This window comes from Kitasatospora sp. NPDC097605 (genome assembly GCF_040302725.1).
In the GTDB taxonomy this organism is placed as follows: Bacteria; Actinomycetota; Actinomycetes; order Streptomycetales; family Streptomycetaceae; genus Kitasatospora.
Window position 1 is genome coordinate 113,418 of sequence record NZ_JBEOSF010000002.1, and the last position, 54,378, is coordinate 167,795.

Here is a 54,378-nt window from a genome sequence, read left to right on the forward strand (position 1 = left end):
GTCCGATCTCACCGCCGCGTCCGCGGCACCGGCGGCGGCGCCCGCGGCGCCCTCGCCCCGCCGCTGGACGGCGCTCGGCCTCATCGCCCTCGCCCAGTTCATGGTGATCATGGACACCTCGATCATCGGGGTCGCCCTGCCCGAGATGCAGTCCGCGCTCGGCTTCACCCAGGAGGGCCTGTCCTGGGTCTTCAACGCCTATGTCGTCGCCTTCGGCGGCTTGCTGCTGCTCGGCGGCCGGCTCTCCGACCTGTTCGGCGCCAAGCGCCTGTTCGCCACCGGCTGGGCCGTCCTCGCGGCCGGCTCGCTGCTGGCCGGCCTCGCCGGGAACCCCGGGCTGGAGCTCACCGGCCGCGCCGTCCAGGGCGCCGGCTCCGCGCTGATCGCCCCGGCCGCGCTCACCCTTCTGATCAGCCTGTTCGGCGCCCGCCCGCAGGAACTCGGCAAGGCCCTCGCCCTCTACGGCGCGGCGGCCCCGGCCGGCGGCACCGCCGGTGTCTTCCTCGGCGGCGTGATCACCCAGTACCTCAGCTGGGAGTGGGTCTTCTACGTCAACGTCCCGGTCGCCCTCGGCGTCCTGCTCGCCGTCCCCGGCGTGATGCCCGCCGCCCCCGCCCGCCGCGGCTCGGTGGACTGGCTCGGCGCGCTCACCGTCACCGCCGGCCTGGCCGTCTCCGTCTACGCCGTCGTCCGCGCCCCGGAGACCGGCTGGGGCTCCGCGAGCACCTGGCTGGTGCTGGCCGGCGGCGTGCTGCTGATCCTTGCCTTCGTCGCCCTCCAGGCCAAACGGCGCGAGCCGCTGATGCGCCTCGGCATCTGGCGCAGCCCCGACCTGGCCGGCGCCAACCTCGCCCAACTGCTGATGGCCGCCGCCTGGATCCCGATGTGGTTCTTCCTGAACCTCTACCTCCAGCAGGTGCTCGGCCTCAAGGCCTTCGCCTCCGGTGCCGCGCTGCTGCCGATGACCGCCGCCATCATGCTGATGATGATCGTGCTGGCGCCCCGGCTGATCGCCCGGTTCGGCCCCAAGCCGCTCATCGTCACCGGCCTGCTGGCCCTGGCCGGCGGCATGGTCTGGCTCTCCTTCGCCCGCCCCGACGGCAACTTCGCCGTCGATGTGCTGCCCGCCTCGCTGCTCGCCGCCGTCGGCATGTCGCTCGCCTTCATCCCCTCGCTCGGCACCGCGCTCGCCGTGCCGAACCCGGCCGAGGGCGGGCTGGCCTCCGGCATCGTCAACACCAGCTACCAGATCGGCTCCGCGCTCGGCCTGGCCGCGATGACCGCCCTGGCCGCCGCCCACGGCTCGCGTGAGCTCGGCGACCCGGCCGCGCTGACCGACGGCTTCTCCGCCGCCTTCCTGGGCGCCGCCGCCCTCGCCCTGCTCGGTGCGCTCGCCTCGGCGCTCACCATCCGTACGGCCAAGAGCAGTTGAGCGGGCCGGTCGTACTCCACCGCCTTCGCCCCGCCTTCGCCCCCGCCTTCGCCCCCGCCTCCGTCGAGGTGGGGGCCGAGGCCTGCCCGGCACACTCCGGGGAATCTCCGGGACCGGTCGGCCCGCAGGATGACCCCTTCTCCCGACTCCGGGCGGAGGCTGGTGCGGCGGGGGGCGAGCGTCAGGCCGAGCTCGGAGGAACGAATGACGCACAACGGCAGGGCGGTTCGACGAACTGCGGCGGCGGTGGCAGTGGCCGGCGCACTGACGGCAGCGGTAGCGGCCCCGGCGACGGCCGCCCCCGGCGGCCGCTCGCACACGGCCACCAGGGCCGCGATGGAGCAGGCCGTCCGGTCCGGCGACCTGCCCGGAATGATCGCCACCACCCTGGACCGGAACGGACGGTGGTCGGCTTCGGTCGGGGTGGCGGACACCACGACGGGCCAACCCCGGTCGACCCGGGAGCGGTTCCGGATCGGGAGCGTGACCAAGCCCTTCGTCGCGACGGTGGTGCTCCAGCTCCAGGCCGAGGGCCGGCTCGACCTGGACGACACCGTGGAGCGGTGGCTGCCCGGCCTGGTGAGCGGGAACGGGAACGACGGCTCGGCCATCACCCTCCGCCGGCTGCTCGACCACACCAGCGGCCTCTTCGACTACGGCGACGACCCCGGGATGGGCGCCAAGCTCTTCACCCCGGCTTTCCTGACGAGGCGTTACGACACCTACAGCCTTGAGCAGTTGGTGCGGATCGCGCTCTCCTATCCCCCGGTCTTCGCACCGGGCACGGCGTACCAGTACTCCAACACCAACTACCTGCTGGCCGGGATGGTCGTCGAGCGGGTGACCGGCCACCCGTACGGCGAGGAGGTCGAGCGGCGGATCATCCGGCCACTGGGGCTGAGCGGGACGAGCGTGCCCGGCACCGCGACCGGCCTTCCCCGGCCGCACGCGCGCGGCTACTCGAAGCTGTTCGGCGGCTCGGCGACGCCCCTGGACGTCACCGAGCTCAACCCCTCGATGGCCGGCTCGGCGGGCGAGATCGTCTCCACCACCGCCGATCTCACCCGGTTCCTCTCCGCCCTGCTGCGCGGACGGCTGCTCCCCCCGGCCGAGTTGGAGGAGATGACCGCTCCCGGGCCGCACGACAGCGGCGGGCTCGGCCTCGGCTCCGGGACGCTCTCCTGCGGTGTCACCGTCTGGGGGCACGACGGCGGCATCCACGGGTCGTCGACGCTGGCGCTGGCCACCCGGGACGGGCGGCACGTGCTGGCGCTCAACGCCAACGCCGACTGGTTCCGCGACAAACTCCCCCTGGCCGAGGCCGAGTTCTGCGGCTGAGCGGCCGGACCCGGGCCGCCCGCCGGGGGCGGCTGAGCAACCGGACCCGGGCCGCCCGCCGGGGGCGTCAGGCCTCCCGGCGGGCCCCCTCCGACGGAATCGCCCGGTACACGTGCGGCTCGGCGTACCCGGCCACCGCGAAGGCCTCGACCACCGCCGCGGCCACCGCCTGCGCCTTCTCCGCCGACACCAGGGCGATCACCGAACCGCCGAAGCCGCCGCCGGTCATCCGCGCACCGAGGGCCCCGGCGGCGACGGCGGTGTCGGCCGCGAGATCGGTCTCCGGGCAGGACGTCCGGTAGTCGTCGCGCAGTGAGGCGTGGCCGGCGGTGAGGATCGGGCCGAGCGCGGCCGGACCGTTCCGCTCCAGCTCCTCGACGGCCCGCTCGACCCGGTCGTTCTCGGTCACCACGTGCCGCACCAACGGCACCAGGTCGGCGGGCAGTTGGACGTAGGCCGCGGGCAGGTCGGCGGGGGCGAGGCCGCGCAGCGCGGGCAGCCCGAGCAGCGCGGCGGCCCGTTCGCAGCCGGCCCGCAGCGCGGCGTAGGCGCCGTCGGCGAGGTCGTGCTGCACCCGGGTGTCGAGGACCAGCAGAGTCAGGCCGGCGCCCGCGAGGTCGAGCGGCACGTGCCGGGCGGAGAGGTCGCGCGCGTCCAGGTGCAGGGCGGCCCCGGCGCGGCAGACCATCGAGGCCATCTGGTCCATGATCCCACAGGGCACGCCGACGAACTCGTTCTCGGCACGCTGTGCGAGCAGGGCCAACTCCACGGCGCTCAAGCCGAGTTCGTACAGGTCGTTGTAGGCGGCCGCGACGGCGCACTCCAGCGCGGCCGAGGAGGAGAGGCCGGCGCCGCCGGGCACGTCGCTGTCGAGCAGCACATCGGCACCGCCCACCTCGTGCCCGGCCGCTCGCAGCGTCCAGACCACGGCCGCGGGGTACCCGGCCCAGCCGGCCACCCCGCCCGGGGCGAGCGCGGCGACGTCCAGCTCCACGGTCTCGCCGGGCACCCGGGTCGAGACGAGCCGCAGCACCCCGTCGGAGCGGCGCCGGGCGTACGCGCGCACGGCCTGCGGGATCGCGATCGGCAGCACGAACCCGTCGTTGTAGTCGGTGTGTTCGCCGATCAGGTTGACCCGGCCGGGGGCCGCCCAGACGCCCTCGGGGGCGTGGCCGTAGAGCTCCTCGAAGGCGTCGGCGGGAGCGGTGCTGGTGGTGGTCATCCCTGCGGTCCTCCGTCGGTCGGGGCGGTGGGGGCGGCGGTGGGGGCTGCCTCGCGGAGGCGCCGGGCGGCGTCCTCCGGGGCGACGTCGTTCATGAACGCCTCCATGCCGGACTCGGTGCCGGCCAGGTACTTGAGCTTGTCGGCCGTCCGCCGGACGGTGAACAGCTCCAGGTGGAGGGCGAATTCGGCCTCCTGGCCGACCGGCGCCTGGTGCCAGGCGGCGATGTAGGGCGCGCGGACCCGGCGGACGCCGGCGGCGGGGTCGGAGGCGGAGGCGGGGTCGGAGGCGGGGGCCGGGTCGGTGAAGAGGTTGTCGAACCGGCGCAGCAGGTCGAGGTAGATCCCGGCGAACTCGGCGCGCTCGGCCCCGGTGAGACGGGTGAGGTCGGGCACCCGGCGGTGCGGGTGGAGGTGGACCTCGTAGGGCCAGCGGGCGGCGAAGGGCACGAAGGCTGTCCAGTGCTCCCCGGCGAGGACGACGCGCGAGGAGGTCCGCTCGGCGGCGAGCAGGTCCTCGAAGAGGTTGCGGCCGGTGGCGGCGCGGTGGCGGGCGGCCTGCTCCAGCATCCGGGCGGTGCGCGGGGTGGTGAAGGGCAGCGCGTAGATCTGGCCGTGCGGGTGGGCGAGGGTGACGCCGATCTCGGCGCCGCGGTTCTCGAAGCAATACACCTGCTGAACGCCGGGCCGCGCGGAGAGCGCGGCGGTGCGGTCGGTCCAGGCGTCGAGCACCAGGCGGGCGCGGTCCTCGTCCAGGTCGGCGAAGGAGGCGTCGTGGTCGGCGGTGAAGCAGACCACCTCGCACCGGCCGACGCCGGGACGGCGGCCGAGCAGCGGATCGCCGTCGGCGGCGGACGCCAGGGGGTGGGTACCGGGCTCGCCCGCGAGGGAGGGGAAGCGGTTCTCGAAGACGGCGACCTGGTAGTCGGCCGCCGGGATCTCGCTGAGCCGGCCGTCGCGGCTGGGGCAGAGCGGGCACTCGTCGGCGGGCGGGTGGTAGGTGCGGGCCTGCCGGTGGGCGGCGATGGTCACCCAGGCGCCGGTCAGCGGGTCGAGCCGGACCTCGGAGGAGGGCACGGCGGCGTCCAGCGGCCGCCGGTCGGCGACCGTCCGGCCGGCCGGCGGCGCGCCCCGGTCGTAGTAGATCAGTTCGCGGCCGTCGGCGAGTTCGGTGACGGTCCTGGTCGTCGTTCCGGCCGGCCCGGCCGGGTCGGTCACCGTCGCGGGCATGACGTGCTCCCTCTCATGGGGCTTCCCTTCAACCACATGACCAAACAATATCGAACAGGAACCAACATGCACGCCACCGGGCCCGAGGTCGGCCGGGTCGGGTCAGCTCGGCCGGTTCGGCGCGGCGGACGGCGTGGCCTCAGTCCGCCACCGGATGCCAGGGCGCGTCGGGCCGGGTCGGCGTCGGGTCCGCCGCGAGCCGCAGCGCGTAGACGTCCCGCCCCTCGGGGTCGGGCACGGGCCCGAGGTAGTCGTGCCCGGTGAGGTGGCACCAGGCCGGCAGGTCGAGCGGCGCCGCCGGATCGGTGCTGACGATGTGCACCGTCGTCCCGGCCGGGTGGCCCGCGATGCGCTTGCGCAGGTGCAGCAGCAGGGTGACGCAGAGCATGCCGGTGCCGTCCACGACGACCGCCGCGGACTCATCGGCCCCGGCGGCGGGGGCGGTCACGCGGCACCCGCCTCGACCGGAAGGGCCGCCAGCCGCCATTCGAGCATCCCGTCGGCGAGCCGCTTCGCACTGCGCCCGCGCGCGGCCAGCAGCCGGACGGCGTCATGGGCGAGGACGCAGTTGGCGCCCCGGCAGTACGCGACGACCTCCGCCCCGGCGGGCAGCTCGGCGAGCCGGGCCTCCAGCTGGTCGAGCGGGACGGAGAGCGCGCCGGGGATGTGCCCGGCGGCGTACTCCTCGGACGGCCGCACGTCGATGACGGTCGCGGTGCCGGCCCTCACCCGCGCCAGCAGTTCCTCCCGGGTGAGATGGTCGGTGTCCTGCGGCCCGAGGTAGGCGGCGCGGGCCTGCCCGGTGGCCGCCAGATGGGCGAGTGCGACCTGCTGGAGCTGCGTGTACAGAGCGGCGACGTCGTCCCCGGCGAGGCGGTAGTGGATGCGCACGCCGTCGCGACGGGTGACCACCAGCCCGGCCTGCTTGAGGGTCTGCAGGTGCGCGGAGGCCGTGGTCAGCCCGAGCCCGGCGGCCCTGGCGAGGGCGTCGACGCTGCGCTCGCCCTGGGCGAGCAGGTCCAGCAGCTCCAGGCGCTTGCCATTGGACAGCGCCTTGCCGGTGGTGGCCAGCGCATCGAACAGCGCGGCCTTGTGTGTGGGATCTCCCATGGAATCCTCCATAAATCCATGGAATATTGTAATAGTAGCGGGGCGAGCCTGTCACCCGCTCGCTCGCCCGAGCGAACCGACCCGGATCCCGCCCATTCTGGAGGACGGCAAGTGACCGCCGCCGCACCCCGCACCAAGCCCGCCCCCGGCTCCGGCGTCCACTCCGGAATCCGGCTCGGGCTGCGCGCCAACCTCGCCCAGTTCACCCTGCTGGTCACGGTCAACGCCCTGGTCGGCGGCATGCTCGGCCAGGAGCGCACCGTCCTGCCACTGCTCGCCGACCGCACCTTCCACCTCTCCGCCTACACCGCCGCGCTGACCTACATCGTGGCGTTCGGCGCGACGAAGGCCGTCACCAACTTCTTCGCCGGCGCCCTCTCCGACCGCTACGGCCGCAAGCCGGTCCTGGTCGCCGGCTGGCTGCTCGCCCTCCCGGTGCCGCTGCTGCTGATCTGGGCGCCGACCTGGGGCTGGGTGGTGTTCGCGAACGTCCTGCTCGGCGTCAACCAGGGCCTGACCTGGTCGACCACCGTCATCATGAAGATCGACCTGGTCGGCCCCGCCCGCCGGGGCCTGGCCATGGGCTTCAACGAGGCCGCCGGCTACCTCGCCGTCGCCGCCACCGCGATGGGCACCGGCGCCATCGCCGCGCACTGGGGACTGCGCCCGCAGCCGTTCCTGCTCGGCATCGCGTACGCCGCCCTCGGCCTCGGCCTGTCCGTGTTCGCCGTCCGCGAGACCCGCGACCACGCCCGCGCCGAGGCCGCCCTCCACCCCTCCCCCGCCAACCCCGACCACCACGGCGCACTCACCACCGCCCAGGTCGCCCGCACCACCAGCCTCACCGACCGGGCCCTGTCCTCGGCCAGCTGGGCGGGCATGGTCAACAACCTCAACGACGCCCTGGCCTGGGGGATCTTCCCGCTGCTGTTCGCGGCGCACGGTCTGTCGGTCGCCCGGATCGGCCTGCTCGCCGCCCTCTACCCGGCGGTCTGGGGGCTGGGCCAGATCCTGAGCGGCTGGTGGTCCGACCGGATCGGCCGCAAACACCTGATCACCGCCGGCATGCTCCTGCAGGCCGTCGCGATCGGCCTGGTCGCCGCCGGCACCACCTTCCCGGTGTGGGCCCTGGCCCAGGTCCTGCTCGGCGCCGGCACCGCACTCGTCTACCCGACCCTGCTCGCCGTCATCGGCGACATCGCCCACCCGGCCTGGCGCGCCCGCGCCGTGGGCGTCTACCGGCTCTGGCGCGACGGCGGCTTCGCCGTCGGCGCCCTCCTGGCAGGGGCCCTCGCCGACGCCTACGGCGTGACCACCGCCGTCTGGGCCGTCGCCGGCCTGACGGCCGCAGCGGGCGCGGTCGTCGCCGTGCGGATGTACGAGACCCACCCTCGCCGCCCCGGCAGCCCGTGAGCCCCGGGAGGACCACGGCCCCGCGCCACCGTGGCTCCGTCGACGCGGCGCCGCCCCGGTGATTCGAGGACGGCCGGAGGGGGTGGCGTCACACAAGACTCAACACGCCCACCCGAAACCCGGCTCCGCCACCTGGCCGGCCGGTCAGACGGGCGGTTCGAGATCGCCGCGGCCATCGCGGTGCGGCCCACGGTCCCAGGGCTCCCCCTGGAAAGGTTCGATGTCGGTGACGTCGTGGCCCCATGCTTCAAGGGCCCCTCGGGCAACGCGCCGGCCAGGGTCGTCGCTGCTGGTCTCCAGGATGCGGCGCGCGTGCACGGCGAGGTGATCGCGATGCCGGGCAAGCGCGGGGTGTTCGGCGAGGACGGGCGCGGCGAGGCCGGCGGCTTCGCGCACGTCCTCGTGGCTGTCCCGCAGGAAAGGCGCGACGGCTCGATCGAGCATCGGGCGCAGGTCCCGGAAGGCTGCCGGCGTGGTGTCAGGGGTGAGGAAGCCAGGGAAGTACCGCTCGGTGCGGTCGACCATCTCATCGGAGGCGTCGTAGGCCGTGAAGCCAACCAGTTCAACAAGGTCGGGCAGACGGGGAGGTTGCGATACGGCCGGAGGGTCATGGCCGCCGGGTGGGCGAGGATACCGGCCATATATGGCGACGGGGGCGGTGGCTTCGTCGACGCTGTTCTGTGGCCGACCAGCTCCCCCAGTTCCGACAAAGCGGTGACCTGCACCTTGGGATCGAGCGCCAGCAACCGCGCCAGGACCTCGGGACGGCTTCCGCCGTTCCCGAAACCCGTCCGGAGCGAACCCCGATCAGTCTCCGCCAGGACCACCTGGTAGGACGGCAAGTCAGGCTCGCGGGACGCCCTGGCTCTGGAGCTGCCGTGGTTCACGGGCCGAACCTGGACCGGACCTCTGACACGCCCGTCCGGGCAGTTGGAAGCCGTTGTCCTTCCGAGAGTGACGGCCGCGTTTGCGCTGGTCAGGCATAGGGTCGGTGTTCGGCGGCAGAGACGAGGCGTTGTGTCGTCTCTGCGGTGGAGGCGCCGGGATGCCGTCGGTAGGACCTCCTGGTGCGCTCAAGGTCTCGACGACCCCGAGCTGCGCCAAAGGCCCCGCCCTCATGCAGGCACGGACCGAAGACCGCCCGACCGAGCCGCCGCATTCGAACCCATGCTCACCAAGACCGGTCCGACAACGGCTTCTGAGGCCGGAAGGCCGGAGCGCAGCGACGGCCACACCCGCGCAGGCCGGAAGGCGTCAGCGGGCGGCCGGGTGGTGGTGGCGGGGCTGGGGGTGGGGGTGGGCGACGGCCGGGGCAGGTGTGTGCCAGGTGCGGGTGGCCAGGGCCGCCGCCGCGAGGGCGAGGGCGGCGAGGGCGGCACTGGCGGCGGGGAGGCCGGCCGTGGCGCCGAGCCAGCCGGCCAGCGGGTAGGCGAGCAGCCAGCAACCGTGCGACAGCGAGAACTGGGCGGCGAAGACGGCGGGCAGGTCGGCCGGCGGCACGGCGTCCCGCAGCAGGCGCCCGCCCGGAGTGAGGATCAGCGAGCCGGCCGCGCCGAACCCGGCCCACAGGGCGAGCAGCACGGGCCAGCGCCATCCGCCGCCGTCCGCCGTCCGCCCCGCCGCGGTGACCGCGGTCAGGACGGCGAGCAGGCCCGCCACGGCGAAGGCGGCGGGCAGCATCACCGACCGGTCGGCGACCCGGTCCAGCACCCTGGGCAGCAGCAGGGCGACCACCATCGACCCGCCGCCGCACGCGCCGAGCGCGAGCGGCACGTCACCGGCGGGGCGGCCGAGCTGGTCGCGGACGTAGACGACGGTGTTGACGATCACCGTCGCCCCGCCGGCGGCGACGGCGAGGTCCAGGGCGAGCAGGGCCCGCAGCCGCGGCACGGAGAGGAAGAGCCGGATCCCGGCCAGCGAGCGCGCCGACAGCGGCTGCGCCCCGATCGGCCCGGCCGTCGTACCACCGAGCCCACCCGGCAGGACCACCGAGACGACCAGGACCGCCGAGGCGAGGAAGCCGATCACCGTCCCCCAGAACAGCCAGCGGTAGCCGACCAGCGCCAGCAGTCCGGCGGCCAGGGCCGGGCTGACCAGGCTCTCGGTGTCATAGGCGAGGCGGGAGAGGGACAGCGCCCGGGTGTAGTCGCGCTCCTCGGGCAGGACCTCGGGGATGACCGACTGGAACGCCGGAGTGAAGATCGCCGAAGCCGCCTGCAGGACGAAGATCAGCAGATAGACCTGCCAGATCGACCCGACGAACGGCAGCCCGAGCGCCACCCCGGCGCGCGCCAGGTCGGCGGCGACCAGCAGGCGCCGGCGCGGGATCCGGTGCGCCAGCGCGGCCACCACCGGGGCGAGCCCCACGTAGGCGACCATCTTGATCGCCAGTGCGGTGCCCAGCACCGAGCCGGCGTCGGGCCCGGCGAGGTCGTAGGCGAGCAGGCCCAGCGCCACCGTGGCCAGGCCGGTGCCGACGAGGGCGACCACCTGGGCGGTGAACAGGTGCCGGTAGGTGCGGTTGCGGAGGACGGAGAGCATCGGGGGACTCCGTTCGGACTCGGCGCGGGCCGCGGCAACCCGTCCGGGGCGCCACCCCTTCAGAATAGGGCAACATGTGCATACCTGTGCACGTGTTTGGGACAAAAAACCGCCCCTTCCGGCACCGGACGGGGCGGCGGCCCGCAGGCGCGGCGAAGAGCGCTCAGTCGTGCGGAGGCAGCCCGCTGATCTGGTGGTCGGCCACGTTCAGCGCCTCGTGGACCAGTCGCCGCAGGTGCCCGTGCCGCAGCGTGTAGACCACCCGCCGGCCGTCCTTGCGGGTCGACACCAGCCCGGCCAGCCGCAGCTTGCCGAGGTGCTGGCTGACCGAGGGGCGCGCCGCACCGGCGGCCTCGGTCAGCGTCGTCACGTCCGCCTCGCCCTCGCTCAGCCGCTGGAGCAGCGCGAGCCGGGTGCGGTCGGCGAGCAGGGAGAGGATGCCGGCGGCCACGTCCAGCCGCTCGTCCGCGCCGGAATGCTGCGAGGCGTGTGCACCTGATATCTGGAGGCTCCCGCTCATGGCCTCATCGTAGAGGGCGCGCGACCACCGTTCACCCGCCCCGCCCCACGCGGTTCACGCCGCCTGCCGCCAACGCGCCCCCGCTGTTCACTGGCGCCCGTTTCCCCCACCCCGCCGCCTCCCGCCGTCAGAATGGGCCCGCCGGAGCCCGACCACCGCGCGCGCCCGCCGCGAACACCGCCGGGCCGTCCGGCGCGCCCCGGTCCACCGGCGCCAGACCCATCCGCGGAGGCGACCGTGTCCATGCTCGTCATCACGGGGACCTACCGGATCCTCGACAGCCAACCCGGCGGCGACACCGTCCACTTCACTCCGCAAAACCCCGGCTTCCGGCACGACGTGCCGGGCCGGCACCGCGTCACGCGCAACAGTCACGGCGGCGGCACCGTCCGGATGGACGCGATCGACGCGCTGGAGACGCACGACGAGGGCGCCGGCCCCGGCACCGTCCACCAGCCGCTCGACCTCGGCGCGCACGCGGCCCGCGACGCGCTGATCTCCTGGCTCGGCTTCACCGGCGTCGTCCAGAACGCCGACGAGAAGGTGACCGCCGCAACCCCGGAGACCGTGCCGGGATTCGTGCGGGCCGGCGGCGCCGACACCTTCGGCCGGGCCGTCTGCCTCGTCGGGCGCGGCCAGCCGCCCTCCGGCGCGAAGAGCGGCGACCGGATCACCGTCACCCGTGGACCTGCTGCGGCAGACCGCCAACCACCACCTGCTCGCGAGCGGGCTGGTCCACCCCACCCTCTACAGCAACCTGCCCGAGGTGCTGCGCGTCGACCTGGCCGCCGTCGCCCGGCAGGCCCGCGCCGCCAAGGCGCCCGGCAGCGTCCGGCAGCGTCCGGCAGCACGACCTCACCACCGACGGCGTCAGGGTGGACGACCTCGCCTCGATCACCGACCACCAGGTGCTGCTGCCCGAGCTGTTCCGCCGACTCGCCGACCACGTCCGGCTGTTCGGCCCGGCGCTGGACTGCTTCCCGGTATACCTGGCCGGCGAGGGGGAGCAGTTCCACGTGCCGGAGCGGGAGAAGGCGATCCGCGGCCTGCAGCACCTGGTCGAGGTCACCGGCGACACCGTCCGGATGACCCGGCCGATCGAGGAGGTCGTGCTCGTCGAGAAGTGACGCCCGCCCGCGCTCAGCCCTCCCGGAGGTCCGCGATCCGGCGGATCTTGCCCACCGAGCGCTCCAGGCTGTACGGGTCCACCACCTCGACGTCCACGCTCACGCCCACCCCGTCCTTGACGCCCCGCACGATCGCCGCGGCGGCCGCGTCCCGCTGCTCGGGAGCGGCGTCCGGGCGCGCCTCGACCCGCACCGTCATGTGGTCCAGCCGGCCCCGGCGGGTCAACCGGAGCTGGAAGTGCGGCGCCACGGCGGGCACCCGCAGCAGGACCTCCTCGATCTGGGTCGGGAAGACGTTGACCCCGCGCAGGATGATCATGTCGTCGCTGCGTCCCGTCACCCTGGCCATCCGGCGGAAGGCGGGACGGGCGGTGCCCGGCAGCAGGCGGGTGAGGTCGCGGGTGCGGTAGCGGATCACCGGCAGCGCCTCCTTGGTGAGCGAGGTGAAGACGAGTTCTCCGCTCTCGCCGTCCGCCAGCACCTCGTCCGTCAGCGGGTCGACCACCTCGGGGAGGAAGTGGTCCTCCCAGATGTGCAGGCCGTCCTTGGTCTCCACGCACTCCTGGGCGACGCCGGGCCCCATCACCTCGGAGAGGCCGTATATGTCGACGGCGTGCAGGTCCATCCGCCGCTCGATCTCGGCGCGCATCTCCTCCGTCCACGGCTCGGCGCCGAAGATGCCGACCCGCAGCGAGGTCGTGCGCGGGTCCACGCCCTGCCGGTCGAACTCGTCGAGCAGGGTGAGCAGGTAGGACGGGGTGACCATGATGATCTCGGGGCGGAGGTCCTGGATCAGCTGGACCTGGCGGGCCGTCATGCCGCCGGACGCCGGGACGACCGTGCAGCCGGCGCGCTCGGCGCCCGCGTGCGCGCCCAGCCCGCCGGTGAACAGGCCGTAGCCGTAGGCGATGTGCACGGTGTGGCCGGGCCGCCCGCCGGCCGCCCGGATCGAGCGGGCCACCACGTCGGCCCACACGTCGAGGTCGTGCTGGGTGTAGCCGACCACGGTGGGGCGGCCGGTGGTGCCGCTGGAGGCGTGGATCCGGCGGACCTCCTCCTTCGGGACGGCGAACATGCCGAAGGGGTAGGTGTCGCGCAGGTCGGCCTTGGTGGTGAAGGGGAAGCGGGCGAGGTCGGCCAGGGTGCGGCAGTCCTCGGGGGCGACGCCGGCCGCGTCGAACTTGCGGCGGTAGAGCTCGACGTTGTCGTAGGCGTGGCGCAGCGTGGAGCGCAGGTTCCGGAGCTGGTGCGCGCGCAGTTCCTCGCGGGTCATCCGCTCGCCGGCGTCCAGCAGTCCGTCCGGCGGCGCCTCGCCGAGACGCGCCGCGGTTCCGCCCGCGTCCGCCGCCGTTCCGCCGCTCATCGCGCCTCCCTCCGCCAATACCGACCGATCATTCGGTTGGCTTTCGACCTGGCCAAGTAATCCAGTACCCGAACCACCTGTCAAGGGTCGACGCGCGCCAACCCCTGTCCTTCGTCAGGGCCGATCTCTGCCGAACGGCAGATGGCGGCGGGCCGCCGATCGGGGAGGCTCGTCGACGTCACCCACCGACGTCACCCACCGACGTCACCCACCGACATCACCCACCGACCTCACCACCGTCCACCCACCGGCCGGAAGACAGAGCGCATGAGCCGACCCGACATCCACTCCCACGTCCGACCCGATGATCCACCCCACCTCGAACTGACCGACGTCAGCAAGGTCTACCGCGGCGGCAAACGCGCCGTCGACGGCCTCTCGCTGCGGCTCGGCCCCGGGCTGCTCGGCCTGCTCGGGCCGAACGGCGCGGGCAAGTCCTCGCTGATGCGGATCGTCGCCACCGTCACCCGGCCCACCGCCGGCCGGGTCACCTACCGGGGCGCCGACGTGCTCGCCCGACCCGAGCTGCTCCGGCGCGAACTCGGCTTCCTCCCGCAGGACTTCGGGGTCCATCCGCAGCTCACCGCGCGCGAGTTCCTCGGCTACCTGGCCGCCGCCAAGGGCCTCTCCGCCCGCTCCGCGCGGTCCAGGATCGAGGAGTTGCTCGCCCTGGTGAACCTGACCGAGGCGGTGCGGCGGCCGCTCGGCGCGTACTCCGGGGGCATGCTGCGCCGGGTCGGCATCGCCCAGGCGCTGCTCGGCGATCCGCGCGTCATCGTCGTCGACGAGCCGACCGCCGGGCTCGACCCGGAGGAGCGGGTGCGCTTCCGCAATCTGCTGAGCGCGCTCGCCGAGGACCGGGTGGTGCTGCTGTCCACCCACATCGTCTCGGACGTCGAATCGGTGGCCGGGGACATCGCGGTCGTCGCCGGCGGGCGGCTGCTGCGCCGGGGCAGCCCGGAGGAGCTGCTGGGCGGCCAGGCCGGCCGGGTCTGGGAGGTCCTGGTCGACCCGGGGGCGGTGGCCGCCGTGCAGGCGCGGTACGTGGTGAGCCGGATGGTGCGCACCGGCGACGGACGGATGCGGCTGCGGCTGCTCGCGGACGGCGCGCCGTCCGCCGACGCGGTGCCGGTCGCGCCGGACCTGGAGGACGCGTACCTCGGCCTGGTCCGGCCGGCCGCCGCCAACGACCGTCCGGAGGTGCGGCGATGACCGCGAACGCCCTCGCCGCCGCCCGTGCCGGGGTGCTCGCCCGTCCCTGGCGGCTCGCCCTCGGCGACTTCCGGGACCGGGTCCGCCGCCCCGCCTACGCGGTGACGCTGCTGGCCGCCGTCGGCCTCGGCCTGCTCGCCGTCCCGCCCGCCGACGGGCACTGGGCGATCCTCGCGCTGGGCCGCTACCGGGGCGAGTACAACAGCGCGTACGTCGGCACCGCGACCGCCCTGGCCGGCGCGCTCTGGCTCACCCTCGGCGGGTTCTACGTGGTGCGCAAGGGGCTCGGGCGCGACGAGGAGACCGGTGTCGGCCTGCTCCTCGCCGCGACGCCACTGCGGTCCGTCGAGCTGCTGCTCGCGAAGTTCCTCGGCAACCTGCTGGTCCTCGCGTCGATGCTCGGTGTGCTCGCGCTCACCGCGCCCGCGCTGCAACTGGTCCGGGGCGAGGACCGCTCGCTCGACCCGGTCGCCCTGCTGACGCCCTTCCTGGTGCTGACGCTGCCGCTGCTCGCGGCGACGGCCGCGCTGGCCGTGCTGTTCGAGACGGTGCCGCTGCTGCGCGGCGGGCTGGGCAACGTCGTCTGGTTCGCCTGTGCCCCGGCCCTGCTGATCGCCGGCGAGCGGCCCGGCGCCCCGCTCGGCGGGCTGGGCCTCGGCCCGGTGGCCGCCTCGCTGCGCGACACCCTGGCCGCGCGCGGGGTCGGCCTCGGGGGCGACGAGTTCAGCCTCGGCCTGACCAGGGTGGAGAGTTCGCTGGAGCCGTTCCGGTGGGACGGCGCGGGCCTGGGTGGCGGGTTCCTCGCCCAGCGGCTGCTGCTGGTGCTGCTCGCGGTGGCCCTCACCGCGTTGCCGGCGCTCTGGTTCGCCCGCTTCGATCCGGCGCGCGGTACATCGGGCGAGCGGCGGCCGCCGCTCGGCAGCGGTGTGGCCGGTGAGGCGGCGCCGGTGGCGGCCGCTCCCCCGGTGCTCCCGCTCGCCCCGCTCGCCCCCGGCTCCGCCGGGTCCGGGCGCGGACCGGGCTTCGGCCGCCTGCTGCTCGGGGAGGCGCGGATGCTGTTCGCCGACGCCTCGCGCTGGTGGTGGCTCGCCGCCGCCGGCCTGGTCGCGGCCGGCCTCGCCGTCCCGCCCGGCACCGGGGCGGGCGCGGTGCTGCCCGCCGCCTGGATCTGGCCGGTGCTGCTCTGGTCGCGGCTCGGCAGCCGCTCGGCCGAGTACGGTCTGGAGGCCCTGCTCGGCGCCTACCCGGCCGCCCGTGCCCGGCTGCTCGCCGAGTGGGCCGTCGGGGTCCTGCTCACCGCTCTGGCCGGCGCGGGCGTCCTGGTCCGCCTGGCGGCGGCCGGCGACACCGCAGGGGTGGCCGCCTGGTCGGCCGGCGCCCTGTTCATCCCCTCGCTGGCGCTCGCCCTCGGCACCCTCTCCCGCACCCACCGGCTCTTCCAGGCCCTCTACCTCCCGCTCTGGTACCTGGTGGTGAACCAGGTCGCCGGCGTCGACTTCATGGGCGCGGTCCGCCGCGCCGGGCATCCCGCCGGCCCGTCCCCGCTCCTCGTCACCGCCGTGGCCCTGGTCCTCCTCGCCGCCGCCGTCCTCACCGCCTCCGCCCGCCGTGCGCTGCGCGACTGACCGCCTGCCCGCGGCGGCGGCCCGGTTCACCAGTCGGCGGCGATCCGGTCGGCGACCGGGAAGTCGGCCTCGCACACGGGGCAGGTCGCGTGGCCGAAGACATGGGTCAGCACATGGGCGACCTCGCTCCGGCCGTCGGCGAGCGCGAGCTCATGGAGGCGCCGGCCGATGCCGTCCAGCTCGGCGGGGGCCGCGGGGCGCAGGGGGCGCGTCTCGACGTCGTCGTCGGAGAGCGCGTAGTCCTCGGCGGTCGAGAAGAACCCGCGCTCGCCGAGGGCGATGAACAGGTCGGCCTCACAGCCCGGGCAGGAGATCCGGTACTCCTCGGTGACGATCCCCCAGGCCAGGTCCTCGCTCCAGCCGTGAACGCCTTCGAAGCCCAGCATGGATTCCAGGAGATGGACGTAGTCGGCCGGGTTCACTGCGGCCCGCAGCTGCCGGTTCACCGCTTCCAGCAGGGTGGCGGTCTCCGCGGCGAACAGCGAACGGACGTCCCCCGCTCCGTGCTCCTGCCCGGTTCCGGCCACGATCGCGCCGGCCATGATCGCGCCGGCCAGGTGCACGGCCTGGACCTCCTGTTCCCGATCCCCGCACCGGGACCGCTCGGCCAGCCAGGGCAGGGCCGCGAAGCTGGCCGGGTAGACGCTGCCCTGGTGGCACAGCGCCGACCACAGGTCGTTCCAGAGTTCGGCGGTCGGGGCCGAGGCGATCCGGTCCAGCAGGTCCGGGATGTCGTCGGCGGAGCCGTAGGCATGGCTGAGGCGGGACCAGTCCGTCATACCCGGATCCAACCATGCCGGGAACGGCCCATGAGGATGGTGCTACCGTCACTAGCACCATGTTGCTGAAGCTGGAGGTCGGGGACGCGCGGCCGTTGCACGAGCAGGTCGCGGGGGCGATTCGACGGGCCGTCGGGGAAGGGGAGGTCGCGCCCGGGGAACGGTTGCCGCCGGCACGGGAGTTGGCGGCCGCGCTCGGGGTGAACGCCAACACGGTACTGCGGGCGCTGCGGGCGCTGCGCGACGAAGGGGTGCTGGAGTTCCGCCGGGGGCGCGGCGTCACGGTCCGGCAGGGTGCCGACCGGCGCGCCGAACTCCTGGACGCGATACGGCGGCTGGTCGCGGACGCGGCACACGCGGGCTTCGGCCGGGAGGAAGTCGTCGAGATGATCAGGGGACTGGAGTGAGCAAGGGTTCGCGGTCGGACGGTCGGCGCGGCAGGGAAGTGGCGTGCTGGGCCGTCGGGGTGTCCGGGGTGCTCGTGCTGCTGCTCGGACTGCCCTGGGCGGCCCGGACCCGGCTGCCGGAGCCCGTGGCCACGCACTGGAGCGGAACACACCCGGACGGTTCGACGTCGCTGACGGCGGCGGCCCTGTTCCCCGCCGGCATGTGGGCGGCGGCGGCCGCCGCCGGAGCCGTCGCCCGGTGCCGCGGCGGGGAGCAGGCGCGGCTCTGGGCGGCGGCCGGACTGGCCTTCTGGGGCGTGCTGCTGACGGGTGCCCAGGGGTCGATCGTCTCGGCCAACCTGGACCGCCCCACCTGGCAGGAGGCCCGCCCGCTGGGCGCCGAGGTCGCGCTGGCCCTGGCGGCGGCGGCCGGGGCCGGGCTGGTGGCCTGGCGGCTCGCCCGCCGGGCCGGAGCGGAGCCGCGCGCCGCCACCGCCGCCGGCGGACCACGGCTCGAACTCCCCGACGGGCAGCGCGCCGTCTGGCTCTCCCGCACGGCCAATCCCTGGCTGGGCCTGCTGGCCGCAGTGGCCGGCCTGGGCGCGGCAGGATCGGCGCTGGCCGGATTCGCCGGGCTGGGCGCTCCGGCCTGGGCGCTCGCCGCCCCGCTGGGGGTCGTCGCGCTGGCGGGAGCCGGCTGCTCGTCGGTACAGGCCCGGGTCACCGAGCGGGGCCTCACCGTGGCATTCGGCCCGCTCGGCCTGCCGGCCCGGCACTGGGCACCGGAGGAGATCGCCTCGGCCCGGTCCGAACAGCGCACGCCCGCCCAAGTCGGCGGCTGGGGCTACCGGTTGAGCGGCCTGGGCACCACGGTGATGCTACGCCGCGGCGAGTGCCTGGTGATCCACCCCCACCAGGGCACCGACTTCGCGGTGAGCGTGGACGACGCCGAACGCGGCGCCGCCCTGCTGAACGCCCTAGCCACCCACCGGCCCCCGGGCGAGCACACCACACCTGCCCCCGACTGAGGCGGATACGGGTCTCCGCAACACCCCGCCCCCGTCCGGACCCGGCCCTGCACACCCGAACGCTCCAGCCGCTCCAGTCGCTCCGGCCCGGGCCCCGCACCACCCTCGCCGCCTCGGGCTCCGCCCCGGCGGCTCCGCGCTCGACCGCCACCCCCACGAGAGGGCGCACGCCTGCCGCACGGGAAGTCGGCCGCTCCGGCTTCCCACGCATGGGCGGACGCAGGGGGCACTGGTCCCAGCCGGAGACCAGCGCGGGAAATCGGCCACCTGGGCGGGGTGTCGTTCGCGGCTCCCGGCGCGCCGTCGGTAGCGGGGTGCCGGTGGGCCCGCGCCGCAAACGCATCGACCGGCTCCACGCCCGTATCCGTGGCGGCGATGGTCCTGCGGGATTCGTCCCCGGGCAGCCCTGACCATGACCCGCTCGCGCTCCTGTGGCGCAGGAAGTCGGATCCGCCGACTTCCCACGCCACAGGGGCAGGCCGTGGTGTCAGCCTCGGCGCTTGGGGCGGCCGCGGCGGGCGGGTGAGCCGGTGGAGGAGGAACCGGAGCCGCCGCGGGGGCGGCTGCCGCCGGTTCGGTTGCCGGTGGCCTTGCCGGCGCCCTTCGGTGCGGCGCCCTTGCCGGGGCCGCCCTGCTGCTTCGCCTTCGCCGGGGTCGCGGGCGCGGCGGGGGCCTGGCCCCGGCCGCGGGAGCTGTTGACCGTGCGGCCTCGGACGATGCCGATGAACTCCTCGACCAGGTCGGTGGTCCGCTCCTCCAGCCAGGACAGCGCGACCCGGGACTGCGGGGCGTCGGTCATCGGCCGGTAGGTGAGGTCGCGCCGGTGGTGCAGGCGGGCCAGCGACTGCGGGACGAGCAGCACGCCGACCCCGGCCGCGACCAGCTCGATCGCGTCCGCCGTGGTCGCCGGGCGCTCGATGGCGGGCCGGCCCGGAAGCCGCTCCCACTCCAGCGTGTCGTCGAGCGGGTGGAAGACCACGTCCTCGGCGAGGTCCTCCAGGGTGACCTCCTCGGCCGCCGCCAGCCAGTGGTCCTTCGGGAACACCACCACCGTCGTCTCGGTGTACAGCGGGATGGCGCTCAGACCGGTCCGGTCGACCGGCAGCCGCACCAGTCCCGCGTCCGCGTCGCCGGCCCGCAGCGCCGGTTCACCGGCGGCGGCGTCCACCGCGACCAGGGCGAGCGGAACGTCCGGCAGCCGCTCCGACCAGACGCGCGCCCACTTGCCCGGGGTCACGCCCGGGACGTAGGCCAGCCGGAACGAGGGTGTCACCTGCATCTCTGTCACCCGACCAAGGCTACCGACCGTGACGGCGGGCGTCGGCCGCTCGCTTACCCTGGTGACCATGACATCGCTCAAGCAGAAGACCACGCAGACCATGAAGCCGGCGACGGCGGCGAAGAAGCTCGGGGTCTACCTCGGCGCCACCCCCGCCGACTTCCAGTCGGGCGTGATCTCCCGCGAGGAGCTCACCGCCCTGCAGACCGAGCCGCCGCAGTGGCTGCAGGACCTGCGCCGCAACGGCCCGCACCCGCGCTCCGTGGTGGCCGCGCGCCTCGGCGTCTCGGCGTCCGGCCTGGCGCGCGGCGGCGTCACCGAGGCGCTCACCACCGACGAGATCGAGGCGCTGCGCGAGGAGAACCCGGAGTGGCTCCGGCGCGAGCGCACGATCCAGTCGGAGGTCCGCAAGGAGAGCGTGCGGGTCAAGGAGAAGCACGAGAAGGAGGAGAAGCGGCGCAAGCAGGCCGCCGCCGCGGCCGAGCGCGAGCAGGCCCGCTGACCTGCGGCGTTACCGCTTCTTCGAACACGCGTCCCGTTCGGCCCCCCGGCGTTCCCGCCGGGGGGCCGTCGTCTCTCCGGGGCCGGGTCCACGGCCGGGGCCGGTCGGGTGGTGGTGCGGGGCCGGTCGGGTGACCCGTCCGACGTGTCGGCGGTGGAACGGCGCCCCCGGCGTGCGTCGGTGGGAACGCGCCGCTCCCGAGCGGCCTACGCCCCTGTCCCCGGACCTGAGAGCCGCCGATGCCCCCCACCGCGCACCTGCGCCGCCTGCTTCCCACCGCCGTCTGCACGCTGGCCGCCGCCGTCCTCGCCGCCCCCGCGGCACACGCCGCGCCACCGGGTCAGGGGGGTGGGGCGGGCACCGGTCGGGGGGCCGCCGTCGACTGGGACCGGGTCGCCGCCTGCGAGAGCAGCGGGAACTGGCACGTCAACACCGGCAACGGCTACTTCGGCGGCCTCCAGTTCGACCAGCCGACCTGGCGGGCGAACGGCGGCCTCGCCTACGCGCCGCGCGCCGACCTGGCCAGCCGCGAGCAGCAGATCGCCGTCGCCGACACGCTCGCCCAGCGGCGCGGGCTCAGCCCGTGGCCGGTCTGCGGCACCCGCGCCGCCCGCACCAACGAGCGGCCGCCGGTCAAGACCCGGCCGCCGGTCCGCAACGAGGCGCCCGCCGTCAAGAAGGCGCCGGTCACCAAGGAGGCGCCCGTCGACGACGAGGAGACCACGGCCACGACGCCCGCCGCGCCCCCGCCGACCGGCGGGGCCGACGGCGCCGGCACCTGGACGGTACGCCCGGACGACACCCTGGAGAACATCGCCGACCAGCTGGGGATCCCCGGCGGCTGGCCCGCCCTCTACGAGCGCAACCGCGCCCTGGTCGGCGAGGACCCGGACCTCATCCAGCCCGGCCAGGAACTGGTCCTGCCGCTCTGACACCGCCCCGCCCCGGGTCGCGGACTCCCTCAGCCCACCGTGGGCCGCCAGGGACCGCGCTCGGGGCGGGCCTCCGTGGTCGAGCCGTCCGGCCAGGGCGGCATGGTGACGGCGACGATCCGCAACGGGCCCGGGCTGTCCTCGTCGGCACGGAACTGGAAGGCCGTCCCCAGCGGCACCGAGACCGCCGTCCCCACCCGCAGCACGTCCACGCTCTCCCGGCCGGACTGCCGCCGCCAGATCCGCCCGCTGCCGCCCGTGACGTGCCAGAGCTCCTGCACGGTGCGGTGCGACACCGCCCGGGTCACCTCCCCGGGGGCGAGTTCGAAGACGGCCTGGCTGCCGAGCCCGTCCAGCACCAGCAGCGGCCGGACGAGGGCCCCGTCCGGGGCGGGGACGACCGGCGCGTCCCCGGTCTGCGCGGTGCGGAACGGCTGCTCACCCATGCGGACCGGCCCCTCTCGGCTCCGGCAGGCCCCCACCCGCCCCTCCCCGCCGATGGGACCACACCCCCGCCCCTCCCGCCAGAGCGCCGGGCGGGCCGCCGGTCGCGGCCGCCGGGGCTGCGGCGGCCGGGGCTGCGGCGGCCGGGGCTGCGGCGGCCGGACGGGTGGCCGGCTGGGCGGTGAGGAAGACGGCCTCCATCAGCCGCCGGCGCCGGGTCTTCCGGACGGCCGCGATCCGCCCGCCCCGGTGCGGGCCCTCCCCCGCGCCCTCCCGCACCGGGGGGTAGGGGGCGACCTTGCCGAGCCGGCCCGGCGCCGGCTCCGTCCGGCCCTTGTGGGTGTCGCCGACCGTCATCACCACGGCCGTGTCCGGGCCGCCGCCGAGACCGGCGCGGCGTACCGCCGCTGTCGTCCGCCGCGAGGTGATCGTCGAGCCGATCGGCCCGCCCACCGGCCTGGACGGCGCGCTCGCCGCCGCCCGGGCGGAGATCGGCGGCATCCTCCAGGGCCACGCCCCCGACCAGCCGGCCGTCCGTCCTGGTCGACCGCTCCACCGGGCGACCGCCGAGAGCCTGCGGGAAGGCGTCAGCGTGTGAGCCCGTCCACCGCCCAGGGCCGGACGAAGGGGCGGTTGAGGTGCGCCGTGGCGAGCACGGCGCCGGTGCGGCGGGCGTCGTCGAGGAGCTGCTCGCGGCTGCGGCGGGCCGTCGCGGGATCGGCCTCATAGGCGTAGCGCACGGCCGGCGAGGCCAGCTGGACGGCGTGGACCAGCACGTCCCCGGTCACCAGCAGCCGCTCGCCGCCGCCCTCGACCAGCACCGACTGGTGGCCCGGCGTGTGTCCGGGGGTCGGCAGCAGGGTGACCGCGCCGCCGGGGCGGCCGTGGCCGGCGAGCACCGTCCGGCCGTCGACCTCGTACAGCCGCCCGGCGCGCAGCAGCGGCTCGACGACATAGGTGCGCGCCGTCCTGGTCGGCCCCAGCGCCGCGACCTCGGCGTGCTGCACCAGGTAGCGGGCGTTCGGGAACACCGGTACGCCCTCGGGGGTGACCGACCAGCCGTAGTGGTCCTCGTGCAGATGGGTCAGGACCACCGCCTCGACGTCCGCCGGGGCGATCCCGGCCCGTTCGAGCACGGCGGGCAGCTCGCCGGGGACGGGCGCCCAGCCGGAGGCGGGGCTGCCGACCGGGCCGATGCCGGTGTCCACCAGGGTGACCCGGCCGCCGGGGCGGCGGACGGCGTAGCAGCGGAAGTCCAGCTCCCAGGTGTCGCCGGCGCCGAAGGCCGCCGGGTCGAGGCGCCGGGCGTGCTCCCAGTCGGCGGCCGTCGCGTCGGGGAAGGCGGCCTGCCGGGTGCCCGGGAAGGGCCGTGCGCGTCGAGCAGCGCCAGCACCTCGTAGCGGCCGAACCGCCGAACGGCGACGGCGGCCCCGGCGGACGGCGTCGCGGCGGCCGTCGCGGCGGCCGTGGTGGCGGCGAGCGGGCCGAGCGCCGCCGCGCCGGCGAGGGCGAGCGCCCCGCGCAGCACGGTGCGGCGGCCGGGCGCGGCGGAGGGAGCGGCGGAGGGAGCGGCGGAGGGAAGGGTCGGATCGTTCACCGGTACTCCTCTGGCAGGGCACGGGGGCCGACGGGCCGGGCCGGCGCCCCGACCCCCGTCCGGGGCGCCGGCCACCCCCACCTTCCCGCCGCGCCCGCCCCCACGGATTGTCGTTTCTTGTGCGATCCGCTCCCGCCCGGGCGAGCCGCCGATAATCGCTTGCCATCCGCGGACCGCCGTGGTTGCAATGTCCGGCATGATCACGGGCCTCGCCGCCCCGCGGTCCGGGCCCGTCACCACCGACTCGCCACACGGGAGACGCCGACGCATGAGCACGTCACCATCGCGACCTGAGCCTGAGCGGACCGACGGCGCGCCCGTCCGGATCGGTGCCCTCGTCCCGCTCACCCGGCCCGGCTGGGCCGAGGCGGGCCGGCACCTGCTCGCCGGACTCGAACTGGGCGCCGCCGAGGTGAACGAGGCCGGCGGGATCGCCGGGCGGCCGCTCGAACTGGTGGTGCGGGACACCGCGGCCGATCCCCGGCGGGCCGAGGCGGCCGTCGACGAACTGGCCGACCTGGGGGTGGCCGCGCTGGCCGGCGAGTACCACAGCGTCGTCGCCCGCACCGCCGCCGCCAGGGCCGACGCCCTCGGCCTGCCGTTCCTCTGCTCGTCGGCGGTCCTGGACGCGCTCACCGACGCACCGACGGACCGGGTCGCCCGCCTCGCCCCGGCGCAGTCCCACGGCTGGCGGACCTACGCGGACTTCCTGCTCGCCGCGGGCCACCGCCGGATCGCCGTGGCGACCGAGCCCAGCGTCTACTGGGCGTCCGGGGCCGGCATCCTGCGGGAGCACCTCGCCCCGCACGGCGGCACCGTCGTCGAACTCGACGCGCGGGCCCTGGCCCCCGCCGCCCTGGGCGACTCCCTCGTCGACAGCGGTGCGACGGCCCTCCTCCTGCTGGTCGGGCACCCCGAGCCGGCCGTGCCGATCGTCCGGTCCGTCCGCCGCGACCCGCGCCTCGCCGGGCTGCTGATCGGCGCGCCGGCCGGGCAGCCGGAGTTCCCCGAGTGGCGGACGCTGCTGGGCGGGGACGGCGCCGCGATCCCGTTCCTGCGCTACCTGCCCGAGCACCTCGGGCCGCTCGGCGCCCGCGTCGGGGCGGCCCTGCGCGAGCGGCTGGCGGAGGCGCCGTCCTTCGTCGCCTTCGAGGGCTACGACACGGTCACCGTCCTCGCCGAGGCGCTGCGCTCCCCCGGCGGCGTGGACTGGGAGCGGGTCGCCGTGGAGGGTACCCGGGGGCCGATCCGGTTCTCCCGCACGCCGGGCGTCGGCGTCCTGCAGTGGGTGTGGCCGCCGGTCCAGGTCGTCGACCGCGATCCGGCGGACCTCGGCAACTTCCGGGTCCTGCACACCGGTTGAACGGGGGCGCGGCCGGCGACAGCGGGTGGGCGCGCGGGTAGGGTGCGGGCATGGCGGTGGAGCGTACGTGCCTGCTGGACGGGGACGACCTGTACGTCGCCGACGTGTCCTGCCTCGACCCGCCGCACGGGTGGACGGAGGTGCGGCCGGCGCCGGTGTTCGGGCTGGTGCTGGTGCGGCGCGGGATGTTCCAGGGGCGCGCGGACGGGGTCGAGCAGGTGCTGGACCCGGCCTGCGTGTACGTCGAACGGATGGGCTGCGAGCAGCAGTTCGCACATCCGTGCGGTGGTGACGTCTACACCGAGCTGGTGCTCTCCGAGCCGCAGGTGGCCGAACTGCTCGGCGGCGACCCGGAGGTGCCGCAGGGGATGGCGTTCACCACGCCCGGGACGGCGATGGCCCACCGGCTGCTCGTCGCCCGGGCGCGCGACGGCGCGGACTCCTTCGAACTCGCCGAACGCACCCTGGCGTTGGCGGGCGAGGTGCTGTCGGTGCTGGCTTCGGCGGCCAGGATCGAGAGCGGCCGGCCGGCCCGGGACGCCGAGCGGCGGCGGCTGGTGGACGCCGCGCGGGCGGCCCTGGCGGCCGACCTCGGGCTCGGGCTCGACCAGCTCGGACGGGCGGTCGGCTGCTCGCCGTACCACCTGAGCCGGATCTTCCGGGCGGCCACCGGCGAGGGGATCGCCCGCTACCGCAACCGGCTGCGGGTCACCCTCGCACTGGAGCGACTGACCGAGGGGGAGACGCGACTTGCCGCGCTGGCCCAGGAGTTGGGCTTCACCGACCAGGCCCATCTGACCCGGGTGGTGCACCGGACCGCCGGCCTGCCGCCCGGCCGCCTGCGCGCGCTCCTCGGCCCGGCCGGCCGGGGCGCCGACGGACGGGCGTAGGCTGGGCGGGTGCCCTCCCTCTCCGCGCTGCACGACCGGGCGGTGCTCGCCGACCGGTTCGGCCGCGACCCTGAGCTGCACCTCTTCGAACTCGGCGACCTGGACGAGCCGTTCTGGTCGCACACCGCCTGGTACACCGCCTCGGCGGACGGCCCGGTGGCGCTGCTGTACGCGGTCGGGGAGGTGCCCACCCTGCTCGGCCTGGCCCGGCCCGAACGGGCCGACGCGCTGGCCGGGTTGCTGCGGGCGATGCGTCCGGTGCTGCCGCGCCGGCTGCTCGCCCACCTCACCCCCGGCGGGGTCGACGCCCTCGCACCGGACTACCGCGCCGAGCACCGGACGGCGATGCTGCGGATGGCGCTCACCGACCGCGCCGCCCTCGCACCCCACCTCGGGCGCGGCGTCGGGCCGCTCACCCCGGGGGACCTGCCGGACCTGCTCGCCCTGTTCGCCGCCGGGTACCCGGGCAACTGGTTCGACGAGCGGATGCTGACCACCGGCCCGTACGTCGGGATCCGGGACGACGCGGGCCGGCTGATCGCGGCGGCCGGCGTGCACGTCTCCTCGCCCGGCCGCCGAGTGGCGGTGATCGGCAACGTCACCACCCACCCCGACACCCGCGGCCGAGGCCTCGCCGCCGCCTGCACGGCCCACCTCTGCCACCTCCTCGCCGCCCGCGGCACCACCCACATCGGCCTCAACGTCCGCGCCGACCACCCCACCGCCCTCCCCCTCTACCGCCGCCTCGGCTTCACCACCGTCACCCCCTACGACGAAGCCGTCCTCACGGCGGCCTGACGAACAGAAGCCGACCCGCCGACCGCACAGCCGGAGGAAGCCCGCCCCGGATCGGGAAGTCGGACCCGCCGGCTTCTCGCGCCCCGGGCGGGCGAGGGCGCACGGCGTGGGCCGGAGCGGGAAGTCGGGCAGGCCGACTTCCCGCTCCCCGCGCGGGTGGGCAGGGCGTCGGTGGGTGGGGTCAGCGGGTGACGGGCCAGGTGAGGGCGGTGGTGAGGTGGGGGCGGAGGGCGGGGTCGAGGACGGCGGGGGTGGGGTCGGTGGCGGTGGCGGTGAGGGTGTGGGGGCGGCCGGGCGGGCCGGGGAGGGGGACGGTGGCCAGGCTGACCGCCGTACGGCCGCGCAGCTGCGGGAGTTCGCGGCCGTCCACCGACCAGGTGAGGATGGTGCCGGCGACCGGGAGGTCGACGGTGAGGCGGTCGGCGCGGGTGAGCGGGGTGCCGGCCGGGGTGGGACTGGTGAGCGGGACGGCGTGCCGGTAGAATCCGGCGATCATCGCCTCCCGCCCGGGCAGGTTGAACTCCCGGCCCAGCGAGCGCATGATCGAGTTCCCGGTGGGCCGGTACAGCCCCTTGGGGTAGTACCCGCCGCCCTCGTAACTGCCGACCACTCCCCCGTCGGGCGAGGTGCGGCCGAGCCAGCGGTACCACTTGGCGTGGTCGCGGGCGAGCCGGTCGGCGGTTGACATGCTGATGTTGGGCTCGTCCGGCTCGCCCAGCTCGGCCGGGTAGACGTCGTCCCCGTCGTAGAAGTACTCGTCGGCGAGCTTGCCCAGCGAGTGGCCGGTCTCGTGCACGGCGATCTGGCCGGCCCTCGGGTTGCCGCCCGCCACGGTGGCGATGCCGTCGTAGCCGAGCGGGGAGGCGACGTTGTAGCCGGCGCCGCCGTACTTCGCGGTGTTGGCGACGACGAGCACCAGGTCGGCCTGCGGGGCCTTGGCGGCGTAGGTCTCGACGGCCTTGGTGTCGACGCAGAGCAGGCGTTCGATGTCCTCGCACCAGAAGTAGGAGCCGAGGGCGGTGTCGCGGACGGTGTCGCGGTCCGGGTCGCCGGTGATGCCGGACTCGGCGGAGACGGTGGCGACCGCCCAGACGTTGAACAGGCCCCGGTAGGTGGCGTAGGGCTCGACGGCGCTCAGCTCCTGCCACTTGGCGGCGGCGTCGGCGCGGAACTTCCCCTGCTCGGCGGCGGTGTAGCCGTCCCCGATGACGACGACGTCGACCTTGCCGGCCGGATCGCCGCCGCGCTGGATCGACGTGACCTCGCCGTCCCCGGGGACGGGTGCGAGTCCGGGCCGCCCGCCGGCCAGGTACGGGGAGGCGGCGGGCGCGGTGGCCCGGCCGATCGAGCCGTCCTCCCCGAACACCTCGACGCCGTGCCGGGTGGCCGGCGGAGCGGCCGCGCCGGCCGGGGCGCTGCCGAGGGCGACGAGTGCGAGGGCACCGGTCAGGGCGATCGAGCCGAACCTGCGATGGCGCACGGGAATTGCTCCTCTACGAACGGCGGGACGGCGGGACGGGTCCGCCATGTTAGGCAGCTGACGACCCGTCGGCACAACCCCTCAGCCGACGTGCACCCGCGGACGGCGGGAGCGGTCCGGTTCGGCCTCGCGGAGGACTTCGCGGGTGACGGGCGCGACCTCGCCCTGGCCGAACAGGAAGAAGCGCAGGAACTGGGCGAACGGGTTGCCCTCGGTCCACTCGAAGTAGATGTGCGGCTGCTGGCCGGTGCGGTCGCGGACGGTGAGGAGCAGCGCGGCCAGCGCGTTGGGCACGCTGGAGCTCTCCAGGCTGAGCACCCGGTAGCGGCCGTGCAGGACCTCGCCGTGCACGGTGAGCACCGCCTCGAACTCGGACGGGTCACGGACCGTCACCTCGACGAAGACCAGGTCGTCCTCGGCGGGGATGTCGTTGTCGGCGCGGATCTGGTGCTTCTTGGCCTGGTACTCGGTGAGCTCCCGGCTCTTCGGCTCGTTGGCGATCAGCCGCAGCGGCCGGTGGGTGTAGTCGCGCACGAAGCGCTCGGCGGCCTCGTCGAAGACGATGTCGGTGACCCGCAGTTCGAAGGCGCGCTTGAGGCGGGAGAGGAAGGAGACGAGCATGATGGCCGCGATGAAGCACGCGCCGATCTTCACGCCGTCCGGGCGTTCGGCGATGTTGAGGGCCGTGGTGTAGAGGAAGACGCCCGCGATGACCGCGAAGCCGATGGTCCAGCCGTGCTGGCGGGCGGCGCGGGCGGCGATGGTGACGGCGATGGCGGCGGAGCTGATCAGCACCAGGACGCCGGTGGCGTAGGCGCCCCCCTGCGCGTCCACGCTGGCGTCGAAGATCCAGGTGACCAGGAAGGCGATCAGGGTGAGCACGATGACCATCGGCCGCACCGCCTTCGCCCAGTGCGGGGCCATGCCGTAGCGGGGCAGGTAGCGGGGCAGCAGGTTGAGCATGCCGGCCATCGCGGAGGCGCCGGCGAACCAGAGGATGGCGATGGTGGAGAGGTCATAGACGCTGCCGAAGGTGTTGCCGAGGTACTCGTGGGCCAGGTAGGCGAGCGCGCGGCCGTTGGCCTGGCCGCCCTTCTCGAAGGCCTCCTCGGGGATCAGCAGGGTGGTGATGATGCTGGTGGTGATCAGGAAGACGCTCATGATCAGGGCGGCGGTGGTGAGCAGTTTGCGGGCGCCGCGGATCCGGCCGGTGGGGCGTTCCTCGGTGTCGTCCGGGTCGCCCTCGATGTGCGGCATGACGGCGACGCCGGTCTCGAAGCCGGAGAGGCCGAGCGCCAGCTTCGGGAAGACCACCAGGGCGACGCCGATCATCGCGAACGCGTTGCCGTGCTCGGCGGTGAGCGCGTCCGCCCAGTCCCCGACCACGTGCGGGGACCGGAGGACCTGGTAGAAGCCGGTGACGACGACCACCACGTTGAGCGAGAGGTAGATCGCGACCAGGAAGACCGCCAGCCCGATCGCCTCGCTGAAGCCCTTGAGGAAGACGCCGCCGAGCAGGGCGATCAGCACCAGGGTGATGAGGACCTGCCGGCCGGCCAGGGCGCTGTTCAGGTGCGGGTTCTCGACCAGGTGGGCGGTGGCGTCGGCGGCGGACAGGGTGATGGTGATCATGAAGTCGGTGGCGGCGAAACCCAGCAGGGCGAGGACGAAGAGCTTGCCCTGCCAGAACGAGAGCAGCCGTTCCAGCATCGCGATCGAGCCCTGGCCGTGCGGGCTCTCGACGGCCACCCGGCGGTAGACGGGCAGGGCGCCGCAGAGGGTGACGACGACCAGCACGACGGTGGCGACCGGGGAGAGCAGGCCGGCCGCGAGGGCGGCGATGCCGGGCTGGTAGCCGAGGGTGGAGAAGTAGTCGAGGCCGGTCAGGCACATCACCCGCCACCAGGGGCGGCCCTGTTCGGCGGGGAGCTGGGCGTGCGGGCCGGGGTGCTGTTTGGCCATGTCGGAGAGGCCTTCGAGCAGCCAGGCCCGGAACCGCCGGCCGCGTCCCGGGGCGCTTGCGCCCGGGCCCTCCGTCCCCGAGGAAGCCACCCTGCACCCCTTGTCCACGGTCCCGAAAGCCGTCCGGCCGGGGGCGGGGCGGCAGGGCGACAGGCTATGCGACCGGGCCGCCGACCTGCGGGAACGCCTCGGTGGTGTCCCCTCATCGGGCCAGTGCGACGGTGAGGCGGGAGCCCCGGACGCGCGGGAGCCTCCGGAACCGGGTGGTTCCGGAGGCTCCCGCGGTCGGCGGGCCGGCCGTCGGCGAAGGTGGGCCGGCCGTCAGCGGAAGGTGCGCAGCCGCAGGCTGTTGCCGACCACGAAGACCGAGGAGAAGGCCATCGCCGCGCCGGCGATCATCGGGTTGAGCAGGCCGGCGGCGGCCAGCGGCAGGGCGGCGACGTTGTAGCCGAAGGCCCAGAACAGGTTGCTCCTGATGGTGCCGAGGGTCTTGCGGGAGAGCCGGATGGCGTCGGCGGCCGAGCGCAGGTCGCCCCGGACCAGGGTGAGGTCGGCGGCCTCGATGGCGGCGTCGGTGCCGGTGCCCATGGCGAGGCCGAGGTCGGCCTGGGCGAGCGCGGCGGCGTCGTTGACGCCGTCACCGACCATCGCGACGACCTTGCCCTCGCCCTGCAGCCGCTGGACGACGGCGACCTTGTCCTGCGGCAGCACCTCGGCGATCACGTCCTCGGCCGGGATGCCGACCTCGGCGGCGACCGCCTCGGCGACGAGCCGGTTGTCGCCGGTGAGCAGGACCGGGGTGAGCCCGAGGGCGCGCAGTTCGGCGATCGCCTCGGCGCTGGTGGGCTTGACCGCGTCGGCGACCTCCAGCACGGCCCGTGCCTCGCCGTCCCAGCCGACCGCGACGGCGGTGCGGCCGCCGGCCTCGGCGGCGCGCTTGGCCTCGGCCAGCGCGGCGGGCAGGTGCTGCGACCACTCGGCGAGCAGCGACTCGCGGCCGGCGATCACCGCGTGGCCGTCCACCACACCCTGGACACCGAGGCCGGGGACGTTCTCGAAGCCCTCGACGGCGGGCAGCGGGCCGAGCCGCTCGGCGGCCGCGGCGGCGATGGCGGCGGCGATCGGGTGCTCGGAGGCGTGCTCGACGGCCCCGGCCAGCCGCAGCGCCTCCTCCTCGGTGACGCCCGCGGCGGTGCGCACGGCGAGCAGGGTCATCCGGCCGGTGGTGACGGTGCCGGTCTTGTCCAGGACGACGGTGTCGACCCGGCGGGTGTTCTCCAGCACCTCGGGGCCCTTGATGAGGACGCCGAGCTGGGCGCCGCGGCCGGTGCCGACCATCAGGGCGGTCGGGGTGGCCAGGCCGAGGGCGCAGGGGCAGGCGATGATCAGCACGGCGACGGCGGCGGTGAAGGCGGCGGTCCAGCCCTCACCGGTGCCGAGCCAGTAGCCGAGGGTGGCCAGGGCCAGGGTGATGACGATGGGCACGAAGACGGCGGAGATCCGGTCGGCGAGCCGCTGGGCGGCGGCCTTGCCGCTCTGGGCGTCCTCGACCAGCTTGGCCATCCGGGAGAGCTGGGTGTCGGCGCCGACCCGGGTGGCCCGCACGACCAGGCGGCCGCCGGCGTTGACGGTGGCACCGGTGACGGCGTCGCCGGTGCCGACCTCGACGGGTACGGACTCGCCGGTGAGCATCGAGGCGTCGACGGCGGAGGCGCCCTCGACCACCACGCCGTCGGTGGCGATCTTCTCGCCGGGGCGGACCACGAACAGCTCGCCGACGGTGAGCTCGGCGACCGGGACGCGGACCTCGGCGCCGCCGCGCAGCACGGTGACGTCCTTGGCGCCGAGTTCCAGCAGCGCCTTGAGCGCGGCGCCCGCGGTGCGCTTGGAGCGGGCCTCGAAGTAGCGGCCGGCCAGGATGAAGGCGGTGACGCCGGCGGCGGCCTCCAGGTAGATGTTGGACGAGCCGTCGGAGCGGGCGATGGTGAACTCGAAGCCGTGCCGCATGCCGGGCATCCCGGCGTGGCCGAGGAACAGCGCCCACAGCGACCAGAGGAACGCGGCGCCGGTGCCGAGCGAGACCAGGGTGTCCATGGTCGCGGCGCCGTGCCGGGCGTTGGTCCAGGCGGCCTTGTGGAAGGGCCAGGCGGCGTAGGTGACGACGGGGGCGGCGAGGGTGAGCGAGAGCCACTGCCAGTTGTCGAACTGGAGGGCGGGCACCATCGCCATCGCGATGACCGGGACGGCCAGGGCGAGCGCGGTGATCAGCCGCTGCCGCAGCGGGGCGAGTTCGTCGGCGGGCTCGGCGGGCTCCCCTTCGGACGCGCTCCCGGTCACGGCGGGGCGGGGCACGGCGGCGGTGTAGCCGGTGGCCTCGACGGTGGCGATGAGGTCGGCGACCTCGATCGCGCCGGTGACGCTCACCTTGGCCTTCTCGGTGGCGTAGTTGACGGTGGCGGTGACCCCGTCCATGCGGTTGAGCTTCTTCTCGATCCGGGCGGCGCACGAGGCGCAGGTCATGCCGCCGATCTGGAGTTCCACCTCGGTGGAGGCGGGTGCCTGGGTGGTCATCTGGGCTCCTCGTGGGTCGCGTCGGTGAGGCGGTGAGGCGGTGAGGCGGTGGGGCGGGTCGGGATCCCGGGGCCCGATACCCCCAGGGGGTTCGGGACGGGGCGCCGGCCGGGGTGCCGGGCCCCGGGCCCGCCGGGCGGTCAGGCCCGGCCGGTGAGCTCGTAGCCGGCGTCGTCGACGGCGGCGCGCAGGGCCGCCTCGTCCAGCTCCGCGGCGGCGGAGACGGTGACCAGGCCGGCCGGGACGTCGACGCGCACGGCGGTCACGCCGGGGAGGGCGGAGACCGCCTTGCCGACGGCCTGCTCGCAGTGGCCGCAGGTCATCCCGGCGACGGCGTAGACGGTGGTGACGGCGGCGGGGTCGACGGTGACGGTCGTGCCGGTGGAGCAGGTGCCGTCGCTGGAGCAGCAGGACATGGGGGCCCCCTGAGGTGAGCAGTGGATTGGCGATACCCAGTGGGGGTACTGCCTTCGGGTCCCTTTATACCCCTGGGGGGTATGCCCCGCAACCCCGGGACTGCCGCCGACCAACCTTGACTCCATACCCCCTAGGGGTATCTAATCGAGGGCGTCGGAGGACCGGCTCGACGACCCCTGGAGATCCACATGCCCGGCTACCACCACGAGAAGGACCAGGTCCAGCGCCGGCTGCGCCGGGTCGAGGGCCAGATCCGCGGACTGCAGCGGATGGTCGACACGGACAGCTACTGCATCGAGGTGCTCACCCAGATCTCGGCCGTCACCAAGGCGCTCCAGTCGGTCGCCCTGCAACTGCTCGACGACCACCTCGGGCACTGCGTCCAGGACGCCATCGCCAAGGGCGGCGCCGAAGCGGACGCCAAGGTCACCGAGGCCACGCAGGCGATCGCCCGCCTGATGCGGGCCTGAACCGTCCGCCCCCGCTCACCCCACGCCCGCGCACCGAGGAGTCCGCCATGAACACCGCCCTGAAGATCGCCGCCTTCGCCACCGGGGTCACCACCGTCTTCGGCGCCGCGTACGGTGCCGGCCACCTCACCGGCGACGGGACGCCCGCCCCGCGCCCCACCGGTGCGGCGCACGCCGGACACACGCCGGCTCCGGCCGCCGTCGGCGCACCGGCGGCCGCGGAACGGCTCCCCGGCGGACTGCAGGTCTCCGAACGCGGCTACACGCTGGCCCTGGAGGACCCCTTCGTCACCGCCGGCGCCCCGGCCGAGCTGCGGTTCCGGGTCCTCGGCGCCGACGGCCGCCCGGTCACCGAGTACCGCCCGGCGCACGAGAAGGAGCTGCACCTGATCGTCGCCCCGCGCGACCTCTCCACCTTCCAGCACCTGCACCCCGTGCGCGACGCCGACGGCACCTGGAGCTCGCCCGTCGCCCTGCCGGCCGCCGGGGAGTACCGGGTGTTCGCCGACTTCACCCCGGCCGGCGCCGCCGAGGGCCTGACGCTGGGCGCCGACCTGCACGCCGCCGGCGAGCTGCGCCCGGCCGCGCTGCCGCCGACCGGACGGACCGTCACCGTCGACGGCTACACGGTCACCCTGGACGGCGAGCTCACCCCGGGCCTGGCCGGGCAGCTGACGCTGAACGTCGGACGGGACGGGCGGCCCGTCACCGACCTCCAGCCGTACCTCGGCGCGGCCGGCCACCTGGTCGCGCTGCGCGCCGGCGACCTCGCCTACCTGCACGTCCACCCCGACGGCCACCTGCCCGAGGGCGCCGCCACGGCCGGCGGTCCGGCGATCACCTTCACCACCACGGCGCCCAGCGGCGGCGAGTACCGGCTGTTCCTGGACTTCCGGCACCAGGGCACCGTGCACACCGCCGCGTTCACCCTCCCGGTGGGCGGAACCCCGGCGCCCGCGCCGAGCGCCGTGCCGAGCGCCGCACCGACTGCACCGACTGCACCGACTGCACCGACCGCACCGACCGCCGAGCCGACGGCCGCGCCCGCCGGCGGGGAGGCGACGCCGGCCGGGCACGGTGGCGCGGGGCATCGGCACTGAGAGCGCCGGGCCACGCGGAACGGGCCCCGCACCGGAGGAACTCCTCCCGGTGCGGGGCCCGTTCGCGGGTCACCGTACGGCGGACCGCTCAGCCGAAATAGCCGAGCGCGCCCACCGCGCACAGGCCGCCGGCGCCCATGAACACCGGCATCAGCACCTTCAGCTCCACCCAGCTGCCGGCCCGGAAGCGCATCCCCTTCGGCGGGCCCAGCGGGTACCAGCGCTTGCGGCCGATCGGGATCGGCCACAGCACCGGGCAGCCCGAGACGGTCAGCGCGTCGCCCAGGCAGTGCACCAGCGCGCCGAGGGTGATCGGCAGGCCGATCCACAGGTACTCCTGGCCGGGCTGGTCGAACAGCCAGAGCGAGCCGTTGCCGGGCTTGTCCAGGACCCCGGTGATCAGCCAGGTCGAGGCCGCGCCGAGCAGCCAGACCAGCACGTCGCTGGAGACCCGGGCCTGGCGCCACAGCAGCCCCTCGATCGCCAGCACCATGTGCACGAAGAGCACCGCCAGCACGCCCCAGCGTCCGCCGTACACGGTGACGGCCGACGCGCCCGCGCCGCAGAGCACCGCCCAGACCCAGGTGTGGGTCAGCGTGCGGTGACCGCCGGAGCGGCGCGGGTCGTGCCTGCTGCGGGTCGCCTTGTAGACGGCGTAGGAGAGGTTGTCGATCACCTCGCACAGGACGCGCGACACCGGGCCGAACGCCCGGGATATGGTCGCCGCCTTGTGATCGAGGTCCGGCGCCAGGGCGGCGCCCGCGCAAATGAGCGCCCCCGTCAGCAGCACCGGCCAGGGCATCGGTTCGCCCATGGCCTCCGCGATCGCCCCCACGCCCAGCCACGCCGCCGCGCCGGACAGCGAATGCGCCGGTCCCATCATCTTCTCGGCTCCCGCCCTCGTCCCGATCCGCCCATCGCGAGGGCTTCGCGAGGGCCTGACGGGGCGGCAGCATAGTCGCCCATGATCGAAAAGATCGTGAACCGTGAATTCACTCGAATGGCGGATGGGATTCAGCACTGAGGGGGAGGCTTCCAAGCAGGGACGCTGACGGGGCATCACCGCTGAGGATGGTTTCGCGGCCCGGGCGCGTCGTGAGCGCCCCGGCGGGCGCCCCCGCGCCCGTCCCGGCGCGCACCCGGCCGCCCGCTCCGGGAAGTGGCCCAGGAAACTGGAGCCGGACCGGCCCTTCCCGGTGGTCCGCCCGGCCCCTACGCTCGGCCGGGTGACCAATGTGACCACTACCGTGGACTTCTACTTCGACCCCGTCTGCCCGTTCGCCTGGATCACCTCCCGCTGGATCCTGGAGGTCGAGAAGCACCGCGACCTCGACCTCACCTTCCGGGTGATGAGCCTGTCCGTGCTCAACGAGGGCCGCGAGGGCCTGCCCGAGCGCTACCGGCGGCTGCTCGACACCGGCTGGGGCCCGGTCCGGGTCTGCGTGGCCGCCGCCGAGCAGCACGGCGTCGAGGTGCTGCGCGACCTCTACACCGCGCTCGGCACCCGGCTGCACGTCGAGGACCGGGAGGCCGACGACAAGCTCGTCCGGGAGGCGCTGGCCGAGGCCGGCCTCCCGGAGGAGCTGGCCGAGGCCGCGCACACCACCGCATGGGACGAGGCGCTGCGCCGCAGCCACCACGCGGGCATGGACCCGGTCGGCGAGGACGTCGGCACCCCGACCATCCACGTCGACGGCACCGCGTTCTTCGGTCCGGTGCTGAACGCGATCCCGCGCGGGGAGGAGGCCGTCAAGGTCTTCGACGGCGTCCGGCTGCTGGCCGGGCACCCGGCGTTCTTCGAGCTCAAGCGCACCCGGACGGGATCGCTGGACTTCAGCTGAGCGGCCTCCGGGGGCCGCCGGCCCCCGGGTCCGCCCCGGCCGCGCCGTGCCGGCGCGGCCGGGACAGCGTGGTGAGGGCGCGCAGCAGCCACTCCACCGGCCCGTACGGGTGCCGGGCCAGCCACCGGCGGCAGAACACCACCTGCGCCGCGAACAGCGCGACGCCGATCAACGCCACCCCGGCCGGCGCCACCCGCCCGACCAGACCGGCCCCCACCCCGGTGAACAGCAGCACGCAGACCAGCGACTGGGTCAGGTAGTTGGTGAGCGTCATCCGCCCGGGCGGCGCCAGCAGCGCGACCAGCCGCCGCCCGTGCCGCCCGCCGGCCAGGCGCAGCACGGTGGCCGCGTACGCGGCGGCCAGCAGCGGCGCGGTGACGACGTCCACCCCGAGCGCGAACACCTGGGCGGCGGGGCCGGGGTGGCCGAGCGCCGACCAGGTGTAGACGGCGGCGCCGAGCAGCCCGAGCGGGAAGCCGACGGCCTGCAGCCGGCGCAGCGGCCGCTCGTGCCGGGCGAGGTCGGCCAGCGCCCGGTGCCGGCCGGCCGCCAGGCCGAGCAGGAAGGCCGCGAGGGCCGCCGGGGCCTGGAAGAACACCAGCAGGAACAGCACGTCCGGCAGCTGGTCGAGGTGCGCGCCGACGACCGAGCCGAATCCGCCGCGCAGGGCCTCGGTGGCGCGCTGCGCGTCGGCCGCGGCGGCGGCCGGGTCGCCGCCGTCGGCGCCGCGCAGGGCCAGGGCGAGCAGCAGGTAGGCGGTGGCGGTGACCGCGAGCAGCGCGACGGCCGTGCGCACCGCGGTGCGCGGGCGGATCCGGTGCAGGGCGAGCAGGATCAGCCCGAGCGCCGCGTAGGTGGTGAGGATGTCGCCGGGGAAGAGCAGCACGGCGTGGAGCACGCCGAGCGCGAACAGGCCAGCCAGGCGCCGCAGGAAGCGCGGGGTGAAGCGGGCGCCGTGCCGTTCGGCGGATTCGAGCTGCAGGGTGAAGCCGTAGCCGAAGAGGAACGAGAACAGCAGGAAGAACTTGGCCTCGAACAGCAGCGCCACCACGGCCCGCACGCCGGTGTCGAGCGGTGAGCCGAAACCGGGCTCGTCGACGCCGGTGCCGTGGTAGGCGGAGGCGAGGTAGGTGATGTTGACGGTCAGGATGCCGAACATCGCGAAGCCGCGCAGCGCGTCGACGTCCGCGAGCCGCGTCGGCGCGACGGCGGTGGCCGTCCCGGGGCGGGTCTGTTCCATGGAATCCCCTCCAGAACTATCGCCATGGAAACTCTCGTTTCGAGCATGAACGTTATATGCTCGATCGCGCAAATCCCGAGCGAGACGAGAGGGGCGCACCGCCATGGGGATCGAGGACGGGAACGCCGGGAACGGCGCCCCGACGCTGCTGCGCGCGGTGCCGGCCGGCGCCGAGGCGCGGGTCGCCGCGCTCTACTGGGAGGCCTTCGGCCGCAAGCTCGGCCCGGCGCTCGACCCGCCCGAGGCCGGCCGCGCGTTCATCGCCGAGCACCTCCACCACGACCGCGGCATCGTCGCCGTGCACGGCGGGGAGGTCGTCGGCGGGCGGGCTACCGGCTCGGCGGGCGCGGCCTGACCGGCGGCGGCCCCGGCGACGTGCTCGCCGCCTACGGCCCGTTCCGCGGCCTCCCCCGGCTCGCCGTCCTCGCCCTGTTCGAACGCAGGCCCGAGCCGGGCGAGCTGGTCATGGACGGCATCGCCGTGGACGCCCGGCGGCGCGGCCTGGGCACCGGCGGCCGGCTGCTCACCGAGATCGCGGCCGTCGCCGCCGAGCACGGCTGCCACCGCGTGCGGCTCGACGTCATCGACGTCAACCCGCGTGCCCGCGCCCTCTACGAGCGCCACGGCTTCACGGCCGCCCGCACCGAGCGGACCCCGTACCTGCGCACCCTCCTGGGCTTCGGCGCCGTCACCACCATGCACCGCCCGGTCACCCCGGCCGACGCCCGCACCTGACCGCCACGGCTCCCGGCGGGCCGCAGCGGGCCGGTGCTGTTCTTCCTGCCGGTGGGGTGGCGCAGGGCCCGGTGGCCGCCGCCGTCGGGGATGTTGCCGGGCTTCGTGTGCCGGCGTGGACCAACCCGCCCGGTGCGGCGCGTTCGTAGCGCCGCACCGGGCGTCCCCTGGCGCGGGCGGGGTGGGGCAGGTGCGCGATCCGGTGGCGGGCCAGGACCCGGTGGACGGTGCCGGCGCAGATGTCGCGATCCACACCGAGCCGGAGGGCGCTCACTCATTTCAAGATCACCGCGCCGTGAACCCCGTCACCGGCCTCCGTGGTCCGTACACCTAGCCGAGCTGCGCGCCGTAGACGTGGTCGACGGCGAGGATCATGAGGACGCGCCGGTCGGCGACCATGGCGGCGCGGTACTCGTCCCAGTCCGGGTGCTCGCCGGCGGCGCGCCGGTAGTAGTCGACCAGGACCTCCACCTCGGGCCCCGTGGGGTCGGCCGACGGGCCGACCAGGGTCACCGTGCCCTCGGCGGTGGCCCAGGCCAGGCCGTCGGCGCGGGTGACCTCCAGGGCGGCGCGCGGGTCGCGGCGCAGGTTGGCCGTCTTGGCGCGGCCCTCCGTCATCGAGACGTAGAGCCGCTCGGCGGCCCGGTCGTAGTACGGCATCACGGGCGAGAGCTGGGGCCGCCCGTCGGACCTGAGGGTCGCGAGCACACCGAGACGGCTGTCGGCGAGCAGGGCGCGGGGGTCGAAGGTCGTCGTCATGGCGGTCATTCTCCGACACCCTCCCCGGTGGACGGGGCGGAGCGGCGGAACTGCTCGACCAGCGCGGCGTAGCTCGCGCCGCCCCGACCGGCCGCCACCGCACGCCCCGCCAGCGTCCGGACCAGGTCCGGGAGTTCGGTGCTCACCCCGAGGGCCGCGCTCTCCTCGGCGAGGTGGTCCATCGCGGCGAGGTGGGTCTCCAGGGTGGCGTCGTCGGCCGGGTAGGCGCCGGCGTCGATCTGGGCGGCGTAGCCGGCCAGCCAGCCGGCCACCGTCTCGGTCGAGCGGGCGGCGAGCGGGGCGAAGGCCGACGCGTCCACGCCCGCCGCGCCGAGCAGCGCGGCGCCGTGCAGGAAGCCGTTCAGCACGCTCCACATCAGGCCGAGCACGGCGGAGTCGTGCAGCGCGGCCAGGCCGTGGTCCTCGCCCAGGTGGGCGGTGACGTCCGGCGCGAGGGCGCGCAGCGCGGGCGCGTGGTGCTCGAAGTCGGCGTGAGCGCCGCTGTACAGCACGACGGCCTCGGGCGTGCCGATGGCCGGCGGCACGGCGAGGATCGCGCCGTCCAGGTACCCGCCGCCCGCGGCGGCCACCCGGGCGGCGTTCTCCCGGGCCCGGGCGGCGGTGCCGGAGGTGAGGTTGACCAGGACGCGGCCGGTGAGCAGGCCCGGGCCGGCGGCGTCGATGCGGTCGAGCAGGTCGCGGACGGCGGTGTGGTCCGACACGCAGACCACCACCAGGGCGGCGGCGGCCACCGCCTCCTCGGGCGAGGCGGCGGGACGGGCTCCCGCGTCGGCGAGTTCGGGGGCCCTTCCGGGGGTGCGGTTCCACACCGTGGTGGGGTGGCCCTCTCGCAGGAAGGCGCCGGCCAGGGCCCGTCCCATCAGCCCGAGGCCGAGGACGGCGACGGGGGCTCGGGTGTCATTCGCTGGGGCGTTCCGGGGTCCGTTCCGATCGTCGGTCATGGCGCCATCCTGAACCTTCACATCAGTGTGAAGGTCAAGCGTTCAAGGATTTTTGACGCCGCGTCAGCGCTTGAGGTAGGCAAGGACGGCGAGGACGCGGCGGTTGTCGTCGGCGGAGGCCTCGATGCGGAGCTTGGCGAAGATGCTCGCGGTGTGCTTGGCGACGGCGCTCTCGCCGATGTGCAGGGTGTGCATGATCGCGGCGTTGGAGCGGCCCTCGGCCATCAGCCGCAGCACCTCGTGCTCGCGCGGGGTCAGCTCGGCGGTGGTGCCCCGGGCGTCGCCGCGGGCCAGCAGCTTGGCGATCACCTGGGGGTCCATCACCGTGCCGCCGCCCGCGACGGTGCGCACCGCGTCCACGAACTGGGCGGTGTGGGTGACCCGGTCCTTGAGCAGGTAGCCGATCGCGCCCTCGCCGTCGGCCAGCAGCTCCTGGGCGTAGAGCTGGTCGACGTACTGGGAGAGGATCAGCACCGGCAGGCCGGGCCGTGACCGGCGCGCCTCCAGGGCGGCGCGCAGGCCCTCGTCGGTGAAGCCCGGCGGCAGGCGGATGTCGACCACGGCGACGTCCGGCTCCTGTTCGCGCAGCGCGCGCAGCAGGGCCGGTCCGTTGTCGACGGCGGCGACCACCTCGCAGCCGTGTTCCCGGAGCGTGCGGATCAGGCCGTCCCGGAGCAGGAAGAGGTCTTCGGCGAGGACGACGCGCAGGGGATCTCTGAGGGGATCTCGCAGGGGATCTCGCACGGTATCTCCAGGGTCACGGTGGTCGGGCCGCCCGGCGGGCTGTGCAGGGCGAGGGTTCCGTCGACGGTACTCAGCCGGCGCACCACGCCGCGCAGGCCGGTGCCCCCCTCCGGGCGGGCGCCGCCGTGGCCGTCGTCCGCGACGACGGCGCGCAGCACGCCGCCCGCGTGCGCCAGGCGGACCGTCACCTCGCGGCCGCCCGAGTGCTTGGCCGCGTTGGCGAGCAGCTCGGCGACGGCGAAGTAGGCGGCGGTCTCGACCGGGGCCGGCAGGCGCCCCGGCAGGTCGGCCGTGACGTGCACGTCGAGGAAGCTGTCCAGCGCGAGGGAGCGGACGGCGTCGCCGAGGCCGCGGTCGGTGAGGATCGGCGGGTGGATGCCGTGGACCAGGTCGCGCAGGTCCTGGAGCGCCCGCGCCGAGCCGGCCCGTACCTCCCGCAGCAGCGCGCGGGCGCGGACCGGCTCGCTGTCCAGCAGCCGGGTCGCCTCGTCCAGCGCCATGCCGACGGCCACCAGCCGGGCCTGCGCGCCGTCGTGCAGGTCCCGTTCGATGCGCCGCAGTTCGGCGGCCCGCGCGTCCAGCGCCTCGGCCCGGGTGTCCGTCAGGTGCTCGATCCGCCGCTCCAGCTCGGTGGTGTACGGCGCGGCGAGCGCCCGCCGGCTCCAACGGGCGTGCAGCTCCAGCATGGTGGGCGCCAGCCGCAGGCCCGCCGCGGTGAACAGCAGCCCGAGCACGGCGGCGGCGAGCATCGAGCCGGTGGAGTCGACGGGCACGAAGGCGTACCAGTTGCTCGGGCCGAGCCACGGCCAGACGAAGGGCTGGACGACCGCGCCGAACAGCCCGAACCCGACGAGCCAGAGCGGCACCGCGACCAGCATCCCGCCGGTCCACGGCTCCAGCCACGACCACCTGAGGTCCCGCCAGAAGCCGTCGTCGCCGAGGATGCGCACGGCCCGCCGGCTCCGTGGGCCGTCGGCGGGCGGCAGGGGCTCGGGCGGGCTGATCGCGGTTCCCGTCCAGCGCACCGTCCAGGCGCGGTAGCGGTCGGACAGCCGGCGCAGCGCCTCCGCCGCGCCGGGCAGCAGCGGCCGGCCCAGCCCGATCGGGAGCAGCATCAGCACCCCCACCACCAGCGCGCCGACCGCGCTCACCGCGAGGGAGTACAGCGAGAGCCGCTGACAGCGGGCCAGCGCGCGCAGCTGGGCGCGCGCCGTGTCCGCCACCCCCGCGCCGTCCCGCCCCGCCGTCATGCCCGCCCGTCGCTCCGTCACCTCAGCGCGCCCCGTACCGCGCCGCCGGGATCCTATCCGGCGCTGACTCCGGCCGCTCCGGGGACGCCCCGGTCCGCCGACGGGCGCTCGGCCGGGCCCGCCTCCGGGCCCGCAGCAGCCACGGCACCGCCGCCACCAGGCAGGCGCCGCCGAACAGCACCATGGGCGGCACGGCGCCGTCCTCCTCGTCCATCGCCAGCAGCATCCCGAGGTTGACCAGGGTGTGGAAGCCGCCGGCGAGCAGCAGCCGGTTCGCCCGCACGCCCTCCAGCGCCAGCCCGAGGACGACCGACATCGCCACCGTGGCCAGCAGGAACCCGGCCGCGTACCCTGGCCGCTGCGCGAACACCTGCACATGCCACCCGCCCCAGAACAGGCCCACCAGCACCGAGGCGGCGAGCGGCCCGAAGCGGGTGCGCAGCAGCGGCTGGAGGTAGCAGCGCCAGCCGATCTCCTCGCCGCAGGCCCCGACCAGCTGCGCCAGCACGATCAGCGTGAACGGGTGGGCGAGCGCACGGGGGTCGGTCAGCCGGGCGTCGCCGTCGAGCAGCGCGTAGGCGCCGGCGGCCAGCAGGATGATGAGCGGCGCGGTGAGCAGCAGCCACCGCCCGGCCCGGCCCGGGCCCGCCCAGGCGGTGTCGTCCCGGCCCGTCCCCGCGCCCGCCCCGGCCAGCCGCCGCCGGGTCCGCGCCGGCCACACCAGGGCCGCCACCAGCACCCCGGCGGCCGGGCCGAACTGGGTGAGCTGGACGACCTCGTCCGGGATCCCGGTGGCCGGCTGGAGCGCGCCCAGGGCGCCGGCGGCGGGGAAGGCGACGGCGAGGAACACCGCCGCCTCCGCCGCCCACGCCCCGCGCCGCCGTTGTTCCCTCTGTCCCCGCATGTCGTCCGCCCTCCGGTCCGCTCGATCGCGTGCTTCCTTCGGCGTCGACTCTTCCGTCCCGGGGGCCTGCGGCCATTGCGGGTAGCTGCCCAAGCGGGGTACAGCTAGGTGCACCCCTCACCGACCGCACCTGGAGAGAATTTGTCGATTCGTGTCACCCTTCTGACCGGTCCCGACCAGGGTCCGTACAGTCGGCGGCTCGTCTGGCTCGCGGTGGACGGGGAGGGGAACCCCCTCGGGACGGCATCGTTGCGGCTGTCCACCGACCCGGGACAGCCGCACCTGGCCGAACTGGCGGTGCGGGTGCACCCGGTGGAGCGCCGCCGGGGCGTCGGCTCGCGGCTGGTGGAGGCCGCCCTGGCGACGGCGCGGGCCGAGGGGCGGCGGGCCGTGGTGGCCCCGGCGGAGGACGGGACGGCGGGTGCGGCGTTCCTGGCGGCACACGGGTTCCGCAAGGCGCTGACCCTGCGGCACGCACGCCTGGACCTGGCGGCGGCGGGGGCGGCGGGCGCGGCCGGGGACGCCGGAGCGGGCTGCGAGGAGTACCGGTTGGTGTCGTGGGACGGCGCCGTCCCCGACGACCTCGCCGCCTCCTACTCGGCCGCGCGCCGGGCGATGGACGACATGCCGATGGGCGAGGTCGACTACGGCACCATGACCTGGGACGTCGACCGGCTGCGGGCGGCGGCCCGGGCCGTCGCGGACCGCGGCGAGCACCTGCACACCGTCGCGGCCGTGACCGCAGCCCGCGGCTCGATGGCCGGGTTCACCGAACTGGTCGTCCCGGCCGACGGCCTCGGCGACGGCCTGCACTACGGCACCGCCGTCCTGCCCGCCCACCGCGGCCGCGGGCTGGCGCTGCGGATGAAGGCCGAGGCGATCCGCCGGACGCGCGAGCGGTACCCGTTGCTCGCCGGCCTGGTGACCGACACCGCCGAGGACAACTCCCCCATGCGGAGCGTCAACGAGGCCCTGGGCTACCGGCCGACCCACGAGACCCACCAGTACCAGCGGACGCTGTAGCGGTGGGTCCGCCGGTCAGAGGTCGATGAGTTCGACGGTGACGGTGGCGATGTCGCCGGGCTCCAGGTCCTCGGCCGTGCGGACGGCGCGCTTGACGGGCAGGACGTAGCAGCCGCGGGTGCTGTCCGGGAAGATCGACGTCTGCCAGGCGCTGCCGCCGAGGGTGACCCGCACCCGTAGCGAGCCGAAGCCGCGGCGCGGGCCGGCGGCCACGTCGCGGATCTCCTCGGAGGCCTCGACGGGCAGGCTGACGAAGGTCCAGCTGTCGGCGCGCCGGGCATCCCAGATCCAGAGCTCGGCCTCAAAATCGAACACCACGGCCCCAGCATCGCACGCGGCACTGACATCCCGGCCGTTCAGGCGTCCCGTCGCGCCGGCGCTCACATCGGCAGGGAGTGCAACCGCACGGCGCCCTCCGGCCCGCGCGCGCCCTCGTGCAGGGGGAACCACATGGTGCGCAGCGGCATCACCGTCGGGCCGGCGGGCTGTTCCACCTCGACCGGTCCCTCCAGCGGGTGCCAGCCGAGGCGGGCGTAGAGGCCGGCCACGTCGGGGCGGCAGAAGAGGATCGCCAGCCGCGGTCCGAGGTCGCGGGCGCGGGCCAGCGCGCCGTCCACCACCGCGCGGGCGAGCCCGTGGCCGCGCCGGTCGGCGGCGACGGCCACACCGCCCAGCCCGACGACGTCCTCCCGCCGGCCGCCCACCGACACCGGCAGCACGACCAGCCCGGCGTGCGCGACGAGCCTGCCGTCCGGCTCCGCGCGGATCCCGACGTGGTGTTCCTTGGGCCGCCAGGTGATCCCCCACTCGGCGACCCCGAACGGGTCCGGGGTGTCACCGAATATCTCGGCGGGCTCGTAGCTCTCCAGCGGCACGACGATGTTCTGACGATCGCTCATCCCCGCATGCTGCCACCCCGACGGGCCCACGGGCAGCGGCGGGGCCTGGCGTGGGCCCGAGGCGCGCCGGGAGGTCCGGTCGGCGAGGGGATACCGACTGCCCGCGGAGCCGGGACGAACGCTCGCCCGACCGGGCCCGCACGGGTCCTGGACCGGCAGGTTCGGCCACCACCGGGGCCGCCGGGACGCCCCGCAGGAGTCGGTGGCCGCCGACGGGCTGCTCGGCATCACGGTCACCGCCGGGGAGGCCGCGCTGTTCGGCGGCCCGGGTGGCCGGAGGAGGCGGTGCGGTGGGACGGCCCCGCCGCGCGTGGCGGACGAGGCGCGAAGGGGCGCGAGGGGGCGGTCACCGCTCCCGGGGACGCCGAACCGCCCGGGGTCTCCGGGAGCCGTGGGCCTCCGGGCGGCGTGGGCCTCCGGGCGGCGGCGGGGAGCGGCGTCAGCGGACGACGTCGAAGACCTGCTTCTGCAGGCCGTTGGAGTAGACCGCGTGCTCGACCAGCCGCAGCTTCTGGGCGTCCTTGTCGGTGCCGCTGAACAGGCGCTTGCCGGCGCCGAGCAGCAGCGGGTAGACGAGCAGGTGGTAGCGGTCGATCAGGCCGGCGTCGGAGAGCGCCTGGTTGAGGGCCGCGCTGCCGTGGACGATGATCGGGCCGCCCTCGGTCTCCTTCAGGGCGGCGACCTCGTCGAGCGAGCGCAGGATGGTGGTCTCACCCCAGTTCCCGACCAGGTCGTCCTCGGTGAGGGTGGTGGAGATGACGTACTTCGGCAGCTCCTTGTAGCGGGCGAACTCCGCCATGTCCGGCCACACCGGGCTGAAGGCCTGGTAGCTGACCCGGCCCAGCAGCATGGCGGCGGCCTCCTCCTGCTCCCGCCCCTTGATCTCGTAGGCCTCGGGGACGAACTCGATGTCCTTGAAGGTCCAGCCGGAGTTGCGGTAGCCGGGTTCACCGCCGGGGGCCTCGACGACGCCGTCGAGGGAGACGAACGCGGTGCTGATCAGGGTGCGCATGATGGTTCCTCGGTGAGCGATGGTGAGCGATGGTGAACGGTGGTGAACGGTGGTGAACGGTGGTGACGTGAGTGTGCGGGGCCGGCGGCCGGGTCAGGCGAGGACGCCGGTCAGCCACTGCTGCCAGGCGGCCTCGGCGCCCTCCGGCCGGGGGCCGAAGAGGTGGTGGAACATCAGCACCAGCCCGGTGCTGTGGTGGAAGGTGTAGAGGCCGTCGCCGGTGCGGACGGAGAAGCGCTCGCCGTCCGCCCAGACCACCTCGCCGTCCAGCGGCGGCAGTCCGGCCGGCTCGGCGTGCAGCCGCGCGCCGACGGCGGGCGGCTCCGCCAGGGCGAGCGCGCGGGCCAGCGCGTCGCGGAGCTCCCCGGCCGGCCGCCCGGCCACCGGGGCGACGGCGAAGACCGGGGCGCCGGTGCGGCCCGGGAAGTGGGCCAGGTACTCGCCCAGGGTGTGCAGGTGGAACGGCCAGCCGCGGCGCAGCGCGTCGTACTCGTCCTCCCAGTCGTCCCCGAGCAGGCCGCTGTGGACGACGCGGAGCACGGTGGCGGCGCCCTCGCGGCCCTCGATGAGGTACTCGAAGGCCATGAAGCGGCCGTTCTCGGCGGTCGCGGTGCGGGTGGCCAGCCGCTTGCCGGGCTCGTAGCCGGTGATCACCGCGTCCTCGCGGTGGCCCCCGATCTCCATGGCGGCGGTGCCGCCCTCGCGCGGGTCCAGCTCGTTGCGGCCCATGAACCAGGAGTCCAGGCCCGGCCCGGTGGCGATGGCCTCCCAGACCTCGTCCGGGCTCGCCGGCAGGACGGTCTCCAGTTCGATCTCGAACGGGTGGGTCATCGTGCGTTCTCCTGTCCCGGCTCGGCGCCGGTGTCCGTGGCGGGGATCTGGTGGAGCCCGGCGACCACCCGGTGGGTGCGGCCGCCGGGGGCGGACTCGTCGTGGTAGCGGCTGACCAGGACGGCCACCGCCTGGGCGAGTTCGTCCGCGAAGGCGGTGCGGTCGGCCGCGGAGGCGAACCGCACCTGTGCGTCGATGCCGAAGGTGGCGACCCGCCGCCGGGCCCGGGCGGCGCCGGTGAGCAGGGTGCCCACCTCCTGCACCAGCCGGGAGCCCAGTGCCAGCAGCCACCGGGCGGAGAGCTGGTCGGGCGAGCGGGACGGGTCCGGGCTCACGGCGGCCAGCACGGCGGGCGAGATCACGTAGGAGGCGGCGGTGGCCCGGTACACCCGTTCGGTGACGTTGCCCTTGCGCCGTTCCTCGGCGAGTTCGACCAGTGCGTGCCGCTCCAGCTCCTTCAGGTGGTAGTTGACCTTCTGCCGGGGCAGGCCCAGGCGGACGGCCAGCATGGCGGCCGAGCCGGGCTCGGCCAGGGCGGCGAGGATCCGGGACCGGATGGGGTCCAGGGACGCCTCGGCCGCGGCGGGGTCTTCGATCACAGCGACGTCCAGCACGTCTCCAGAGTGCTGCCGACAAAAAAATTTGTCAAGGAAAAAACACCTGTCGGTGGCGGCGGTTCGCGTCGCCCCGGGTCAGGCGGTGGCGGCCGGCTCGGCGTTGGCCCGCTCGGCGATCAGGGCCAGGACGCGGCCGGCCGCGGCGAGGTCCTCGGCGGGGATGCCGGCGCAGAGGCGGGCGGAGATCCCGGCGCTCTCGGCGACGGTCCCGTCGGCCGGCGCCCGGCCGGCCTCCGGGAAGCGCAGCCGGGACGCCCGCGCCCACCCCCGGAAAGCGCCACGCACGGCCGGGGCCCACGCGAGTGCGTGGGCCCCGGCCGGGGATTCCTTCGCTAGCCCTCGACGCGCACCTTGTCGGCCTGCATCCCCTTCTGGCCCTGGACCGCCTCGAACGACACCCGCTGGCCCTCGACGAGGGACTTGAAGCCGCCCCCTTCGATCGCCCTGAAGTGCACGAACAGGTCGGGACCGGACTCCGGGGTGATGAAGCCGTAGCCCTTCTCGTCACTGAACCACTTCACGACGCCGTTCTGGCGCTCGGCCATGTCTTCTCCTTGCACGAGGGTCACGCTGACCGCGCCAGTCTCTCACGCAGCGGGGTCGGGCCTGCGCGAAGCGTAGCGGTGGTTGTCAGCTGTCCGCGTGGAGGTTTCCGTGGACCCTCAGGTCGGCCTGGATCGCCACCTTCTCGTCGCCGGTGTGCAGGATCCAGCCGACGCCCTCGCTGCGGACCGACAGATGCGCGTTGGCCACGGGAGCGGGCCCGCGCAGCCGGGCGATGCCGGCGTCGAGGGCGGCCTCCAGGTGGGCGGAGCCGCCGGTGACCAGGAGGATCAGCACACCGCCCTGGACGCCGGCCAGCAGGGCGGCGGCCTCCCGGTCGGCGTCCAGCGCGGGGGCGATCCCGCCGTCGGCCTGCATCCGGCGAATGCCGGCGGCGATCAACTGCTGCCACCCGGCGATGAGTTCACCGGCCACCAGCCGGGTGGCGTCGGTGGCGCCGCCGAGTTGGGCGAGCGCCGCGTGCAGCGGGCAGTCGCTGCCCTGGGCGCGGTAGCGCGCCACGACCTTGTCGCGCCAGCGCTCCCAGGCGTCCCAGGAGGTCAGGGAGCCGAGTTCGGGCTGCTGGTCGGCGATCACCCGGGCCGCCTCGTGGCGGGCCACGGCGAGCAGCAGTTCGTCCTTCCCGCCGGGGAAGTAGTGGAACAGCTGGCTCTTGCTGGTCGCGGTGCGGGCCATCACGTCCTCCAACCGCACCGCGAACACGCCCTGTTCGCGGATCTGGTCGGCGGCGCCCTCGACGATGCGCTGCCGGGTCGCGGTGCCCTTGCGGGTGAGTGGCACGGGTCCTCCGATCGGGGGTCGTCAGTGACCCCATTCAACCGTCGCCGGAGCCGGTCAGGGCAGCAGCAGGAGCTTCCCGGTGGTGCGGCGCGATTCGAGGTCGGCGTGGGCCCGGGCGGCCTCCGCGAGGGGGTGGCGGCCGGTCACGAGGGGGGTGAGCCGGCCGTCCAGGACGAGGTCGAACAGCTCGCCGGTGCGCCGCACCAGGGCCTCGCGGGTGGCGACGTGGTGGTGGACCACCGGGTAGGTCAGCAGGATGCTGTTGGGCAGGTCGGTGGGCCGCAGCGTGGGAACGCCCATGAAGGGGCCGTAGTAGGCGTGCACGCCGTGCGGGCGCAGCGCCGCCTGCGAGGAGTGGAAGGTCTCGCTGCCGCCGCCGTCGTACACGACGTCGGCGCCGCGCCCGCCGGTCAGCTCCTTGATCCGCTCCTCGAAGCCGCCGCCGCTGTGGACCAGCACGTGGTCGGCGCCGGCCTCCTTCGCGACCGGGGCCTTCTCCTCGCGGGAGACCAGGCCGATCACCCGGCCGCCGCGGGCCTTGGCCAGCTGGGTGAGCAGCCGGCCGACGCCGCCCGCGGCCGCGTGCACCACGGCGGTGTCGCCCGGGCCGATCGGGTAGGTCTCGGTGCCGAGGTGGCTGGCGGTGAGGCCCTGCATCATCACGGCGGCGGCCGTCTCGTCGTCGACGCCGTCGGGCACCCTGACCAGCGCGGCGGCCGGGACGGCGAGCAGGTCGGCGTAGCTGCCCGGGTGGTAGAACCAGGCCACCCGGTCGCCGACGGCGAGGTCGCGGACGCCGTCACCGAGCGCGGTGACGTACCCCATTCCCTCGGCGCCGAGGATGGCCGGGGCCGCCCAGCCGGGGCCGCCGTGGGCGCGGGCGCCGACGTCCATGTAGTTGACGCCCGCGGCGCCCAGGCGCACCAGCGCCTCGCCGGGGCCGGGTTCGGGGTCCGGCAGTTCGGTCCAGCGCATGACCTCGGGACCGCCGTGCTCCTCGATGCGGATCGCGTGCATGGTGACGCCTCTCGTGCGGGATTGCCGGCACGGTCTCGTCCGTGCGGAAACGGTCTGCACGTTAGGCGGCGGAAAATGGACCGGCAAGTCCAATCCGCAGGTCAGACGGGGTGGTTGACCGAACCGGCGGATCGCGTAAGGTGTCCCGGCAGAACATCGGGCCGGCGGCTCCCGGGACGGGAGGCCGCCCTGGGGAGAGGGTGCTCGGAAGCGCTCCGGCGAATGGCCGGGACCGCGCGGTCCGCACCCCCCGGCTCACGATCGTATCCAGCATTCTCGTCCGGCATACTGGTCGCGACCAGGGCATTCACGGCTGCGCGGAGGCATGTCCCCGCCTGCTGGAGGGCTGCCCCGGCGCGGCTGTGGCGGGGCGGTCCATGGGGAGGGGACGGCGGTGGAGGACGGTCGTGCGTCCGGCGCGCTCGGCGCCGCGGAGCCGCTGGTCGGCAGGGAGTCCGATCTGCGACTGGTCCGTGACCGGCTGCGGATCGGCGGCGGCGGCGGTGCGCTGCTGCTGGGCGGGGAGGCGGGCGTCGGCAAGAGCGCCGTCCTGGACGCGCTGGCCGGGTCCGCGCGGGCGGACGGCGTCCTGGTGCTCAGAGCGGCGGGCGTGGAGTTCGAGGCCGACTGCGGCTATTCCTGCCTCAACCAGGTCCTCTTCCCGTTCCTGGGCGCCCTGGAGCAGCTCGACTCCACGCTGCGCGACGCCCTGCGGGTGGCGCTCGGCTTCGAGAGCGGCCGGCCGCCGGAGCAGCTGCTGGTCTCCAACGCCGTGCTGCGGCTGCTCCAGACGGTGGCCGGCGGGGAGCCGCTGCTGGTGGTCGTCGACGACCTGCCGTGGGTGGACCGCGCCAGCACGGCGGTGCTCGGCTTCGTCGCCCGGCGGGTGGCCGGGCTGGGCTTCAGCTTCGTGGCGGCGGCGCGCACCGGCGAGCCGCGCCCCCAGGAGGCCGGCGCCCTGCCCGGCTACGACCTCCCGCCGCTGGACGACGAGTCGGCGGGCCGGCTGCTGGGCAGCAGGTTCCCCGGCCTGGCCCGCGGCGCGCGGCGGCGGCTGCTGGCCGAGGCGGGCGGCAATCCGCTGGCGCTCCTGGAGCTGCCGGCCGCGCTGCGGCCCGCCGCAGCGGACTCCCCCGCCGTGCTGCCGCTGACCAATCGGCTGGAGACGCTGTTCGGCTCGCGGGTCACCGGTCTGCCCGCCGCCTCCCGGCGGCTGCTCCTGCTGGCGGCCCTCGAAGGGACCGGTGACCTCGGGGTGCTGCAGGCGGCCGCCCGCCGGACCGGGAGCGGGTCCGGCCTGGACGACCTCGCGCCGGTCGAGCGCGAGCGGCTGGTGCACATCGAGGAGGGCGGGCAGCGGCTGAGGTTCCGCCACCCGCTGATCCGCTCGGCCGTGGTGGGGCAGGCGCTGAGCAGCGAGCGGCGCGCCGCGCACGGCGCGCTCGCCCAGGTGCTCGCCGACCAGCCGGAGCGCCGCGCCTGGCACCTGGGCGAGGCGACGGTGGAGCCCGACGAGGAGGTCGCCGCGCTGCTGGAGCACGCCGCCGGCCTGACCCTGCGCCGCGGCGACGCCGCCGGGGCCATGCGCACGCTGATCCGCTCGGCGTCGCTCTCCCCCGAGGGCCCGAACCGCAGCCGGCGCCTCTCCGAGGCCGCCTACCTGGGGGCCGAGTCCACCGGGGCCCTCTCCAGCGCCCGCAAGCTGCTGGACGACGCCCGGCAGGCCGCCCCCGAGGCGTCCCTGCACTCCGCGACGGCGTCGGCGATGCTCATGCTGAACGGCGAGGGCGACGTCGCGACCGCCCACCGGCTGCTGACCGGCGCCATCGAGTCCGCGGCCGGATCCCACGGGTACCGGGCCGACGACCGGGCGCTGGTCGACGCGCTGCACGTGCTGGCCGTGGTCTGCTTCTTCGGCGCCCGGCCCGAGCTGTGGCAGTCCTACTACCGGGCCGTGGAGCGCCTCGCCCCGCGGCCGCCGGCCGTGCTGGCGGTGCTGGGGCGGACCTTCTCCGACCCGGCGCGCACCGGGGCGGCGGCGCACCGTCAGCTCGACGGTCTCATGGCCTCGCTGGCGGGCGAGCCCGACCCGGTGCTGATCACCCGGGTCGGCACCGGCGCCCTCTACCTCGACCGTCTCGGCGAGGTCCGCGACGCGGCCTGGCAGGTGGTGCGCTCGGGGCGGGACGGCGGGCCGGCGCGGCGCTACATCTCCTCGCTCATCCACCTCTGCCTGGACGACTACCTCACCGGGCGCTGGGACGAGGCGCTGGACCTCGCCGACGAGGGGCTGCGGGCGTGCGAGGACCACGAGTACAGCGCCTTCGCCTGGTACTTCCGGTACATCCGGGCGATCGTCCTCGGCTCGCGCGGGAACACGGCGGAGAGCCTGGCGACGTCCGCCGTCGTGATCGAGTGGGCCGCGCGGCACGGCGCGTCCTGCGCCGCGCACTACGCCCACCACGCCGCGGCCGTCGCGGCCCTGGGCGGCAGGGACTTCGCGCTGGCCTACCGGCACGCCGCCGCCGTCAGCCCCGCCGGCACCCTCGCCTCGCACGCGCCGCACGCCCTGTGGGTGGCCGGCCCCCTGGTCGAGGCCGCCGTCCGCGCCAACCGGCGCGCGGAGGCGGCGGCGCACGTGCGGGCGATGCGCGAGGCGGGGATAGCCGCCGTCTCCTCCCGGCACGCCATGCTGACGGAGGCCTGCGCCGCCCTGTGCTGCGAGGACGACGAGGAGGCGCTGCGCCTGTTCGCCCGCGCGCTCGGCACCCCCGGCGGCGAGCGGTGGCGCTTCGACCACGCCCGCGTCCAACTCGCCCACGGCGAACGGCTGCGCCGGGCCCGGACGACCACCGAGTCCCGCACTCCGCTGTCCGCCGCGCTGGCGACCTTCGAGGAGCTGGGCGCCGGGCCGTGGGCCGAGCGGGCGCGGAAGGAGCTGCGGGCGACGGGCTGGGGCCGGCGCAGGCTCGGCGCCGCGCAGGGTACCGGCCTGAGCGCCCAGGAGCGGGAGATCGCCGACCTCGCCGCCACCGGCCTGACCAACAAGCAGATCGCCGAACGGCTCTTCATCTCCCACCGCACGGTCGGCGCCCACCTGTACCAGATCTACCCGAAGCTGGGCATCACCTCCCGCGCGATGCTGCGCGACGCCCTCAACGCCCTCCCCGAGGACGGGACGACCCTGCCGTGAACCGACCTCGGGGCGTCGCGGATCCGCACGCCGGCCGGCCCGGCGGGGGACCGGCGTCAGGCGATAGGGTCGGGGCGAGCCGCGCTTCGGGAGAGGACACCGTGAGGTCAGTCGAGATATCGCTTCGGAACCCCGCCGAGAAGCGGTCGCTCTCGTTGGAGCAGATCGCGGCCGCCACCTGGGACCGGGAGCCCGGCGAGGTCGCCACGCACGGGGTGCTGATCGGGACGCGGCTGTGGCCGATGCGGCACCTCATCGGCGCCGCCCTCGGGGTCGGTGCCGAGCGGGTCGGCAACGTGGCCGGTCTCAAGGCCCTCGACCAGCTCGGCCTGCGGACGTACAGCCTCGTCCCCTACGACGGGAAGGGGAACCCCGTCCGGGCCGAGGACGCCGTCCGGCGGGCCGACATCTCCCGCCGTGCCGCGCGGAGTTGACGCGACACAGGAGCCCGCGGGCGTGCGGCGTCACGCGCGGCCGGAGGCCAGCAGGGCGACGTGGGGCAGGAGCAGGAGCCCGTCGGGGCCGGTGAACTCCTTGCCCAGGGCCTCCAGGTGCCGCTTGATCCCGGCCCGCACCTCCGGGGTCTGACCGGCCACGATCCTCCCGATCGTGGCGACGCCGGAGGCCGGTCCGCTCCACCATTCCTCCAGGTCGGTGCGGTGGTTCCAGCTCACGCTCTCGCACGCCGCCCCGGCCAGGCCCGCCGAGGCCAGCAGGTCCGCGAGTCCTCGTTCGGTGCGCGGGAAGTCGTCCTCCGGGGCGAGGGCGGGGAGGTCGGACGGCCGCGGTACGCCCGCCGCCTCGACGGCCCGGCCGATCAGGGCCTGGCCGGGCGCCGGCGGGGAGCTCCAGATCGTCACGGCGACCGTCCCGCCGGGACGGGTCACCCGTCGCAGTTCGGCGAGCGCCCGGCGGGGGCGGCCCACGTGGTTGAGCACGAAGTTGCCGACCACGGCGTCGAACTCTCCGTCGGCGAAGGGCAGTTCCGGAAGCGCCGCCACCTGGAACGCCGCCGCCGGAGCGGCCTGCCGGGCCAGGTCCACCATGCCGGGCTCGGCGTCCACCGCCGTCACCTCCGCCCCGCGCGCGCAGGCGGCCACCGCGACGGCGCCCGTCCCGGTTCCCACGTCCAGCACGCGCGCACCCGCCCGAACGCCGGCGGCGTCGAGCAGCCGGTGGACCGGGTGGGCGCACAGCTTCGCGAAGCTGTCGGCGTAGGCCCTCGCGCTGCCCGACCAGATCCGCCGCTCGCTCTCGTCGAACGCCGTCACGGCCCCGCCTCCCCGCTGGATTCGTCGATCGACTTCCCGGGACCCTAACCCACGGGGGCACGCACCGAGGCCACCGGGCGAGCGGATTCGAGCCACCCGGCGGTCAAATCCGGTAGGCGTGGCGGGATTCGAGGCCGGTCAGGAGTAGCGGGCGGAGTGCCGTGGAAGCATCCCGAGGAGTGAAGCGTGACATGTCACATGGCGTCACGCCTCCCTACCCTCGTTGTCGACTCTCGAAGGAGAGACCCTCGATGAAGCGTTTCGTCGCGGTCCTGGCGGCCGCTGCCGCGCTGTCCGGGCTCGGTGTCACCGGCGCCGGCCAGGCCACCGCGCAGACCACGGGCACGGCCACGATCTCCTCCCCGACCACCTGCGCCTGGGGTCCCACCAGCCTCGTCCGGAACCAGGTCTGTCTCACGGTCGACGGCATCCTCTTCTCCGCCACCGGCTACTCCGCCAATTCCGGCGGAGTCCCGCGGACCCTCTCCTACACCCTGGAAGCCCGCATCACCGACGGCGAGGTCCTGGAGCGCGAGGACGTGACCGCCACCGTGCCCGTCGGAGGGCTCACGGTCGGCCCCGTCGCGCGCACCGCCCCGTGCGGCT

The 54,378-nt window shown here is 75.2% G+C and carries 56 protein-coding genes (2 of these 56 running past the window's edge); 23 read left to right on the forward strand and 33 right to left on the reverse strand.

Annotated features, from left to right (window positions below; translation table 11 throughout):
- A protein-coding gene (locus ABTX81_RS02580) for an MFS transporter (RefSeq protein WP_350541092.1) crosses the window boundary here: on the forward strand, positions 1–1,432 show its 3' portion. Its footprint begins 2 nt before the window's first position; only the last 1,432 of its 1,434 coding nucleotides appear in the window; its start codon straddles the left edge of the window (only 1 of its three bases is visible, at position 1); it ends in the stop codon at positions 1,430–1,432.
- Positions 1,433–1,636: 204 nt separating this feature from the next.
- The gene (locus ABTX81_RS02585) at positions 1,637–2,770 is read left to right on the forward strand and encodes a serine hydrolase domain-containing protein (protein WP_502892694.1); all 1,134 of its coding nucleotides are present in this window, start codon (positions 1,637–1,639) and stop codon (positions 2,768–2,770) included.
- A gap of 67 nt (positions 2,771–2,837) precedes the next feature.
- On the opposite strand, the gene galK is transcribed toward ABTX81_RS02585, so the two are convergent.
- The 4 genes from galK to ABTX81_RS02605 all read right to left on the reverse strand — a co-directional run bounded on the left by galK (position 2,838) and on the right by ABTX81_RS02605 (position 6,331).
- Positions 2,838–3,992, reverse strand: coding sequence for a galactokinase (gene galK / locus ABTX81_RS02590; RefSeq protein ID WP_350541094.1), 1,155 nt, complete (start codon positions 3,990–3,992; stop codon positions 2,838–2,840).
- A complete protein-coding gene (gene galT, locus ABTX81_RS02595) occupies positions 3,989–5,221 on the reverse strand; it encodes a galactose-1-phosphate uridylyltransferase (RefSeq protein WP_350541095.1) in 1,233 nt (410 codons plus the stop codon). The genes galK and galT overlap by 4 nt, the downstream gene beginning before the upstream one ends.
- 139 nt (positions 5,222–5,360) lie before the next feature.
- Complete coding sequence (locus ABTX81_RS02600) at positions 5,361–5,669, reverse strand: sulfurtransferase TusA family protein (protein ID WP_350541096.1); 309 nt, start codon at positions 5,667–5,669, stop codon at positions 5,361–5,363.
- Positions 5,666–6,331, reverse strand: coding sequence for an ArsR/SmtB family transcription factor (locus ABTX81_RS02605; protein ID WP_350541097.1), 666 nt, complete (start codon positions 6,329–6,331; stop codon positions 5,666–5,668). The genes ABTX81_RS02600 and ABTX81_RS02605 overlap by 4 nt, the downstream gene beginning before the upstream one ends.
- Positions 6,332–6,442: 111 nt before the next feature.
- On the opposite strand from ABTX81_RS02605, the gene ABTX81_RS02610 reads away from it, so the two are divergent.
- The gene (locus ABTX81_RS02610; protein WP_350541098.1) at positions 6,443–7,744 is read left to right on the forward strand and encodes an MFS transporter; all 1,302 of its coding nucleotides are present in this window, start codon (positions 6,443–6,445) and stop codon (positions 7,742–7,744) included.
- A 144-nt stretch (positions 7,745–7,888) separates the two neighbouring features.
- Here the strand turns inward: ABTX81_RS02610 and ABTX81_RS02615 are convergent, their stop codons facing one another.
- The 3 genes from ABTX81_RS02615 to ABTX81_RS02625 all read right to left on the reverse strand — a co-directional run bounded on the left by ABTX81_RS02615 (position 7,889) and on the right by ABTX81_RS02625 (position 10,805).
- Positions 7,889–8,269, reverse strand: coding sequence for a hypothetical protein (locus tag ABTX81_RS02615; RefSeq protein WP_350541099.1), 381 nt, complete (start codon positions 8,267–8,269; stop codon positions 7,889–7,891).
- Between the two features lie 729 nt (positions 8,270–8,998).
- Positions 8,999–10,285 carry an MFS transporter gene (locus tag ABTX81_RS02620; protein WP_350541100.1) on the reverse strand — a complete coding sequence of 429 codons (1,287 nt, stop codon included), beginning with the start codon at positions 10,283–10,285 and terminating at the stop codon, positions 8,999–9,001.
- A 163-nt stretch (positions 10,286–10,448) separates the two neighbouring features.
- Entirely contained in the window at positions 10,449–10,805 is a 357-nt protein-coding gene (locus ABTX81_RS02625) for an ArsR/SmtB family transcription factor (protein WP_350541101.1), read from the reverse strand.
- A gap of 875 nt (positions 10,806–11,680) precedes the next feature.
- Here ABTX81_RS02625 and ABTX81_RS02630 point away from each other — a divergent pair.
- Positions 11,681–11,932: a hypothetical protein gene (locus tag ABTX81_RS02630; RefSeq protein WP_350541102.1), complete on the forward strand. Its 252-nt coding sequence runs from the start codon at positions 11,681–11,683 to the stop codon at positions 11,930–11,932.
- Between the two features lie 13 nt (positions 11,933–11,945).
- Here ABTX81_RS02630 and paaK read toward each other — a convergent pair whose 3' ends face one another.
- Positions 11,946–13,295, reverse strand: a complete 1,350-nt coding sequence (gene paaK / locus ABTX81_RS02635) for a phenylacetate--CoA ligase PaaK (protein ID WP_502892695.1) — start codon at positions 13,293–13,295, stop codon at positions 11,946–11,948.
- A 267-nt stretch (positions 13,296–13,562) separates the two neighbouring features.
- Here paaK and ABTX81_RS02640 point away from each other — a divergent pair, with 267 nt between their 5' ends.
- Both ABTX81_RS02640 and ABTX81_RS02645 read left to right on the forward strand, forming a co-directional pair.
- The gene (locus tag ABTX81_RS02640; protein ID WP_350541103.1) at positions 13,563–14,507 is read left to right on the forward strand and encodes an ATP-binding cassette domain-containing protein; all 945 of its coding nucleotides are present in this window, start codon (positions 13,563–13,565) and stop codon (positions 14,505–14,507) included.
- Entirely contained in the window at positions 14,504–16,132 is a 1,629-nt protein-coding gene (locus ABTX81_RS02645; RefSeq protein ID WP_350541104.1) for an ABC transporter permease, read from the forward strand. Before ABTX81_RS02640 ends, ABTX81_RS02645 begins: the two co-directional genes overlap by 4 nt.
- A gap of 26 nt (positions 16,133–16,158) precedes the next feature.
- On the opposite strand, the gene ABTX81_RS02650 is transcribed toward ABTX81_RS02645, so the two are convergent.
- Positions 16,159–16,911, reverse strand: a complete 753-nt coding sequence (locus ABTX81_RS02650; protein WP_350541105.1) for a hypothetical protein — start codon at positions 16,909–16,911, stop codon at positions 16,159–16,161.
- Positions 16,912–16,970: 59 nt separating this feature from the next.
- On the opposite strand from ABTX81_RS02650, the gene ABTX81_RS02655 reads away from it, so the two are divergent.
- Positions 16,971–17,318 carry a GntR family transcriptional regulator gene (locus ABTX81_RS02655; protein ID WP_350541106.1) on the forward strand — a complete coding sequence of 116 codons (348 nt, stop codon included), beginning with the start codon at positions 16,971–16,973 and terminating at the stop codon, positions 17,316–17,318.
- A gap of 68 nt (positions 17,319–17,386) precedes the next feature.
- The gene (locus ABTX81_RS02660; RefSeq protein WP_350541107.1) at positions 17,387–18,325 is read left to right on the forward strand and encodes a DUF1648 domain-containing protein; all 939 of its coding nucleotides are present in this window, start codon (positions 17,387–17,389) and stop codon (positions 18,323–18,325) included.
- A 487-nt stretch (positions 18,326–18,812) separates the two neighbouring features.
- Here the strand turns inward: ABTX81_RS02660 and ABTX81_RS02665 are convergent, their stop codons facing one another.
- Positions 18,813–19,613, reverse strand: coding sequence for a LysR family substrate-binding domain-containing protein (locus ABTX81_RS02665; RefSeq protein WP_502892696.1), 801 nt, complete (start codon positions 19,611–19,613; stop codon positions 18,813–18,815).
- A 58-nt stretch (positions 19,614–19,671) separates the two neighbouring features.
- On the opposite strand from ABTX81_RS02665, the gene ABTX81_RS02670 reads away from it, so the two are divergent.
- Both ABTX81_RS02670 and ABTX81_RS02675 read left to right on the forward strand, forming a co-directional pair.
- Positions 19,672–20,106 (forward strand): DUF5997 family protein, encoded by a 435-nt coding sequence (locus tag ABTX81_RS02670; protein WP_350541108.1) that lies wholly within the window; start codon positions 19,672–19,674, stop codon positions 20,104–20,106.
- A gap of 239 nt (positions 20,107–20,345) precedes the next feature.
- A complete protein-coding gene (locus tag ABTX81_RS02675; RefSeq protein ID WP_350541109.1) occupies positions 20,346–21,038 on the forward strand; it encodes a transglycosylase family protein in 693 nt (230 codons plus the stop codon).
- 29 nt (positions 21,039–21,067) lie between these two features.
- Here the strand turns inward: ABTX81_RS02675 and ABTX81_RS02680 are convergent, their stop codons facing one another.
- Entirely contained in the window at positions 21,068–21,484 is a 417-nt protein-coding gene (locus ABTX81_RS02680; RefSeq protein WP_350541110.1) for a cupin domain-containing protein, read from the reverse strand.
- Between the two features lie 422 nt (positions 21,485–21,906).
- On the opposite strand from ABTX81_RS02680, the gene ABTX81_RS02685 reads away from it, so the two are divergent.
- Complete coding sequence (locus tag ABTX81_RS02685; protein WP_350541111.1) at positions 21,907–22,080, forward strand: hypothetical protein; 174 nt, start codon at positions 21,907–21,909, stop codon at positions 22,078–22,080.
- On the opposite strand, the gene ABTX81_RS02690 is transcribed toward ABTX81_RS02685, so the two are convergent.
- Positions 22,070–22,690 carry an MBL fold metallo-hydrolase gene (locus tag ABTX81_RS02690; protein WP_350541112.1) on the reverse strand — a complete coding sequence of 207 codons (621 nt, stop codon included), beginning with the start codon at positions 22,688–22,690 and terminating at the stop codon, positions 22,070–22,072. The two genes, ABTX81_RS02685 and ABTX81_RS02690, sit on opposite strands and share 11 nt — an antisense overlap.
- Positions 22,691–23,347: 657 nt before the next feature.
- On the opposite strand from ABTX81_RS02690, the gene ABTX81_RS02695 reads away from it, so the two are divergent.
- The 3 genes from ABTX81_RS02695 to ABTX81_RS02705 are packed head-to-tail and all read left to right on the forward strand — an operon-like array spanning position 23,348 to position 26,130.
- Positions 23,348–24,442, forward strand: a complete 1,095-nt coding sequence (locus tag ABTX81_RS02695) for an ABC transporter substrate-binding protein (RefSeq protein WP_350541113.1) — start codon at positions 23,348–23,350, stop codon at positions 24,440–24,442.
- Between the two features lie 50 nt (positions 24,443–24,492).
- Positions 24,493–25,332, forward strand: coding sequence for a helix-turn-helix transcriptional regulator (locus tag ABTX81_RS02700; RefSeq protein WP_350541114.1), 840 nt, complete (start codon positions 24,493–24,495; stop codon positions 25,330–25,332).
- Between the two features lie 9 nt (positions 25,333–25,341).
- Positions 25,342–26,130, forward strand: a complete 789-nt coding sequence (locus tag ABTX81_RS02705; protein WP_350541115.1) for a GNAT family N-acetyltransferase — start codon at positions 25,342–25,344, stop codon at positions 26,128–26,130.
- A gap of 181 nt (positions 26,131–26,311) precedes the next feature.
- Here ABTX81_RS02705 and ABTX81_RS02710 read toward each other — a convergent pair whose 3' ends face one another.
- From ABTX81_RS02710 to ABTX81_RS02725, 4 genes are all read right to left on the reverse strand, one after another.
- Positions 26,312–27,610, reverse strand: a complete 1,299-nt coding sequence (locus ABTX81_RS02710) for a M64 family metallopeptidase (RefSeq protein WP_350541116.1) — start codon at positions 27,608–27,610, stop codon at positions 26,312–26,314.
- A gap of 81 nt (positions 27,611–27,691) precedes the next feature.
- Positions 27,692–29,572: an APC family permease gene (locus tag ABTX81_RS02715; protein WP_350541117.1), complete on the reverse strand. Its 1,881-nt coding sequence runs from the start codon at positions 29,570–29,572 to the stop codon at positions 27,692–27,694.
- 321 nt (positions 29,573–29,893) lie between these two features.
- Entirely contained in the window at positions 29,894–32,143 is a 2,250-nt protein-coding gene (locus tag ABTX81_RS02720; protein ID WP_350541118.1) for a heavy metal translocating P-type ATPase, read from the reverse strand.
- A gap of 140 nt (positions 32,144–32,283) precedes the next feature.
- Entirely contained in the window at positions 32,284–32,559 is a 276-nt protein-coding gene (locus ABTX81_RS02725; protein ID WP_350541119.1) for a heavy-metal-associated domain-containing protein, read from the reverse strand.
- A 189-nt stretch (positions 32,560–32,748) separates the two neighbouring features.
- Between ABTX81_RS02725 and ABTX81_RS02730 the strand changes: the two genes are divergently transcribed.
- Both ABTX81_RS02730 and ABTX81_RS02735 read left to right on the forward strand, forming a co-directional pair.
- On the forward strand, positions 32,749–33,030 hold the full coding sequence (locus ABTX81_RS02730) for a metal-sensitive transcriptional regulator (RefSeq protein ID WP_350541120.1): 282 nt from the start codon (positions 32,749–32,751) through the stop codon (positions 33,028–33,030).
- 47 nt (positions 33,031–33,077) lie between these two features.
- On the forward strand, positions 33,078–34,130 hold the full coding sequence (locus ABTX81_RS02735) for a DUF8832 domain-containing protein (protein ID WP_350541122.1): 1,053 nt from the start codon (positions 33,078–33,080) through the stop codon (positions 34,128–34,130).
- An 88-nt stretch (positions 34,131–34,218) separates the two neighbouring features.
- On the opposite strand, the gene ABTX81_RS02740 is transcribed toward ABTX81_RS02735, so the two are convergent.
- Entirely contained in the window at positions 34,219–35,013 is a 795-nt protein-coding gene (locus tag ABTX81_RS02740; protein WP_350541123.1) for a metal-dependent hydrolase, read from the reverse strand.
- A gap of 352 nt (positions 35,014–35,365) precedes the next feature.
- On the opposite strand from ABTX81_RS02740, the gene ABTX81_RS02745 reads away from it, so the two are divergent.
- The gene (locus ABTX81_RS02745) at positions 35,366–35,971 is read left to right on the forward strand and encodes a mycothiol-dependent nitroreductase Rv2466c family protein (protein WP_502892701.1); all 606 of its coding nucleotides are present in this window, start codon (positions 35,366–35,368) and stop codon (positions 35,969–35,971) included.
- On the opposite strand, the gene ABTX81_RS02750 is transcribed toward ABTX81_RS02745, so the two are convergent.
- Positions 35,964–37,211 (reverse strand): DUF418 domain-containing protein, encoded by a 1,248-nt coding sequence (locus ABTX81_RS02750; protein ID WP_350541125.1) that lies wholly within the window; start codon positions 37,209–37,211, stop codon positions 35,964–35,966. The genes ABTX81_RS02745 and ABTX81_RS02750 overlap by 8 nt on opposite strands.
- Before the next feature lie 103 nt (positions 37,212–37,314).
- Here ABTX81_RS02750 and ABTX81_RS02755 point away from each other — a divergent pair, with 103 nt between their 5' ends.
- A complete protein-coding gene (locus ABTX81_RS02755; protein WP_350541126.1) occupies positions 37,315–37,566 on the forward strand; it encodes a hypothetical protein in 252 nt (83 codons plus the stop codon).
- A gap of 20 nt (positions 37,567–37,586) precedes the next feature.
- Positions 37,587–37,946 carry a GNAT family N-acetyltransferase gene (locus ABTX81_RS02760; protein WP_350541127.1) on the forward strand — a complete coding sequence of 120 codons (360 nt, stop codon included), beginning with the start codon at positions 37,587–37,589 and terminating at the stop codon, positions 37,944–37,946.
- A 330-nt stretch (positions 37,947–38,276) separates the two neighbouring features.
- Here ABTX81_RS02760 and ABTX81_RS02765 read toward each other — a convergent pair whose 3' ends face one another.
- The 5 genes from ABTX81_RS02765 to ABTX81_RS02785 all read right to left on the reverse strand — a co-directional run bounded on the left by ABTX81_RS02765 (position 38,277) and on the right by ABTX81_RS02785 (position 42,565).
- On the reverse strand, positions 38,277–38,705 hold the full coding sequence (locus ABTX81_RS02765; protein WP_350541128.1) for a PPOX class F420-dependent oxidoreductase: 429 nt from the start codon (positions 38,703–38,705) through the stop codon (positions 38,277–38,279).
- A gap of 5 nt (positions 38,706–38,710) precedes the next feature.
- Positions 38,711–39,667 (reverse strand): NAD(P)-dependent oxidoreductase, encoded by a 957-nt coding sequence (locus ABTX81_RS02770; protein ID WP_350541129.1) that lies wholly within the window; start codon positions 39,665–39,667, stop codon positions 38,711–38,713.
- A 63-nt stretch (positions 39,668–39,730) separates the two neighbouring features.
- Complete coding sequence (locus ABTX81_RS02775; RefSeq protein WP_350541321.1) at positions 39,731–40,375, reverse strand: response regulator transcription factor; 645 nt, start codon at positions 40,373–40,375, stop codon at positions 39,731–39,733.
- Positions 40,327–41,682, reverse strand: a complete 1,356-nt coding sequence (locus ABTX81_RS02780; RefSeq protein WP_350541130.1) for a sensor histidine kinase — start codon at positions 41,680–41,682, stop codon at positions 40,327–40,329. Before ABTX81_RS02780 ends, ABTX81_RS02775 begins: the two co-directional genes overlap by 49 nt.
- Position 41,683: 1 nt before the next feature.
- On the reverse strand, positions 41,684–42,565 hold the full coding sequence (locus ABTX81_RS02785) for a CPBP family intramembrane glutamic endopeptidase (protein WP_350541131.1): 882 nt from the start codon (positions 42,563–42,565) through the stop codon (positions 41,684–41,686).
- A 141-nt stretch (positions 42,566–42,706) separates the two neighbouring features.
- Between ABTX81_RS02785 and ABTX81_RS02790 the strand changes: the two genes are divergently transcribed.
- Positions 42,707–43,588 (forward strand): GNAT family N-acetyltransferase, encoded by an 882-nt coding sequence (locus ABTX81_RS02790; protein WP_502892697.1) that lies wholly within the window; start codon positions 42,707–42,709, stop codon positions 43,586–43,588.
- Positions 43,589–43,603: 15 nt separating this feature from the next.
- On the opposite strand, the gene ABTX81_RS02795 is transcribed toward ABTX81_RS02790, so the two are convergent.
- The 9 genes from ABTX81_RS02795 to ABTX81_RS02835 all read right to left on the reverse strand — a co-directional run bounded on the left by ABTX81_RS02795 (position 43,604) and on the right by ABTX81_RS02835 (position 49,308).
- A complete protein-coding gene (locus ABTX81_RS02795) occupies positions 43,604–43,906 on the reverse strand; it encodes a DUF1905 domain-containing protein (RefSeq protein ID WP_350541133.1) in 303 nt (100 codons plus the stop codon).
- Positions 43,907–43,968: 62 nt separating this feature from the next.
- Positions 43,969–44,487: a GNAT family N-acetyltransferase gene (locus ABTX81_RS02800; RefSeq protein WP_350541134.1), complete on the reverse strand. Its 519-nt coding sequence runs from the start codon at positions 44,485–44,487 to the stop codon at positions 43,969–43,971.
- A 439-nt stretch (positions 44,488–44,926) separates the two neighbouring features.
- Positions 44,927–45,499, reverse strand: coding sequence for a dihydrofolate reductase family protein (locus ABTX81_RS02805; RefSeq protein WP_350541135.1), 573 nt, complete (start codon positions 45,497–45,499; stop codon positions 44,927–44,929).
- A 93-nt stretch (positions 45,500–45,592) separates the two neighbouring features.
- Complete coding sequence (locus tag ABTX81_RS02810; RefSeq protein ID WP_350541136.1) at positions 45,593–46,330, reverse strand: SRPBCC family protein; 738 nt, start codon at positions 46,328–46,330, stop codon at positions 45,593–45,595.
- Positions 46,327–46,944, reverse strand: coding sequence for an ArsR/SmtB family transcription factor (locus tag ABTX81_RS02815; RefSeq protein ID WP_350541137.1), 618 nt, complete (start codon positions 46,942–46,944; stop codon positions 46,327–46,329). The genes ABTX81_RS02810 and ABTX81_RS02815 overlap by 4 nt, the downstream gene beginning before the upstream one ends.
- A 78-nt stretch (positions 46,945–47,022) precedes the next feature.
- A complete protein-coding gene (locus tag ABTX81_RS39580) occupies positions 47,023–47,232 on the reverse strand; it encodes a hypothetical protein (RefSeq protein WP_502892698.1) in 210 nt (69 codons plus the stop codon).
- A gap of 47 nt (positions 47,233–47,279) precedes the next feature.
- Entirely contained in the window at positions 47,280–47,492 is a 213-nt protein-coding gene (locus tag ABTX81_RS02825; RefSeq protein WP_350541138.1) for a cold-shock protein, read from the reverse strand.
- An 85-nt stretch (positions 47,493–47,577) separates the two neighbouring features.
- Complete coding sequence (locus ABTX81_RS02830; protein ID WP_350541139.1) at positions 47,578–48,291, reverse strand: TetR/AcrR family transcriptional regulator; 714 nt, start codon at positions 48,289–48,291, stop codon at positions 47,578–47,580.
- A gap of 54 nt (positions 48,292–48,345) precedes the next feature.
- Complete coding sequence (locus tag ABTX81_RS02835; protein WP_350541140.1) at positions 48,346–49,308, reverse strand: quinone oxidoreductase family protein; 963 nt, start codon at positions 49,306–49,308, stop codon at positions 48,346–48,348.
- Between the two features lie 394 nt (positions 49,309–49,702).
- Here ABTX81_RS02835 and ABTX81_RS02840 point away from each other — a divergent pair, with 394 nt between their 5' ends.
- Both ABTX81_RS02840 and ABTX81_RS02845 read left to right on the forward strand, forming a co-directional pair.
- Complete coding sequence (locus ABTX81_RS02840; RefSeq protein ID WP_350541141.1) at positions 49,703–52,501, forward strand: helix-turn-helix transcriptional regulator; 2,799 nt, start codon at positions 49,703–49,705, stop codon at positions 52,499–52,501.
- Between the two features lie 155 nt (positions 52,502–52,656).
- On the forward strand, positions 52,657–52,935 hold the full coding sequence (locus tag ABTX81_RS02845; protein WP_350541142.1) for a hypothetical protein: 279 nt from the start codon (positions 52,657–52,659) through the stop codon (positions 52,933–52,935).
- 30 nt (positions 52,936–52,965) lie between these two features.
- Here ABTX81_RS02845 and ABTX81_RS02850 read toward each other — a convergent pair whose 3' ends face one another.
- Positions 52,966–53,772, reverse strand: a complete 807-nt coding sequence (locus tag ABTX81_RS02850; protein WP_350541143.1) for a class I SAM-dependent methyltransferase — start codon at positions 53,770–53,772, stop codon at positions 52,966–52,968.
- A 251-nt stretch (positions 53,773–54,023) separates the two neighbouring features.
- On the opposite strand from ABTX81_RS02850, the gene ABTX81_RS02855 reads away from it, so the two are divergent.
- Positions 54,024–54,378 carry the 5' portion of a hypothetical protein gene (locus ABTX81_RS02855; protein ID WP_350541144.1) on the forward strand. The gene runs 83 nt beyond the window's last position, so 355 of the gene's 438 nt are visible here — the first part of the coding sequence; its start codon is at positions 54,024–54,026; the stop codon falls past the right edge of the window.

Bases quoted from the DNA above. Each gene is read 5' to 3' on its own strand.
- ABTX81_RS02585 (WP_502892694.1), top strand. From the start codon at position 1,637: ATGACGCACAACGGCAGGGCGGTTCGACGAACTGCGGCGGCGGTGGCA.
- galK (WP_350541094.1), bottom strand. From the start codon at position 3,992: ATGACCACCACCAGCACCGCTCCCGCCGACGCCTTCGAGGAGCTCTAC.
- galT (WP_350541095.1), bottom strand. From the start codon at position 5,221: ATGCCCGCGACGGTGACCGACCCGGCCGGGCCGGCCGGAACGACGACC.
- ABTX81_RS02605 (WP_350541097.1), bottom strand. From the start codon at position 6,331: ATGGGAGATCCCACACACAAGGCCGCGCTGTTCGATGCGCTGGCCACC.
- ABTX81_RS02615 (WP_350541099.1), bottom strand. From the start codon at position 8,269: ATGGTCGACCGCACCGAGCGGTACTTCCCTGGCTTCCTCACCCCTGAC.
- ABTX81_RS02620 (WP_350541100.1), bottom strand. From the start codon at position 10,285: ATGCTCTCCGTCCTCCGCAACCGCACCTACCGGCACCTGTTCACCGCC.
- ABTX81_RS02625 (WP_350541101.1), bottom strand. From the start codon at position 10,805: ATGAGCGGGAGCCTCCAGATATCAGGTGCACACGCCTCGCAGCATTCC.
- paaK (WP_502892695.1), bottom strand. From the start codon at position 13,295: ATGAGCGGCGGAACGGCGGCGGACGCGGGCGGAACCGCGGCGCGTCTC.
- ABTX81_RS02640 (WP_350541103.1), top strand. From the start codon at position 13,563: ATGAGCCGACCCGACATCCACTCCCACGTCCGACCCGATGATCCACCC.
- ABTX81_RS02645 (WP_350541104.1), top strand. From the start codon at position 14,504: ATGACCGCGAACGCCCTCGCCGCCGCCCGTGCCGGGGTGCTCGCCCGT.
- ABTX81_RS02650 (WP_350541105.1), bottom strand. From the start codon at position 16,911: ATGACGGACTGGTCCCGCCTCAGCCATGCCTACGGCTCCGCCGACGAC.
- ABTX81_RS02655 (WP_350541106.1), top strand. From the start codon at position 16,971: ATGTTGCTGAAGCTGGAGGTCGGGGACGCGCGGCCGTTGCACGAGCAG.
- ABTX81_RS02670 (WP_350541108.1), top strand. From the start codon at position 19,672: ATGACATCGCTCAAGCAGAAGACCACGCAGACCATGAAGCCGGCGACG.
- ABTX81_RS02675 (WP_350541109.1), top strand. From the start codon at position 20,346: ATGCCCCCCACCGCGCACCTGCGCCGCCTGCTTCCCACCGCCGTCTGC.
- ABTX81_RS02680 (WP_350541110.1), bottom strand. From the start codon at position 21,484: ATGGGTGAGCAGCCGTTCCGCACCGCGCAGACCGGGGACGCGCCGGTC.
- ABTX81_RS02695 (WP_350541113.1), top strand. From the start codon at position 23,348: ATGAGCACGTCACCATCGCGACCTGAGCCTGAGCGGACCGACGGCGCG.
- ABTX81_RS02700 (WP_350541114.1), top strand. From the start codon at position 24,493: ATGGCGGTGGAGCGTACGTGCCTGCTGGACGGGGACGACCTGTACGTC.
- ABTX81_RS02715 (WP_350541117.1), bottom strand. From the start codon at position 29,572: ATGGCCAAACAGCACCCCGGCCCGCACGCCCAGCTCCCCGCCGAACAG.
- ABTX81_RS02720 (WP_350541118.1), bottom strand. From the start codon at position 32,143: ATGACCACCCAGGCACCCGCCTCCACCGAGGTGGAACTCCAGATCGGC.
- ABTX81_RS02725 (WP_350541119.1), bottom strand. From the start codon at position 32,559: ATGTCCTGCTGCTCCAGCGACGGCACCTGCTCCACCGGCACGACCGTC.
- ABTX81_RS02730 (WP_350541120.1), top strand. From the start codon at position 32,749: ATGCCCGGCTACCACCACGAGAAGGACCAGGTCCAGCGCCGGCTGCGC.
- ABTX81_RS02735 (WP_350541122.1), top strand. From the start codon at position 33,078: ATGAACACCGCCCTGAAGATCGCCGCCTTCGCCACCGGGGTCACCACC.
- ABTX81_RS02740 (WP_350541123.1), bottom strand. From the start codon at position 35,013: ATGATGGGACCGGCGCATTCGCTGTCCGGCGCGGCGGCGTGGCTGGGC.
- ABTX81_RS02750 (WP_350541125.1), bottom strand. From the start codon at position 37,211: ATGGAACAGACCCGCCCCGGGACGGCCACCGCCGTCGCGCCGACGCGG.
- ABTX81_RS02755 (WP_350541126.1), top strand. From the start codon at position 37,315: ATGGGGATCGAGGACGGGAACGCCGGGAACGGCGCCCCGACGCTGCTG.
- ABTX81_RS02765 (WP_350541128.1), bottom strand. From the start codon at position 38,705: ATGACGACGACCTTCGACCCCCGCGCCCTGCTCGCCGACAGCCGTCTC.
- ABTX81_RS02770 (WP_350541129.1), bottom strand. From the start codon at position 39,667: ATGACCGACGATCGGAACGGACCCCGGAACGCCCCAGCGAATGACACC.
- ABTX81_RS02785 (WP_350541131.1), bottom strand. From the start codon at position 42,565: ATGCGGGGACAGAGGGAACAACGGCGGCGCGGGGCGTGGGCGGCGGAG.
- ABTX81_RS02800 (WP_350541134.1), bottom strand. From the start codon at position 44,487: ATGAGCGATCGTCAGAACATCGTCGTGCCGCTGGAGAGCTACGAGCCC.
- ABTX81_RS02805 (WP_350541135.1), bottom strand. From the start codon at position 45,499: ATGCGCACCCTGATCAGCACCGCGTTCGTCTCCCTCGACGGCGTCGTC.
- ABTX81_RS02810 (WP_350541136.1), bottom strand. From the start codon at position 46,330: ATGACCCACCCGTTCGAGATCGAACTGGAGACCGTCCTGCCGGCGAGC.
- ABTX81_RS02825 (WP_350541138.1), bottom strand. From the start codon at position 47,492: ATGGCCGAGCGCCAGAACGGCGTCGTGAAGTGGTTCAGTGACGAGAAG.
- ABTX81_RS02835 (WP_350541140.1), bottom strand. From the start codon at position 49,308: ATGCACGCGATCCGCATCGAGGAGCACGGCGGTCCCGAGGTCATGCGC.